A 56,842-nucleotide genomic window follows, 5' to 3' on the forward strand; every position below is an offset into this window, starting at 1 on the left:
AAGGCGGCATAGAGACCGGCGTCGAAATGATAGGCGTAGGGCATTGCGGGCGTATGCGCGATGCGCGGGCCACGGCGCATCTTGAGCGCGCGCGCTGCCATCTCGTTCAGCGAATAGTTGGCCAGCGGTTTTGCCCAACCGGCCTGGTTTGCGCGCAGCCAGTAATGATGGAACGGGAGCAAGCCGTGCGCTCGGCCGACAGGGCCGAAAGCGTGCATATAGGCCTCACCCTCTCGCTTCCAGCCATCGAACTCGATGCCCAGCTTGAAGGTGGCCCTGGTTTCACGCAGGAATTCGGCTTCGTCGAGGCCAAGGGCGTTATTGAGCAGGTGGATCTGAGGGATCGTGGCTTCGCCGACGCCGACGGTTCCGATTTCCGCGCTTTCTACCAGCGTGACCCGGTGCGTGGCGGGCAGGAACCGCGCCAGCAGCGCGGCCGCCATCCAGCCAGCGGTCCCGCCGCCGGCAATGCAGATATCGAAGGTTTCCTGGTCGGTCACGAGCTCACCCTATGGGAGCCTGCCGGGATTGCCATCCTTGGGCGGACAACTTTCCCGGCAGGCTGGGAGGCCGGACGATGGAACTGCTTGCGCATATCCGCCGCCCGATCGGAGGAGCCTTAGAACTTGTAGGTAAACCCGGCGAGGAAGCGACGACCGTATTCCTGGTAGTCGATCACTGCCCGCGGTTCCGGCACGTCGAATTGCGACACGAAGGGCTGGTTGGTCAGGTTCTGGCCCTGGACGTAGATCGACAGGCCTTCCAGCGCGCTACCGGGCTGGAATTCGTAACCGATCTGGGCATCCACGATGGTTTCGGCACGAGCCAGGCGGCGCGTGATGTTGCCACCGAAGCCGGTGAAGTCCGCGAGGAATTCGGAGCGATAACGCACACTACCGCGAGCGCTGAAGCCGTTGAGATCGTAGTAGAGCGTGCCGTTGGCCACCCACTTCGAATAGCCCGGGATCTGGTCCACATTGCCCTGGGCATTTTCGATTTCGGTCTTGGTGTAGCCGACGCCGCCGGTCGCACCGAAGCCCTGAAGGCCCGAAACGAAGGCATCGAACGGCACGGTTGCCGAAAGTTCGGCACCGTAGAAATTGCCGCCGCCGGTATTCACTTCAGAGCGCAGCAGGCCGATCGTCGTGGCGGGCGGGTTGCCTGCCGGAAGCGGGAAGGCGCTGTAATCGAAGACCTGGACGTCGCCGTCGATGTAGCTGACCAGATCCTTGTAGAACAGCTGGGCTGCGACGACGCCGGCACCGCCTGCGAAGTATTTCTCGACGTTGAAGTCGACCGCATTCGCGCGATACGGGCGCAGCACCGGGTTGCCGCCGCTGCCGTCGATGAACGGATACTGGCCGGTCGGGCTCTGGCCGTTATTGGTTTCGACGAGGCCGTAGCCGATCGCGACGCGAAGATCATCAAGCTGGGGGCGCTGGATCTGGCGGCTGGCCGCCAAACGGAAGACCCATCCGCTATCGAAACGCAGCGACAGGTTGGCGCTGGGCAGGATGTCCCAGTAATTGTCGCCGAGCGACAGATCGACGCGCTCCTGGCCGCCGTCTCCGTCGAGATCGACGAAAGCGATGCCGGTCGAGTTCTGCTCGGTGTTTACCGCCTGAACGCCGAAATTACCGGTCAGCTCGCCTGCGCCGAGGTCCTGCTGGACGTCGAACTGGAGGTAGGCGGTCATCAGCTTTTCGGTGATGCCATATGCCTTGGCCGGGATGTCGTTGCTGTCGTTCGCTTCGAGGATCAGCGTACCGTCCGCGATCAGGTCGCGCACATCGTAGCTGACGATCGGGCCGAGACCGAGATAGCCGAGGTCGGTCGGACGCAGCAGCGCGCTGCTCGGGATCGCGAGTTCGGTCGCACCGCCCGAAGGCATCACGAAAAATTCGTCCGGCGTCAGGCTCTTGCTGCGATCGGTGTAGGACAGGCCGAAGTTCGCCTTTGAGATGAAGCCCTCAAGTTCCTTCGCAACGCCGAGGCGGTACTGGAACAGTTCGTCTTCGATGATGCGGTTGTTGTAGTAACCGGCCTGGACGCGGCTGCCGCCCCAACCCAACGGGTCGGTCAGCACGATCTGGTTGGGATCGCTGTAGTCGAGCGTCGGCTGGAAGCTGGTGCCCTCGGTGTCCGAGAAGAACTGGATCGTGTCGGTGGCGCCGACACCTGCGTTATAGCCGGTGCCCGAGTAGCTTTCGATGCTCAGCTCGTTGCGGTCGGTGCGCGAGAAACCGAAGTCGAAGAAAGCGCTCCAGCCATCGTCGCCCTCGTAGTCGAGGTTGAGGCCGCCCGAATAGAGATCGGCTTCGCGCTGGAAGACGTCGTTACGGACTACGCCTTCGACGTTTTCGAAAGTACCCTGTTCGGCAAACCCGCCGAAGGGACCGTCGACCACCGTTGCGGTGTTCGGGTCGAAGGTGGTGCCGAACGCGAGCGGCAGTTCGATACCGCGCTTGGACTGGTCATCGTCAAAGTTCGAATAGAATCCGTCGAGCGTGACCATCAGCGTCGGCGAAGCCTGCCATTGCAGCGTGCCGTTGACGCCGATGCGGGTCAGCTGGGTGGAAGTGACGAAGCTCTTGCTGCCGCCGATGACGAAGGGGCTGCCCGGTTCGCCATTCCCGGCATAACCCCAGGCGTTGAATTCCTGCAGCTGGTAAGGTTCGTCCGTATAGGCGGCCGACAGCGCGATACCGAGCGTGTCGTCGGCGAACTGGTCGACATAGGTCGCGTTGGCGCGGTAGCCGAATTCCTTGGAGCCGGCATTCAGCGCGCCGAGATCGGCGTAGGAACCCTTGGCCCCGATTGCGAAGATCTGCTCGCCCGTTTCGAGCGGGCGGATGGTGCGTACGTCGATCGTGCCGACGAGGCCCTGGCCCACCAGGCTTGCCGACGGGCTCTTGTAGACGAGCACCTGGTTCACGACTTCGGAGGGATACTGGTCGAATTCGACAGCACGGTTGTCGCCGGTCGACGTCTGCTCGCGGCCGTTGAGGAGCGTTTGCGAGAAGTCGGGGCCGAGGCCGCGAATGGCGATGACGTTGGCGCGGCCGTTGAGGCGCTGCGACGTCACACCGGGCAGGCGGGCGATCGATTCACCGATCGAATCGTCGGGCAGCTTGCCGATGTCTTCGGCAGTCACCGATTCGAGGATCAGGTCGCTGTTGCGCTTCTGGGCGACCGCAGTTGCAAGCGCTTCGCGAAAACCGCTGACGATGATGACGTTCTCTTCGTCGGCTTCGTCGACCGGCTGGCCTTCTTCTTCCTGGACGGTGGTTGCCGGCTGCGTGTCCTGTGCAGCGGCGATCGACGGATACATGCCGCCGACCAGTGCCAGTGCCAGAACCGGAACGCTGCTGGTCCCGGCAAGATGCTTGCGAAATGCCATTTCTGTGCTCTCCCAGATGGCCGTCCTGTTGTCTTTGCCAGGTCCGGCTCGAATACCCCACAGGCGGCGGAACACCGGCCTGTATGCGGCTATCGATAGGTCCGGGCGGGGGTCTGGCGGAAGACAGCATACGTATACGCATACTGCCGCCGGACCTTCGAGGTGCGGAAATGTCACAGCCGTTTCAGGGCAGATTCCGGCGGAGATTGGCAGTTTTGCCGGATAGTCCTATGGTCGGGCCATGGGCAGGTTTTCCTGTCTGGAGGAGAGAGATGGGACGCAAGCCGACTGGTCGCCCGACCAGTTTCGACATCGCCTATGCCGCCGGCGTTTCGCAGCCGACCGTCAGCCGTGCGCTGCGCGGCGATCGCTCGGTGAGCGAGCAGACGCGCCAGAAGATCCAGCAGATCGCGCGCGACCTGAACTACACGGTCGACAAGAACGCGTCATCGCTCCGCTCACAGCGTTCGAACACGATCGCCTTGTTGTTCTTCGAGGACCCCACGCCCGACGAAAGCATGATCAATCCCTTCTTCCTCGCCATGCTCGGTTCGATCACGCGGGCCTGCGCGGACAGGGGGCTGGACCTGCTGATTTCCTTCCAGCGCATGGAAGACGACTGGCACGTCAAATACCAGGACAGCCACCGGGCCGATGGCCTGATCCTGCTCGGTTATGGCGATTACACGACCTATACGCCGAAACTGGAAAAGCTCGTGGCGCAAGGCACGCACTTCGCGCGCTGGGGGTCGGTCAGTCTTGATTCCAGCGGTGCTACGGTGGGCACCGACAATGTCGACGCAGGCCGCAAGGTCGGCAAGCATCTCGTCGGTATCGGCAAGCGTAATATCGCCTTTCTGGGAGAGGCGGATGAAACCTGTCCCGAATTCCTCGGTCGTTATACGGGCCTGTGCAAGGTGATGGAGGAGGCAGGACTTCCTGCGCCGCCGCGCTTCGATGCGATCACGACCGAAGAGGCGGGTTACGCAGCGGCCAAGGCGCTTCTATCCGGCGGCCAGCCCTGCGATGCGATCTTCGCCGCAAGCGACCTCATCGCGATCGGGGCCATGCGCGCGATTGCGGAAGCCGGAAAGCGCGTGCCCCACGACATCGCCGTCGTCGGTTTCGACGATATTCCTGCGGCCAGCCTCACGACCCCTCCGCTGACCACCGTGATTCAGGACGTTAAGGGCGCAGGCGAAACGCTGGTCGAGGCTCTCCTAGCCCAGATCGACGAGCGCGAAGTCAAACCGCGCAAGCTGCCGGGCGAGCTGGTGATCAGGGGCAGCACCACGCAAAACTGACGCGCTACGTATTCGTATACGTGTTTGCGAAAGGGCCTACTTCGTGCGAGCCATCGCAGCGTGACCGGGCACCAAGTCCGGCCGGGGAGAGGAATGTACGATGGCGACTTCGGCCGCACCACTACCGACGCGCAAGCCGCAGATGGGCTGGGGACAGCTCGCCAATATCAGTTTCGGCTTTTTCGGCATCCAGATCGGGTTCGTGCTTCAGAACTCCAACATGAGCCGGATCTTCCAGACCGTGGGGGCATCGCTCGACGATCTACCCGCCTTGTGGGTTGCCGCACCGCTCACCGGCCTGATCGTACAGCCGATCATCGGCCACCTGTCGGACAAGACCTGGAACCGTTTCGGGCGGCGGCGGCCCTATTTCATGACCGGCGCGATCCTGGCTGCGCTGTCGTTGCTGCTCATGCCGCTCGCGCCTGCCTTCGGCGCGCCGCTGCTGTTTGCGGCGGCCTTGCTGTGGGTGCTCGACGCCAGCCTCAACATCTCGATGGAGCCCTTCCGCGCGTTTGTCGGCGATATGCTCGACAAGTCGCAACACGCCACGGGCTATGCGGTGCAGACGGCGTTTATCGGGGCGGGCGCGGTGGTCGCGGCCATCTTCCCTTGGCTGCTCGAGCAATTCGGCGTCAGCAATGTCGCACCTGCAGGCGAGATCCCCGATACCGTCAGGTGGAGCTTCTGGGCCGGTGCCGCCGCCCTGTTCGCGGCGATCGGATGGACCGTCGTTTCGACGAAGGAATACAGCCCGGAGGAAATGGCCGCATTCGAGGCCGAGCGCGAGGTCGAAGCAAGCCAGAGCGTGCGTGCCCTCGCTGCGAAAACCTACACCTCGGCAGCCATTTGGCTAATCGCTGGCGGTGCGGTCATCCTTGCGGTCTCGCCGCTCGGTCTGGAGAAGGAAATCCTGCTCCTGGGCGGCTTGCTCGTCGCTTACGGTCTGCTCAGCGCGATCGGTATCTCGATGGCCAAGCAGGGCAAGCACGCGAATATGCTGTCCAGCATCGTCGGCGATTTTTCCGGCATGCCGGACACGATGAAGAAACTGGCCGTGGTCCAGTTTTTCAGCTGGTCGTCCCTTTTCATCATGTGGATCTATTCCGGACCGATCGTCTCGCAATATTTCTTCGGTAGCGCCGATCCGACCACCGTGGCCTATAACGAGGGTGCGAACTGGTGGAACCTGATTTACACCGTGCAGAACGCCGTGGCGGCGGTTGCGGCGCTGGCAGTCCTCCCACTGTTGTCCAAGCGTATCGGCAAGGCGCGCACGCATATGACCTGCCTGCTTCTGGGCGCGCTCGGTTTCCTCGGCTATTTCTTCCTTCGCAACCCCAACCTGCTGATCGTTTGCGAGGTCCTGAAAGGGATCGCCTGGGCGTCGATCCTTGCCATGCCTTACGCCATCCTCGCCAGCAGCCTGCCGCAGGCCAAGCTCGGCATTTACATGGGGCTGTTCAACATCTTCATCGTGGTGCCGCAATTGCTGGTGGCGACGGTCATGGGCAGCGTGATGAACGCTTTCTTCCCGGCCGATCCGATCTGGACGATGCTGTTCGCCGCTGCGAGTTGGACGGTGGCGGCACTCGCCATGCTGAGGGTGTCCGTGCCCGGGGAGACGACCAATGCGTAAGCTCATTCTCGGAGCAGCCGCAGCAGCTCTCGTCGCGGGCGGCGCCTATGCGATGTCGGGCACGCCCGAGGAGCCTGCCGGCGATACATGGGAGCCGCGAGAGACCGTCACGATCGAGCATCCCGAATGGTCGGGCGATGCGGTCCTGTACCAGATCAACACCCGTCATTTCACCAAGGACGGCACTTTCGCCGCCGCGCAGGAGCAGTTGCCGCGCCTGAAGGAACTGGGCGTCGACATATTGTGGCTCATGCCGATCCACCCGATCGGGGAGGAGAACCGCAAAGGCACTCTGGGTAGCCCCTATTCGGTGCAGGACTATTACGCAGTGAACCCGGAATTCGGCACGGAGGAGGAATTCCGCGCCTTCGTCGATGCCGCGCACGAACAGGGTTTCAAGGTGATCCTCGACCTCGTCGCCAATCACACGGCGTGGGATAACGCCCTGCGCAGCGAGCATCCCGACTGGTACGAGAAGACCTGGGACGGCGATTTCCGCCCGACCCCGTGGTGGGACTGGTCCGACGTCATCGACCTCGATTGGTCGCAGCCGGGCGTGCGCGAGCACGTTGGCGGGGCGATGGAATATTGGGTGCGCGAATTCGGCGTCGATGGATACCGCGCCGACGTTGCGGGCTATGTCCCGCTCGACTTCTGGGAGACCGCGCGTGCGCGTCTCGAGGCAATCAAGCCGGTCTTCATGCTCGGCGAGGTCCAGCAGACTGCGTGGCACCACAAGGCTTTCGATGCGACCTATGCGTGGGACTGGCACAACACCACCAAGAACGTGGCGCAGGGCAAGGGCAATGCGACCAGCTTCTATGGCTATTACGCCGAGAACGAGAGCCTGTGGCCGCGCTCGGCCATGCGCATGACTTACATCGAGAACCACGACAGCAATGCGTGGGAAGGCACGATGGAAGAGAATTATGGCGCCGCGCTCGAGGCGATGACCGCCCTGTCTTTCACCGGCGAAGGCTTGCCCCTGATCCATAACGGGATGGAAGCCTGCAATGCCAAGCGGCTCGAGTTTTTCGAGCGCGACCCGATCGACTGGCAGCAGGACCCGGCTTGCACGTACGGAGACCTGCTCGCTGAGCTGATCGCCTTTCGCAAAGCCAATCCCGCACTGGAGAACGGGCAATGGGGCGCGCGGATGCAACAAGTTGTGACCGACAAGCCGCAACAATTGTTCGGTTGGGTGCGGCAAGAGGAAGGCAACAAGGTCGTCGGACTGTTCAATTTCTCCGGCTCGCCAGTGACGGCGACGCTTTCCGACGGGCTGGCTGCCGGGACCTACGATGAATTCCGCGGCGAGGAAGGGGTGGAGCTTGAAGCTGGCGCCATCGTGGAAGTGCCTGCGTGGGGATTTCGACTGCTGTCTTCGGGCGTGAATTAGGCGGTTCGGTCACTCTCGCCGTTTCCGGCTTGCAAACAATCCTATCCTGCACGCGACCAAATGGCGCTTGCGGGATCGCAGGGTTCTGGCCATCTCGGAGCCTCGCCGATAGAGAATTTGCAAAGTCCGGGCCCGACCGTCGATGACCCTTACCCACCTCCAGCGGCTCGAAGCCGAAAGCATCCACATCATGCGCGAAGTGGTGGCCGAGGCGGACAAACCCGTTATGCTGTATTCGATCGGCAAGGACAGCGCGGTGATGCTGCACCTTGCGAAGAAGGCTTTCTACCCGTCGCCGCCGCCCTTTCCGCTGCTTCACGTCGATACGACCTGGAAGTTCAAGGATATGTACGATCTGCGCGAACGCAGTGCGCAGGAAGCGGGCATGGAACTGCTGGTGCACCGCAACCCCGAAGCCGAGGAGATGGGTATCAACCCCTTCGACCACGGCCCGCTCCACACCGATATGTGGAAGACGCAGGGGCTGAAGCAGGCGCTCGACAAATACCGTTTCGATGCGGCTTTCGGCGGGGCACGTCGCGACGAGGAAAAGAGCCGCGCGAAGGAGCGTATCTTCTCCTTCCGGACGGCCAGCCACGGCTGGGACCCCAAGAGCCAGCGTCCCGAGCTGTGGAACCTCTACAACGCCCGCAAGAAGAAGGGTGAGAGCATCCGCGTCTTCCCGCTCTCCAACTGGACCGAGCTCGACATCTGGCAGTACATCCATCTCGAAAATATCGAGATCGTCCCGCTCTACTATTCCGCCAAGCGCCCGACCTTCGAATATGAAGGCGGCCTGTTCATGGCCGACGATATCGAACGGCTGGAAAAGGTCATGGGCAAGCGCCCTGAGATCACCGAACGATCGATCCGTTTCCGCACGCTGGGTTGCTTCCCGCTGACCGGTGCGGTCGAAAGCGAGGCGGCGACACTTCCCGAGATCATCCAGGAGATGCTGCTGACGACCACGTCGGAGCGGCAGGGTCGGGTGATCGACAAGGATTCAGGTGACGCGTCGATGGAGAAGAAGAAGCAGGAGGGCTATTTCTGATGTCCTCTGATACCTACAAGACCGACGCGCTGATTGCCGAAGACATCGAGGCCTATCTCGACAAGCATCAGCACAAGACGATGCTGCGCTTCATCACCTGCGGCAGCGTGGACGATGGCAAGTCGACCCTGATTGGGCGCCTGCTTTACGATTCCAAGATGATTTTCGAGGACCAGCTTGCGGCGCTGGAAAGCGATAGCAAGCGCGTCGGGACGCAGGGCCAGGATATCGATTTCGCGCTGCTGGTCGATGGTCTTGCCGCCGAGCGCGAGCAGGGCATCACTATCGACGTCGCCTATCGCTTTTTTGCGACCGAGAGCCGCAAGTTCATCGTCGCCGATTGTCCGGGTCACGAGCAGTACACGCGCAACATGGTGACCGGTGCATCGACCGCCGATCTTGCCTGTATTCTCATCGATGCGCGCAAGGGCGTGCTGGTCCAGACCAAGCGCCACAGCTTCCTGTGCCACCAGCTCGGCATCAAGAACCTCGTCCTCGCCGTCAACAAGATGGACCTGATCGACTACGATCAGGAAAAGTACGACGCGATCATCGCCGACTACGAAGAGTTCGCAAAGAGCATCGGCATCGAGAGCTTCACTGCGATTCCGATCTCGGGCCTTGCGGGCGACAACATCACCACGAAGTCGGAAAATACGGCTTGGTACGATGGTCCCACGTTGATGGAGCACCTTGAAGCGGTGGAGGTCCGTTCCGATGCGAACCTCGACAAGCCGTTCAGCATGCCGGTGCAATGGGTCAATCGTCCGAATCTCGATTTTCGCGGGTTCTCGGGCCTGATTTCGACGGGCAGCGTCAAACCGGGCGACCTGGTGCGATCGCTCCCTTCGGGCAAGACCAGCACGGTCAAATCGGTCGTGACGATGGAGGGCGAACTCGAACAGGGCGTTGCCGGCCAATCTGTCACCATCACGCTCGAAGATGAAATCGACTGCTCGCGCGGCGATGTTCTGGCCGCGGCCGACAACCCGCCCGAAGTGGCCGACCAGTTCGAAAGCACGATCGTCTGGATGGACGAGGATCCGCTCGTCGTCGGCCGTGCGTACTGGATGAAGATCGGCACGCAGACGGTCAGCGTGACCGTTGCCGAGCCGAAATACGAGATCAACGTCAACACGATGCAGCACCTTGCTGCCAAGACGCTTGAACTCAACGCAATCGGCGTGAGCGAGATCACCACCGACAAGCAGATCGTGTTCGAAGCCTATGCCGACAACCGCGCGCTCGGCGGCTTCATCCTGATCGACAAGATCACCAATCGCACCGTTGGCGCGGGCATGCTGCATTTCAGCCTGCGCCGCGCACAGAATGTGCACTGGCAGGCGACCGACATCACGCGTGACGATCACGCCGCGATGAAGAACCAGCGGCCCCGCGTATTATGGTTCACCGGTCTGTCCGGCTCGGGCAAATCGACCATCGCCAACGAAGTCGAGAAGAAGCTGGCGCTGATGAACCGCCACACCTTCCTGCTGGATGGCGACAATGTCCGTCACGGGCTCAACAAGGACCTCGGCTTTACCGAAAGCGACCGGATCGAGAATATCCGCCGCATCGGGGAAGTGGCGAAGCTGATGACCGATGCGGGCCTCATCGTGCTGACCGCCTTCATCTCGCCGTTCCGTGCGGACCGCCAGCTGGTGCGCGACATGATGGGCGAGGGCGAGTTCATCGAGATCCACGTCGATACCCCGCTCGAAGTGGCGGAGGCTCGCGATGTGAAGGGCCTCTACAAGAAGGCGCGAGAGGGCAAGCTCAAGAACTTCACCGGCATCGACAGTCCTTACGAGGAACCGGAAGATCCCGAAATCCGCGTCAACACCGTGGCAATGAGCCCCGAAGAAGCCGCGGATTACGTGATTTCGAAGATTTTGCCGCTGAAGTGACCGACACGATCAGTCGACGAAATCGTCGACCCGCTCAATCACGATTGCCGGAGCCATGCCGCCTGCCGCGCACATGGTGACGAGGCCATAGCGCTTGTCCTGGCGCTCCAGTTCGTCGACCATCGTGCCGATCAGGATGGACCCGGTTGCACCGATGGGGTGACCAAGCGCGATCGAGCCGCCGTTCACATTGACCTTGTCCCAATCGAGGTCGAGGTCGCGCACGAACTTTGCCGCCACGACGGCGAAAGCCTCGTTGATCTCGTAAAGATCGATGTCGTCTTTGGTCAGGCCCGCCTTTTCGAGTACCTTCTTGGCGGCCGGGACAGGTGCATTGAGCATCAGCGTGGGATCGTCGCCCATGTTGGCGGTCGCAACGATACGAGCGCGCGGCTTCAGACCGTGCTTCTGCGCATATTCCTTGCTGGTAACCAGCACGGCTGCCGCACCGTCGACCACGCCCGAGCTGTTGCCTGCGTGGTGGAAGTGCTTGATTTGAAGGTCGGGATATTTGGCATTCACGAGACCGGCGAAAGTCGTGCCGTTCTTGTCGAGCGGGACGTTGGCGATCTTCGCGAAGGCGGGCTCCAGTTCGGCAAGACCTTCTCTTGTGGTCTGGGGGCGGGGATATTCTTCCTTGTCGAGCACCACATTGCCGTCATCGTCGAGGACCGGCACGACCGACTTGTCGAAACGGCCTTCCTCGATCGCTGCAGCGGCGCGCTGCTGGCTGCGATAGCCGACTTCGTCCAGCTCTTCGCGGGTAAAGCCTTCCATCGTCGCGATGGCATCGCCGCACACGCCCTGGTGGCTCTGCGGGTGCTTGCGCATCAGGCGCTCGTTATAGCTGCCCATCATCGGCGGGCGCATTCCGGCGGCCATCTTTTCCTTCGACATGGCGGCGGTCAGGCTCATCATCTCGGTGCCGCCTGCCACGACGCAGTCTTCCATGCCGCTCATCACTTGGGCTGCGGCGAGGGCGACGCTGGTGATGCCGCCGCCGCAGAACCGGTCTAGCGTCGTGCCTGACGAGGTGATGTCATAGCCTGCATCGAGCGCAGCCATGCGGCCAAGGTCGCCCGCCTGCATTCCGTCCTGCGTGCTGACCGACCAGATCACGTCGTCCACGGTCGCGGTGTCGAGATCGTTGCGGTCCTTGATCGCCTTGAGACAGGTCGCGGCGAGGTGCTGCGGATGCATTGCCGCCAGCGCGCCCTTGCCCTGCTTGCCGATCCCGCGCGGGGTGCGGACGGCGTCGATGATATAGGCTTCGGACATGGCGTGTTCCTCTCTCGGCTTGTCGAATCTTGCGGCTTTTGCCGGTTGACGTTTGCGTAAACCTCCCGCAGCAAGGGCGCAAGAACAGTTTCTATTTGCAATGGAGAGAGCGAGCATGTCGGAAGAAGTCCTGACCGAAGTGGACAACGGTGTCCTGATCGTCACGATCAACCGCCCCGAAGCGAAGAATGCGATGACGAAGGCCGCGGCCGAAGGGATTGCCGCAGCGATGGACCGGCTCGATGCGGAAGACGACCTGCGCGTCGGAATCCTGACCGGTGCAGGCGGCACCTTCTGTTCGGGCATGGACCTCAAGGGCTTCCTGCGCGGCGAATCGCCTAGCATCGAAGGGCGCGGTTTCGGCGGTATCGTCCAGGCTCCCCCGAAGAAGCCGCTGATCGCCGCAGTCGAAGGTTACGCGCTGGCAGGCGGGCTCGAACTGATGATCGCCTGCGACCTGGTGGTTGCGCACAAGGATGCGAAGTTCGGCATTCCCGAAGCCAAGCGCGGCCTTGTGGCTGCGGCAGGCGGCGTCATGATGCTGCCCGACCAGATCCCGGAACGGGTCGCCATGGAGCTGGCGCTGACCGGTGACTTCATCGGCTCGGAACGGGCGTACGAGCTTGGCTTCATCAACCGTGTGACCGATGGCTCCGCTCTCGACGGGGCGAAGGAACTTGCTGCCAAGATCGCGGAAAACGGACCGCTGGCGGTTCGCGTATCGAAGCAGATCATGAAGGAATCGCGCGGCTGGGCGATGGATGAACGCTATGACAAGCAAGCCCAGCTGATCGGCCCTGTCTTCGTGTCCGAAGACGCGCGCGAAGGCGCGGCCGCCTTTGCCGAAAAGCGCAAGCCGAACTGGAAGGGCAAATAAGCCCCGTACCGACAAGAGGATAATCGAGAGGAACCCCATCAATGCCCGTCATCGACGTACCGCAGCCGGAATTCATGGAAGACGAGGAGATCTCGATCTTCGCCGACGCCGTCGGAAAGTTCTACCAGCAGCATGCCCCCGAAAAACGCATCCTCAAGTGGCGCGAAGAAGGCCAGGTCGAACGCGATTTCTGGCGTGAAGCGGGTGAGGCGGGCCTTCTCGGCGTATCTGTGCCGGAGGAATATGGCGGCCACGGCGGCGATTTCCGGCACGAGATGGTGGTCATCGACCAGCAGGCGAAGCACGGCGTCGAAGGCTTCGCTGCCAGCCTGCACAACACCGTCATCCTGCCTTACCTCGTGCGCCACGGCACCGAAGAGCAGAAGAAGAAGTACCTGCCCAAGCTCGTCACCGGCGAGCTGGTGAGCGCGATTGCGATGACGGAACCGGGCGTCGGCTCCGACCTGCAGAGCATTACCACCACGGCACTGAAGGACGGCAACGGCTACCGCATCAACGGCGCCAAGACCTATATCTCCAACGGTCAGACTGCCGATTTCATCATCGTTGTCGCCAAGACCGACCCGAACGAGCGCGCCAAGGGCATTTCGCTCATGCTGCTCGAGACGGAAGGCGCCGAAGGGTTCCAGCGCGGCAAGAAGCTCGACAAGATCGGCATGGATGCTGCGGATACCTCGGAGCTGTTCTTCGACGATGTCTTCGTCCCGGCCGAAAACGTGCTCGGCGGTGAAGAGGGCAAGGGCTTCTACCAGCTCATGGGCGAATTGCCGCAAGAGCGCCTGATCATCGCCATGGGCGCCATGACAGGAATCGAGAAAGCGCTCGAGACGACGATGGAATTCGTCAAGTCGCGCAAGGCTTTCGGCCAGACCATCTGGGATTTCCAGAACACGCAATTCGTCATGGCTGACCTGAAGGCGCGGGCGACCGCGGCGCGGGTCTTCGTCAACGACTGCATCGAAAAGCACCTCCAGCGCGAACTCAGCGTCGATACGGCCTGCATGGCGAAGTACTGGGTCACCGAACTGCAGGGCGAAGTGGTCGACAAGTGCCTGCAATTCCACGGCGGTGCCGGCTATATTAACGATTACCCGATCGCCCGCATGTACCGCGACAGCCGTATCACCCGCATTTTCGGCGGTTCGAACGAAGTCATGAAGATGGTGATTGCCCGCTCCATGTAGTTCCTTCCCCTCCCCGCTCGGGCTAGGCCGTTACCAAGCCTGACGGGGAGCGGACGCTTGCGCAGAAGAAAGGCCAGACCGATATCGCGATACGGCTTGCTGATGGCGGCATTCGTCGCCGTCGCGATGATATTCGGCGGGGGCGGTTCGCCGAGCCCGAAGGCGGAAATCATTGTCCAGCTGGGTTTCGTCGCTGCGCTGATCGGCTGGGTGTGGTGGGCGCCCGGCAGGCATGACGAACCCTTGCTGCCCGTTCCGCGCGAGCTTGTCTGGCTTGGCGGTATCCTGATTGGCCTACCGCTGTTGCAACTGGTACCTTGGCCACCGGGACTCTGGCAGGCTTTGCCCGGTCGCGAACTGGAAACCGCGTCGCTCTCCCTCTTCGGCGGAGCCGCAACCTGGCAAACGATCAGCGTCAGTCCTTCGAGAACCTTAGCCGGTCTGCTTGCGCTGGTCCCTGCCGTTGCAACCATGTGGGCGACTGCAAAACTGCCGCCGCACGATCGGCGAACAATCATTCTTACAGTAGCTTGCCTTGCCCTGGAGCGGCGTTCGGGATCACGACGCGCGGGGTAGCGGGCTGCTGCCGTTCGATATCCGCCGCTTCGCCCTGCGTGAGGGCATGGAACAGCGATGCCTGGTTCAGGGCGGCGTCTTCCCACAGCAACCGGGCGAGATGCTTTTTCCAGGCGTTGCGCGAAGTAATCCAAGGATCGAGCATGCCGTGGGGGCTTACCACCAGCGGTTTGCCCGTTCTCCGCGCCCAGTCGCCCGCTGCCTTCACCGGATATTGCCAGATGCCGTGAAGGTGGAGCAGGTCCAGCTTCGCGGCATCGAGCAAAGCCCGCAATCCGGGCGCATAGGCAAGCGCAGCAGGGCCCCGGGGCGTGGCCAGATGCCGCTCGATACCTTCGAGACGCCAGGCGTCCTGTGCTGCGGCCTCGTCCTCGACACCCAGCACGACGGGCAGGGCGCCGAGGCTGCGCAGCATCTCTGCCTGCGCGACTACGGCTTCGAACACGCCGCCGTTGCGGCGGGAGACCCACGAGGACAGCAGGCCGACCCGCTTGCCCGCGAGGGGGGAGGGGTTGCTCAGGCCTCGACGACCTTCTGTTCGATAGCGCCGAAGATCGAGTGGCCTTCCGCGTCCTTCATTTCCACGCGGACCGTATCGCCGGGCGCCATGAACCGCGTCTTGGCCTCACCATCGGCAATCGTTTCGATCATGCGGATTTCCGCGATGCAGCTATAGCCGAGGCCGCCTTCGGAAACAGGCTTGCCCGGATCGCCATCGGGGCCCTGGTTGGAGACCGTGCCCGATCCGATGATCGTGCCCGCACCCAGATCGCGCGTCTTGGCGGCATGGGCCACCAGGTCCGCGAGGCTGAAAGTTGCATCGACGCCCGCATTGGCGCGGCCGAAGGGTTCGCCGTTGTAATCGACCATCAACGGCAGGTGGATGACGCTGCCTTTCCACGCATCGCCAAGCTCGTCGGGAGTGACGGCAACGGGGCTGAAGGCGCTCGCCGGCTTGGACTGGAAGAAGCCGAAGCCCTTTGCCAGTTCGCCCGGGATCAGACCGCGTAGCGACACGTCGTTCACCAGCATGACCAGCTTAATGTGGTCCGCCGCCTCTTCGCTCGAGACGCCCATCGGCACGTCATCGGTGATGACCGCGATTTCGCCTTCCATATCGCAGCCCCACTTGGTGTCCTTGAGCGGGATGTCGTCGCGCGGGGCGAGGAACTTGTCGCTGCCGCCCTGGTACATCAGGGGGTCGTGGTAGAAGCTCTCCGGCACTTCCGCGCCGCGCGCCTTACGCACCAGTTCGACGTGGTTGATATAGGCCGAGCCGTCTGCCCACTGGTAAGCACGCGGCAGGGGCGAATGCGCCTCGCGTTCGTGGAAGCGTTCGCACGGCACGGTCTGGTGCTCGACATCGGTGTAAAGCGCATTCAGCTTCGGCGCGATCTCGTCCCAATTGTCGAGCGCGGCCTGCATGGTGGGCGCGATGTTGTCGGCGGCGCAGTAGCGGGTGAGGTCTTTCGATACGACCACCAGCTTGCCGTCGCGGGTTCCGTCCTTGAGTGTGGCGAGCTTCATGGGGTCATTTCCTCTCTGGATTGTCGATTTGGTTGTCCGGATGGGCGCGCTGGAAAGCGGGCAGGGCCAGGCAGGCCTGTTCGATCCGGGTGATGCGGGGCTTGTCGCTGAAGTGGAAGCCGAACCGCTGCGCGTTGTAGACCTGCGGCAGCAGGCAGACTTCGAAGAAGCCGGGCGCGTCGAACAGGAAGTCGCCCGTGTCCAATTGCGCGAGCCGCGCTTCGAGCGGGTCGAGCGTGCGCGCGAGCCAGTGGCGATACCATACGCCGATCTCGTCCTGCGACTTGCCGTATTCATTGGCGAGGTACTTGAGTACCGGCAGGTTCAGCGGCGCATGCAACTCTGTCGCAATCGCATATGCGAGTTCGCGCGCGACGTAGCGGTCTTCGATATCGGAAGGCAGCAGCGGCTGTTCGGGATAGGCGTCGTCGAGCCATTCCAGCTGCGCCATCGATTGGACCCGATCCTTGCCGTCTGCTTCCAGCAGCGGCACCGATCCGAAGGGATTGCGGCTGGTGAAGGCTTCGCCCTTCTGTTCCGAGGTGAGCAGGTTCACCGGGACGTATTCATACTCCAGACCCTTCAGCTCCAGCGCGATGCGCAGGCGGTAGCTCGTCGAGGAGCGGTAGTAACCGTGCAGCTTCATCATGCGGCGTCTCCTACAGAGTGGAACATGTGGAACACGGTCCAGGCGAAATAAACGCGGGACCCGCCAAACCCGTCGAAACCGGGGCACAGGACGGGTTCGGAGCGGTTCATACGAACCTGATGCCCGTGTTCCTGAAAGTAGGAAAGCACATCAGAAAGCGGCGATCCCCGTGATGGCGCGGCCAAGGATCAGCGCATGAACGTCATGCGTGCCTTCGTAGGTGTTGACCGTTTCCAGGTTCACCATGTGACGGATCACCTGATATTCTTCGGAAATGCCGTTGCCGCCGTGCATGTCACGCGACTTGCGGGCGATATCGAGCGCCTTGCCGACGTTGTTGCGCTTCACGATCGAGATCATGTCGGGGGCGAACTTGCCCTCGTCCATCAGGCGGCCGACACGCAGGGATCCCTGCAGGCCGAGCGCAATCTCGCTCATCATGTCGGCAAGCTTCAATTGGTAAAGCTGCTTGGAGGCAAGCGGCACGCCGAACTGCTGGCGGTCGAGGCCGTACTGGCGCGCGGCGTGGAGGCAGAATTCCGCAGCACCCATGGCGCCCCAGCTAATGCCGTAACGCGCACGGTTGAGGCAGCCGAAGGGACCCTTGAGGCCCTGCACTTCGGGCAGCAGCGCATCGGCGCCGACCTTGACCTCGTCCATGACGATCATGCCGGTGGTCGATGCACGCAGCGATAGCTTGCCTTCGATCTTGGGAGCGGAAAGACCTTCCATGCCCTTTTCAAGGACAAAGCCGCGAATGCCGCCGCCATGCGCCTCGCTCTTCGCCCAGACGACGAAAACGTCGGCGAAGGGCGCGTTGGAAATCCAGGTCTTGGAACCGGAAATCTTGTAGCCGTCGCCATCCTTTTTCGCGACGGTCTTCATGCCGCCCGGATCGGAACCCGCGTCGGGTTCTGTCAGGCCGAAGCAGCCGATCAGTTTGCCGCTGGCAAGGCCGGGCAGGTACTTCTTCTTCTGCTCTTCCGAACCATAGGCATGGATCGGGTACATCACGAGGCTGGACTGGACCGAGGCCATGGAGCGGTAACCGCTGTCGACGCGTTCGATCTCGCGGGCGATCAGGCCGTAGGCGACATAGCTCGCACCGGCGCCGCCGTATTCTTCGGGCACGGTCGCGCCGAGCAGACCGGCCTGTCCCATCAGCGGGAAGAGTTCGGGCGCATCGAGCTCTTCGCGATAGGCGTCCGTGACGCGCGGCTGCAGTTCGCTTTGCGCGAACCCGTGCGCGGCGTCGCGGATCATCCGCTCTTCCTCGGTCAGCTGGTCTTCGAGATTGAAGGGGTCGTCCCAGGCGAAAGGCACCATGCCGGCCATATAGTCTCCTCTGTTACGTGATTGCCGATGGCACCATGCGCTGTGCGGTGCAAGGGGGAGTCAGGCGACTTCTGCGCCGTGACCGGTGAACAGGGCGTATTCGGTTTCGTCGCACAGGCCCGTCACCCATTCATCGCCCACTTTCAGCCAGGCGTGGAAGCGGTTTTCCTGGGCGCCGTCCAGCCGGGTTCCGATGAAGAGGTCCGCTTCGATACCGCGACGCTGCAACATGCTGCGTGCGGCAAGTGCTTGGGGCAGGCAGTTGGGTGAACCGGGCACGTTGCGAAGCGCCCTCGCGATGGCAAAGCGCGTGCGTCTCGTGACTTCCAGCTCGGCTCCTTGGGGAGTGCCGGTGCGCGGTGCGCCGACCGATACGAAGCGTTCATGCCACCTCCCCGAGGCCACTCCGGCCACCAATGCCTTGGCGTAAAGCAGCGCGGCCATGGCCTCGAACGTGGCGAGGCGATCGGCGCTGTCGAGCGCGAGAAAGGTGCGCAGCTTCGGCATTACCGCGGCAGATTACCACGTTTTCGGGCGGAAAGCCTCAATTTACGTGGGGCAGCGCCTTGCGGCAGTCCTCGGTACACTCGCGGCACATCTTGGCGCAGAGCTGGCAATGCGGATTGTCATGCTGCGAACATTCTTCGGCGCAGGTCTCGCATGCCTTGATGCAGGCTTCCATCTGGGCGCGAAGGACATCGATGTTCTGGGCCGTGCGGCGAACGGCAAGGCGAGCCGTGGCAGCGCAGACTTCGGCGCAGTCGAGGCAGTTCCGGATGCACTGCGCCATATCCATGTCCTCTGCCACGCAGGCATCGGCGCAGGAGGTGCAGAAGAGCGAGCACAGCATGGCATGGCGTGCAGCGAGGACGAGTTCCTCGGTCTCGTTTTCGACTTGCGGATGGGCTGCGATCATTGACGGAAGCGACATAGCGATCTCCTTGAATTGCCTTGGCTTTCAATCAAGGCAATGGAGCGCCAGCCGCTTCGTTCCGGCAATGGGGTCAGTGGTGCGCGGCGGCCTGCTGAACCGAGTGGATCACCTCTGCCGGGGGGCAGGGCTTGGACAGGGCGGTGGCTTTGGGAAAGCGTTCGGCAACCTGTGCCGGCGTGATCTGTCCGGAATGGAAGATGACCTGCACGTCCTCTGCCATCATCTGTTCGGCAAGCGGATAGACGATGCCGTCACCCAGCTGCACATCGAGGATCGCGATATCGGGCTTGTTTTTCTGATAGGCCAGCATGGCGGAAGAGAGGTCGTCGTAGGGACCCTCCACCAGATATCCTGCTTCCGAAACGGTGTCGCATAGGTCGTAGCCGACGATCAGTTCATCCTCGGCAACTAGTATGCGCAGTGGTTGTTGCTGTCCCATCCTGCTCTCCTCACGCGCGCTGACCCAATGGACTCAACGCGCACGGAAGAAAAGGTTCCCGCGGTCAGGCGGTGGAGCCGTACTTCTGCTTGAACGCCTCGGTATCGCCGCCTGCCAGTAGCGCTGCCTGGCCGACCCAGTCATCGCGGCGGATGCGGCCCTGGAAGCGTCCGAGCTGTGCATCGACACGCTCGATTTCGGTATCGTCCCACGCCGCGATCTGGTCGAACCGCGTAACGCCGAGTTCGCCAAGCGTGGCGGCAAGCTTGGGGCCCACGCCCTTGATACGGGTCAGGTCATCGCCGCCGGTGCCCTTGGCGACGGAAGGGGTGGTCGGCACGGCGGGATCCTTCGCCGCGGCGGGTGCGCTGTCGATCAGCGCGGCATTGCGATGGGCCTTGTCTGCGCCCTCGTCGAGCACGTCGCTCTTCGCGCCGGTCACGCGGGTGCGCCGGGTAGAGCGGAAGAGATAGAAGGCAACGACGATACCGATCAGCAGTGCGACCAGTATCAGCGGCCATTGTTCGGCGACCAATTCGCTCATGACGTTTCCTCTTGGCTTTGTTCAGTGGGGGAGGGATCGGGCGCGCGGCCCCAGATCACCCATCCGATGGCAAGGCCAAGCCCGTAGGCGGCCAGCATCAGGGAAGTGGTTTCCAGCCAGATCGGCATCAGCGTGGTCCCGGCGTATCGACAGGGGTGGGGGTCACCGGCTCGATGCGGATGACGGAAAATTCGATGCGGCGATTGGCGGGATCGTCCGCTTCCAGCCCTTCGACAGGTTCGGCGGATCCGACCCCGCGGGCGCGCAACCCGTCGCGCGGAATGCCCCGGCGCACAAGGGCTTCCCGCACTGCACGGGCGCGATCCTGGCTGAGCGCAAGGTTCGTTTCTTCGCTGCCGCTGCGGTCGGTATGGCCGATGATCGCGATGATCGAGCCAAGACACGGGCGCAGCGCATCGGCCACTTCGCCAATCAGGATATTGCTGGTGTCGAGCAATGCGGCGCTGCCTTCCTCGAACCGGATGGAACGCGTGCGCAGCAGGGTTTCGACATCGTCCTGGCAGTGGAGCGGCTCGAAATCGATCTCTCCCGCCGAGGCATTAGCCCAGCCGTCTTCCCAGCTGATACCGCCGACGCCCGGCAATCCCGCGACCAGCTTGGCGGCGCGATCCCGTGTTCCTTCGTCGAGATTCTCGCCGCCCGAAAGCATGGGGTGACGGATCGGAGCGCCTTGCTTCGTTTCGAAACGCGCGGTGACCGGTTCGTAGCCCGCTTCGGCAATCGCGGTCTTCGCCCGTTCGTCGAGGCGCTGCGCCAGCGCTTCTGCGCCAGGCTGGCTGCCGACATAGCCGAGCGCCACGACGAGGGCGGCACCAAGAGAGATGGCAAGGGCTGGGCGGGCGTTCATGACATCCGCCTTCTAGCCGCGCGCCGCAGGGGTGCAAGGCCCACGGCGCGCGCTATGCGCAGACTTACGTCTGGGCTTCGGCCGTGCGGGCGAGTTCGACGAATTCCTGCCGCCAGAAATCACGCTGACGCCCGGCAAGGCGGACCACATCGTCCCAGGAATAGTCGGCGAGAAGCTCGTCGCCGCGCAGTTTCTGGCCATAGGCAGCCACGGCTGCGGCAAAAGCGAAATCTCCCTGCGGCAGGCGCTGTGTGGCCAGTCGCTTGGCAGGCAGGCGATACTGTAGCAGTTTCGATTTGGAGCCGCCCGGAAGCTTATAGCGCAACTGGACGAAGGCGGCCTCGTTCGCATCGCCCGCCTTGGCTTTGCCGCGATTGCCTGCATAGCGGCGCTCCCCGATCCAGCCCTTCGCGCCCGTGGGGATCACTTCGTAAAGCGCCGTCACCTGGTGACCGGCACCGATATCGCCTGCATCGACCCGATCGTTTGCGAAATCCTCTTCCCGGAGCGCTCGGTTCTCATATCCGATCAGGCGGTACTGGCTGACGACCGCGGGATTGAATTCGACCTGAATCTTCACGTCCTTGGCGATGGTGAAAAGCGTCGAGCTCATTTCGTCGCGCAGCACCTTCTTCGCTTCTAGCGCGCTATCGATATAGGCGTAATTGCCGTTACCGTGATTGGCGATCTGCTCCATCATGGCTTCGTTGTAATTGCCGGTCCCGAAGCCGAGCGTGGTCAGCGTGATGCCGCTGTCGCGTTTCTTCTCGATCTTGTCGATCAGGGCATCGGTGTCCGACATGCCGACGTTGAAATCGCCGTCGGTGGCGAGGATCACGCGGTTGACGCCGCCCTCGATGAAGCCCTGCTCCGCCATGGAGTAGGCGAGGTCCAGTCCGGCCGCGCCAGCGGTGGAGCCGCCTGCGCCCAGCCGGGCAAGCGCCGCGCGCACCTTGGCAGGATTGCTGGTCGGCTCGAGCACTACGCCGGTGGAGCCGGCGTAAACGACGATGGAAACCTTGTCGTCGCGGCTCATTTCAGAGGCGAGGCCGGACAGCGCGCGCTTGACCAGAGGCAGCTTGTCGGGGCTGTCCATCGAACCCGATACATCGACAAGGAACACGAGGTTTGCCGCCGGGCGTTCGCTACGCGGCAGGTCGTATCCCCGCAGGCCCACGCGGACCAGCTTGGCCTCCTCGTTCCAGGGGCTGGCCGCCGTGCTCAGCGTCACCGAGAACGGCTTGCTGCGATCTGCGGGCGCAGCATAGTCATAGCGGAAGTAGTTGATCATCTCCTCGGTCCGCACGGCATCCTGCGGAGGCAGCTGGCCCATCGTCAGGAACCGGCGCGCATTGGCATAAGCACCGGTGTCCACGTCGACCGAGAAGGTCGAAACCGGCTCATTGGCGGTGACCCTGATCGGCGAGACTTCTTCTCCGGCGTAGCGTTCGCGGTCTTCGGGCGGGATCATCATGTCGTGATCGCCAATCCAGGGCGCGGCCACGGAAACCGGTGGGGGAGGGGCCATGGCCATCTCCGCGCTTTCGTAAGCCACGCCCATCTCGGCAGGTGCTTCGATGTCGACTGTCGTGACGCGCTCGTGCTTTTCGCTGCCATCCTTGACGCCTTCACACCCGGCGAGGGCCATCATGAGGGCGGCAGTCGAAACGAAGGCAAGCGAGCCTCCGGCCATGCGGGTTGTGTTGTCCATTTTATTCCTCTCCACGATTCGCTCTCCCTATGTGATGTTATTACATAAATTGAGGCATCAACAAGGCAAGAATGTGGCGAAAATGGGGCAAGAGTCAATCCAAGTGTGCGTTGAGGGCAGCGCGAAGCGCCCTTGACGAGTTCTAAATTGCTGATTTTATGGAAGTATTGAGAAATGAGGCAGAGTGGGCCCTATTCGGGCGTTTCTGCCTTATTTCTCTTGAACAGGACCCGATCTTCGGGCCCGAAGCCGCGTTTCCAGATCACAAAACCATAAGTGAGCAGGATCGCCGGCACGCCAAAGGCGAGTTCTGCCCACTCGGGAAGCTGCGTCGCCAGCCAGCCGACGAGCACCGCCGGGGCGACCGCGTAGAGCAGTGCCCAGCGCCAATTGTTGATCGGGTGGCCGAGGATGCGGGTCAGCAGCAGCGCCTTAACGAGGCTTGCGACACCGAGCGCGATCATCAGGGCGAGCGCAGCTGCGGCGGCCTTGAAGGGTTCGCCATAGCCGAGCCGTTCGACCAGCATGATCAGCGTAATGGTCAGCGCCGCCTGGAATGCGATGGTCCCGACCGAGATAGCGAGGTTGCGGCCGCGAGCGACGTAGATCAGCACGGCTTCGGACACGACGGCGGTTGCCGCCACGACCTCTGCCGCAAGCAGGAACGCCAGCGCACCCGTACCGCCGACGAATTCGGGTCCGACCAGGCCCATCACCGCTTCGCCAGGTACGCCCAGCGCCAGTGCGATTCCCGCCTGTGCCGCGATGATCCAGAACCCGACCTGGCAGACCTGCTTGGCAATGGCCGCATAGTTCTTAGTCTTCAGGTTCTTGGTGATCACCGGCCCCAGGATCGGCTCGAAACTGGTCTTGAGCTTTTGCGGCAGGCTCGCGACCTGCTGGGCAATGTAATAGACGCCGACTGCCGCAGGCGCGGCAAACAGGCCGAGGATGAAGATATCGAGGCGGCGCGTTCCCCACTCGATGGCATCGGCCGTCGCCAGCGGCAGTGCCCGGGCCGTCACCTTGCGCATATATCCGAGTTCCGGACGCCAGTGTTTCGGCGGCCCGTAGCTGCGGAAGAAGGCGTAGAGGCCGGTGAAAAGGCCCGCGTAGATCGAAACCAGATAGGCGAGCGAGAGGCCGGAATCCGACAGGGCCGGCACGAAATAGAAGACACCGGCCATGATCGAGATCGTCCATGGCTCGACCACGGCCCGTGCGCGGACGGTGGTGGCGATATCGTATTTGTACGCCTGTGCCGCCAGGACGATCTCCGTCAGGGCGTAGCCGGGGATGGCCAGCACGATCAGGCGGTCCAGTTCCGTGAATTCTCCGCTCGGGAAAAGAGGCGCGGGAACCAGCCAGAAGAACGCGGCTGCCAGCGCGGAAAAGACGATTGCCAGCAACATGCCGTCGTAGACGAGGTTTGCAGGATGCGTTCCCTCCTCGCCATCGGCCAGTCGCTGTGCGAGCCCGCGCTTTTCGCCCATCGAACACATCAGTGCGACGAGTTCGACCACGACGAGAGCCGATGCAAAGCGGCCTAGCGCCTCGGGGCCGTAGAGGCGACCGGCGATGAACAGGAACGGCAGGCGCGCCAGCAGGCGCAGCAGGAAGCCGATGAAATTCTGCCTTCCGCCCTTGGCGATGGCGGTCAGGTCTTCGTCATTTCCAGCGGCAGTCATCCCGCGTCGCCCTGTTCGGCCTTGAGCGGCCGCGCGAGGATGCCTTCGACCACCGACTTTGGCTCGTCTCCCTTAAGGAGGTCGTAGACGGCCGTCACGATCGGCATGGCGACACCCTGGCGCGCGGCAAGTTCTACGAGCACGGGCGCGGTGTGCGCGCCTTCTGCCACGGTGCGCCGGTCGCTCATCAACGTGTCGGCGCTTTCCCCTTCGCCCAGCGCCTTGCCGAGCGAGAAATTGCGGCTGGAGGTGGAAGAGCAGGTGAGCACGAGATCGCCGAGCCCGCACAATCCGGCGAGCGTTTCGGCCCGCGCGCCAAGCGCCTCCCCGAAGCGCAGCATTTCGGCATAGCCGCGGGCAATCAAAGCCGCGCGCGCGTTCTGGCCAAGGCCGAGGCCGTCCACCACGCCGCAGGCGATCGCCAGCACGTTCTTCACCGCGCCGCCGATCTCGGCGCCAACGACATCGTCGGAATAATAGGGCCGGAAGGCAGGCCGTGCGATAAGCGGGGACAGGCGGTCCCACTGCTCTGCACCGCCGCCGCACGCGAGCGTCACGGCGGTCGGCAATCCTGCGGCGACCTCATGCGCGAAGGTGGGGCCGGAAAGCACTGCAATCGCGCTGTCCGGGGCCGTCTCTTTCGCCACGTGGTTCATCAACCTGCCGCTGCCAGCCTCGATCCCCTTGGAACACAGCACCAGGTCGGACGGATGCGAGGGCATAGCCGCAAGGACCGACCCCATGTGCTGGGCCGGCGTCACCACGAGCAGCGCATCGAGAGCCGCCATTTCGGCAAGATCGCTGGTGGCGGTGATCCGCTCGTTCAGGCTGGCGCTCGGCAGGTAGAGCGAGTTGGTGTGCGCAGAATTGATCTCGTCGACCAGTTCTTCCTCGCGCGCCCAGATTTTCACCGCACGGCCATCGCTCGCCAGCATCTGTGCCAGTGCCGTGCCCCAGGCACCGGCTCCGAGAACCCCTACGCTGCTCATGCTTTCACTCCTGCACCGCGCACTGGCTCTGCCTGCGGATCGAGCGGCCAGCGCGGGCGCGCGGCAATATCGAGCGGGTCGGGCTGGAAGTCATGCATGGCGAGCCTTTCGACACCGGCCCAGGCGATCATCGCGGCATTGTCGGTGCACAGCTTGGGCGGCGGAGCGGTGAAGCGCATCGAATGGCGCTCGGCCAGTTCCTCCAGCGCCGCGCGCACCGTCGCATTGGCAGCCACGCCGCCAGCAACGACCAGCGTATCGGTACGGCCCATTGCCTCCAATGCGATGGATAGCCGGTCGATCACGCAGTCGACGGCCGCCTTCTGGAAGCTGGCGGCGATGTCGGCTGCGGCATATGTCCCGGACTGGTGGGCGCGCATGACCGCGCTCTTGAGCCCGGCAAAAGAGAAATGCGGCTCGCCGCTGCCGACCATGGGGCGGGGCAGGGGGACTGCGCTTTCATCGCCCTCTTTCGCGAGCCGTTCGACAGCCGGGCCGCCCGGAAATCCGAGGCCCAGGATCTTTGCAGTCTTGTCGAATGCCTCGCCCAGGGCATCGTCGATGGTGGTGGCAAACCGGCGATATTCGCCGACCCCGTCGACGCGCAGGATCTGGCAATGACCACCGGAAACGAGCAGCAGGGCGTAAGGAAATGCCAGCTCTGCGTCGGCAAGGCGCGCGCTCAGCGCGTGACCTTCCAAATGGTTGATCGCGATCAGCGGCGTATCGCTCGCCATGGCAAGTGCCTTGGCACTCACGAGGCCGACCATGACGCCGCCGATCAGGCCGGGTCCCGCCGTGGCGGCAATCGCATCGCAATCGGCCAGCGTTACGCCTGCATCTGCAAGCACGCCCTCGATCATGGGGGCGAGCCGTTCGGCATGGGCGCGCGCGGCGATTTCCGGCACCACGCCGCCGAAGGGCGCGTGTTCCTCGTCCTGCGAGGCGATCCGCTGGGCGATAATGCGCCGCTCGCCATCGACCAGCGCGGCTGCGGTTTCGTCGCAGGAACTTTCGATGCCGAGAACGAGCGTCATAACTTCGCTTTCCCTTAGCGGTCTCGCTCGCTAGGGCAAGCCGCCGATATGCCAGACACGTCCATCCTTCGCCTTGGAACCCGCCGTTCGCCGCTTGCCATGGCGCAGGCAGAGGAGGCCCGCGCCCGGCTCTGCGCCGCCCATGGCTGGGATGTCGGCGCGGTCGAACTGGTCCCCGTGATCGCCAGCGGCGACAAGATACAGGACCGCCCGCTCGCCGAAATCGGCGGCAAGGCGCTGTGGACGCGCGAACTCGACCTGTGGCTCGCCGAAGGGCGTATCGATGCCGCCGTGCACTCGATGAAGGATGTAGAGACCATCCGTCCCGACGAGATCGCCATCGGCGCGATCCTGCCGCGGGCGGACAAGGCCGATGTCTTGCTGGGCGCCGCGTCCCTCGCGGATATACCGGTGGGCGCGAAGGTCGGCACCAGTGCGCCGCGCCGCGCCGCCCAATTGCTTCACGCACGGCCCGACCTCCAGGTCGTGGGCATTCGCGGCAATGTGGCGACGCGCATGGCAAAGCTCGAGGCTGGCGAGGCGGATGCGACTTTTCTGGCTGCAGCGGGCCTTTCCCGTCTCGGCGAAGACAATGTCGGCACGAGGCTCGACCCCGAAGTCTGGCTTCCGGCACCGGCACAGGCGGCAATCGGTATCGAATGCAGGGCCAGCGACGAGCGCACGCGCGACGCCTTGGCGCAGGTAAACCACGCTGAAAGCCGTGACGAGGTGCTTGCCGAACGTGCTTTGCTCCAGGGCCTCGGCGGCACATGCCACAGCCCGATTGCCGTCCTCACCACCCGCACCGGTGATCGCCTGACCATGCGCGCAGCGATCTTCAGCCCGGATGGCAGCCAGCGCGTGGAAGGCACTGCCAGTTTCGCTTGCGACGACCTTGCGGCACCGGGCGAGTTGGCGCGCACGCTGCTGGACGATGCACCGCCGGAAGTTGCGGCCAATTTCGGACATATGGAATGACCTGCCGGGTCTTCGTCTTTCGTCCCGAGCCGGGCCTATCGGTTACGCTGGAAACGGCGAAGGCGCTTGGGCTGGACGTGAAGGGCTGCCCGCTCTTCAAAGTGAAGCCGGTGGAATGGGGCACGCCCAAGGCGGATGACTATGACGGGTTGCTCGTCGGCAGTTCGAATGTGTTCCGGCACGGCGGCACCCACCTCACGCGGCTGACTTCCCTGCCGGTCTACGCGGTCGGCGAAGCGACTGCCGAAGGCGCACGCGAAAAGGGCTACATGGTAGCGCGCACGGGCTCCGGCGGGCTGCAGGCCCTGCTCGACACAATGAAGCCGGGCGAGCGCCACATGCTGCGTCTTGCGGGCGAAGCGCATGTCGAGCTGCAGGGGCCCGAGGGAATGAAGCTGGATACGCGCATAGTCTATCGCACACAGCCGCTCGATGTCTCCGCCGAGATCGCCGACCTGATGCGGTTGGGCGGCGTGGTCCTGCTCCATTCGGGTGAAGCTGCCAAGCGGCTTTTCGAAGAGTGCCAACGCCTTGAAATCGACCGCTCGAACCTCGTTCTCGCCGTATTGGGACCAAGGATTGCAGAGCTTGCAGGCGACGGCTGGAAATCCATCCACATCGCAAACCAGCCACGCGATGCGGAGCTACTGGCCTTGGCCGAGCAATTGTGTCAGACCATGTCCAATTGATATGGCGCCCTTTATGAGAGGCGCCCGGGGTCGCGGATTGGAGTAAGATGGACGAGTTTTCGAGCACTCGGCGTGCGCGTGGAGGAATGCGCCCGATGTTGCTTGCCGTTGGCGGCGCTTTCGCCCTTGGCGCAGGTGTTGCGGGCTACATCGCATGGCGCATGGATTCCGCGCCGGAAACCACCGAAGAACCAGCGCAAATCGCGGACAATACACCGGCCGATGGCGCCGAGCCTTCGCCCACGCCCAGCGCCAGCGAAAGCGCGGCTGCTGCAGAGGCAGTGGAACGGGTGGCGGAACAGCAGGGCGGTATCGACCAGCGCCTGGCGGCCGCCGAACAGCGCCTGTCGCGCCTCGACCTTCAGGCGCAGGCAGCCGCCGGTAACGTGGCGCGCGCGGAAGGGCTGCTGATTGCTTTCGCTACCCGCCGTGCGGTCGATAAGGGTGCCGAACTCGGCTATCTCGCCGACCAGCTCCGGCTGCGCTTCGGCGACGCGCTGCCCAATGCCGTGAACACCATCCTGACCTTTTCGCGCGAACCGGTGACGCTGGACCAGCTGATCTTCCGCCTCGAAGGCCTTGCGCCCAGCCTGCAATCGGGCGAGGGCAAGCCGAGCCTCGAGCGCTTCGCCGACGAACTGGGCTCGCTCTTCACCATCCGCCGTGAAAGTGCCCCGTCTCCGCAGCCCCAGCAAAGGCTGGAGCGTGCACGCCTGTTCCTGGAAAGCGGCCGTCCGGACTCGGCCGTTGCGGAAGTGCGCAATTTGCCTGGCGCAGTGAATGCCGAAGGCTGGCTGCGCGATGCGGAACGCTATGCCTCCGCCCAGCGCGCGCTCGATCTCATCGAAACGGCAGCGGTGCTGGAACCGCGCCGCCTGCGCGATGGTGCAGGCAACCGGATCGAACAGCCGAGCCCGGTCGAAGAGTAGATCAGGCCTTCATCAATTCGGGCACATCGCCCGACACGCCGCGCGCTTCGTCCATGAAGAACTTCTTCAGCATGCCGGAACGCTGGACCCCGGCCATGCCGAGACGGCGAACCGCGCTGGCGGCCTTCCCCGGAACGCCGAACAGGCGCGTCAGGCTGTCGGTTGCGCCCATGACCATGATGGAATCGAGCGCGCGCCATTTCTCGTAGCGCTCGAGCACCTGCATATCGCCAAGATCGAGGCCGAAACGGCGGGCATCGCCCAGCACCTCGACCAATGCGCCGACATCGCGCAGGCCCAGATTGAGGCCCTGTCCGGCAATCGGGTGCATGCCGTGTGCGCTGTCGCCGACCAGCGCCATGCGCTCGCCCACGATGCGAACGGTGTGCTGGAAGCTGAGCGGATAGGACGTGCGCGCGCTGTTGAGAGAAAGCTCGCCAAGCAGATCGCCCATCCGTTTCTGGACTTCGGCCAGGAAAGCGCGTTCGCCCATCTTGAGGACGCCCGCCGCATCCTTCTCGTCGACCGTCCAGACGAGCGCGCTGCGATGCTGTCCTTCAGGCCCGTCAAGAAGTGGGAGCAGGGCAAAGGGACCAGCGGGATAGAAAATCTCCCATGCCACGCCGCCATGGGGCTTGCTGTGGTCGAGGCCGACGATGATCGCGCGGTGGGAATAGTCCCAGCTGGCCATTTTCAGCTCCGCATCCTCGCGCGTGGGCGAACTGCGGCCTTCCGCGCCCACCAGCAGGTCCGCGGTCAGGACCTGCCCGTCGGCGAGCGTAGCGGAGACACCGTAAGCATCGCGCTGGCGATCGACCACGTCGACCGGGGCATGCAGGGTGATGAGGCTTTCGTCCTTCACCGCTTCGAACAGGGCCGTGCGCAGGACGCGATTGGCGAACATCCGGCCAAGCGATCCTTCGTGCTCTTCCGGCGTGAAATCGATGCGGCCCGGCTTCATCTGGTCGAGCACGGCGATGCTCTCGATCGGGCAGCCATAGGGCTCCAGCGTGTCGGCCAGGCCGATATTGCGGAACAGGCGCCAGCTAGCCGTGGAGATCGCCGACGCGCGCCCGTCGAAACCGTCTGCGGTCAGGTCGGCGGGATCGGCCCGGTCGACCAGGTGGCTGGAAAAACCTTGTTTCGCAGCTGCCAGCGCCAGTGTGGAGCCGACGAGACCGCCGCCGAGGATGAGCAAGTCGCGCTTGTCTGTCATGGTCACGGTCCCTAGAGCGGGCGGCGTGACACTGGCAAGGATTATGGACGTCTCGCTGGCCCGGCTGGCCGCTTTCCTGCTTGCCCTCACGTGCCTTTTGCCCGCTGCCGCAATCGCGCAGGATCGCACCGCGCGCTTTGGCGACGAGAATATCTCGGTCGAACTTTTTGCCGATGGCGCACCCACGCCGGGCGAGGAGTGGCTGCTTGCGCTGCGCTTCACGCCGTCGAGCGAGGAGTGGCACGGCTACTGGTCCAATCCCGGCGATGCGGGGCAGGGCATGGACTTACAGCTCGATCTTCCGGACGGGTGGCAAGTCGGAAAGCCGCTTTATCCCGTGCCGCAGACGCTGCTTATCGGCGGGTTGATGAACCACATCTTCGAGGGCGAATACGTCGTTTTGGTGCCGGTCACTCCCGGCCCGGATGCGGCGGTCATGAACCTCGCCCCGGTCACGGGCTTCGTCGAATATCTCGCCTGTACCGACCGGATATGCGTGCCGCAGGATGCGGGCTTGCGCGCCCGGAGCGGTGGCAATTTCGACGAGTGGCGCGGGCGGATCGCGCCTATGCTCGACAGCGAGGCGGGCTTCGAGATTTCCGGCGAGCGCCTGCGCATCGGCATCCCGCTGCCAGCCTCGATGGACCTTGGCGAGCTGCACCTCTTCCTGGAAAATTCCTCTCTGGGCAATGGCTTGCGGCCCGATTATGCGGCCGTGCAGACATGGATCCGCGATGGCAACCTGCTGGTTGCCGAACTGCCGCTGGAGCGGACCAAGGGCGATAGCGCGGACACGCCCGTTCGTATCGACGGGATACTCGCCTTGGGAGACAGGCAGGGCGTGCGCTTCATGGCGACGCCCGCAGATGTGCCGCTGGAAGGTGTGAAGGCATTCCGGGGACCTCGGGAAACGCCTCCCTTCGGCCTGCTGGTGATCGCGGCGCTCGTCGGCGGCCTGCTGCTCAACATCATGCCATGCGTGTTTCCGATCCTCAGCCTCAAGGCGCTGGCCCTGGCGAAGGCCGGGGGCGACGAAGGCGCAGCCCGCCGCGATGCGCTCGCCTATACTACGGGTGTCGTGCTGGCCTGCGCCGGACTTGGCGCGCTGATCCTGTTGCTTCGATCGGCCGGTCAGCAGGTCGGCTGGGCATTCCAATTGCAGGAGCCCGCCATCGTGGCGAGCCTGTTTGCGCTTGCCGCGCTGATCACCGCGAACCTCCTCGGCCTGTTCGCCATCCCCGGCCTCGCCATTTCCGGCGGCAAGCCGAGTTCGGGCGGATCCTTCGCAACAGGTCTGCTCGCTGCTTTCGTGGCGACGCCGTGCACAGGGCCCTTCATGGCGCTCGCATTGGGCGCTGCACTGGTGCTGCGACCCATCGAGGGCTTCGCGATCTTTACTGCGCTTGGCATCGGACTGGCGCTTCCGTTCCTGCTGGTCGGGTTCGTGCCTGCGTTCCGCAAGCGTTTGCCGAAACCCGGTGCCTGGATGGAACGCTTCCGGCGCTGGATGGCACTGCCCATGGGATTGACCGTCCTTGCACTCGGCTGGCTGCTCTGGCGCATCGGCGGAGGGCTGTTCCTGCTTTCGGCGACCGGTATCGCGGCCGGCCTTGTCTATTTCGCGGGAATGATCTCGCCGGAAAGCCAGGCTTCCGGAAAATCGAGGACGCTGCCGGCGCTGATCGGCCTCGCAATGGCCGCAGTCTCGGCGATCGGCATGGTGCGGACATACGATCCACCCGTTGCCGATAGCACGCAGAGCATTCTCGACCCGCAGGAGTTTTCGGCCGCGAACCTCGCAGCGGCTCGCGCCAGCGGCCAGCCGGTGTTCGTCTGGTTTACCGCCGACTGGTGTATCACCTGCAAGGTCAACGAGAGCGTGGGGATCGAGCGCGAAGAGACGCGCGCGGCGTTCGAGGAAGCGGGAGTCATCGCGATGCGCGGTGACTGGACGCGCCGCGACGACGACATCGCCGCTTTCCTGTCTCAGCAGGGTGCTGCCGGTGTGCCGCTCTACCTGTGGTATCCGGCGGGCGGGGATGCGCGGCAATTGCCGCAGGTGCTTACGCCTGATCTTCTTCCGGATCTTGCCCGTCAGGAATCGGCGCGCAGTCGGTAATGAATTGCGCGGGAAGGCGGCTGGGGTTGAGGATGATCGACCCGCCGCCGGGCACCGTGGCTTCCACCGTTCGCGGACCCGTCAGCACTTCAAGCCGCGGATCGTCCGCCGGGGTGCGCCCGCGCCAGATCCAGGCCTCGTCGTCCTGCTCCGCATCGATCCAGAAACGTTCGACATGGCCGTTGCCGATCAACGCCAGCACCGCCTTGGCGTGGGCATCGGCCTGCACGAAACGGGTGTAGCGCAGTACTCCGTCCTCGCAAGCGAGGGCCATGAGCGGGGTCGCACCGGGCTTGCCGTAGAGCAGGCGCTCGCGATCTTGGCTGTACGCCCAGACGGCTCCCTCGGTATCGGGCGAATCTATCGGGGCGCGCGGTGCATCGCGTTCCGCAGCGATGCGTTCACGTGTTACATATTCGTCTGATGCAGGGGGCTTGCAGGCCGTGACCAGCAAGAGCGCGCCCAGCGCGATGGTGCGAAACATGGCGCGCAGCTATGCGAAAGGGAGGGCGAGCGTCAACGCGGGAGCGACGAAACCTCACAGCTTCGCCACACCGCGCCGACGCTTCGCAGCAAACCTTACTCGGCGGGTTTCACGAACTTCATAACGACGCGGTCCGTTTTGCCCCTGATCGAAGGATCGAAGACGCTGATTTCGCGGGTGTCGTCGGGATTGGCGAGCAGGTCGCTTTCCGCTTCGAGGACGAAGCCGGCCTTTGCGAAATCGTCACGAATGACCTGCGGATCGATGCGATGGTATTCCTCGACTGTGGCGCGAGTATCGCCTGCGTTGCCGACATGGTCGATTACGCCCACGATCCCGCCGGGGCGCATCATCGAATAAAGCGCGTCGAGGTAATCGGCAGGCTCCGAGCGGGGAACCTCGTATTCCTCAGATTCCCAGTAGAGGTCGTGATAAACGAGGTTCATGATCGCAAAGTCGAACCGTTCCTCGCCCGGCTCGAACGCTTCGAAACGGTAGCGTTCAAGGGCGATCCCGGGCTCACGCTGGGCCAGCGCCGTCCACGCCTCTTCATTGTAAAACTGTTCGGGTTCGAGCGCAGTCACGCTGCCATCCTCACCAACCGCACGCGCAAGGATTTCCGCCCAATAGCCTCCGCCAGAAATCAGGTCGGCAGCGTCATCGCCCTGTTCGAGACCGAAAAATGCAAGGACTTCTGCCGGCTTGCGGCTCTCGTCGAGCGCGCGGGCGGCCTCGGGGCGGGCGTCGTTGGCGACGGCTGCACTGATTTCTTCAGTCGAGAGGGACGGCGCCATGGCGACTTCCCCGGCATCGTCGGATGCCGTTTGCGAGCAGGCCGCGAGTGCCAGAGCCAAGGCTCCTGTCAGGACGATAGGCAATTTCATGGTTCTCTCCCCTTGTTCAATGGCGAGAGCATGAACCGCCGACCGGCAAGTGGGAAGGACGCCGCGGTACGCCGGTCGAGACGGGGGCGTAACTTGTCGAAGTCTGGCGGGATGCGCCCTCCGGCCTAGGGCTTGCCGCCCATCCGCTTGTAGCGCGTCTTGCCATAGCGCGTCTTGCGCGTCCCGGGCCTGCCTGCATCGCTGCGTCCGACGCGTGGCGCCTTCTTTTCTTCGTCGCCCAAGCCGAGTTCGTCGTTCTCGAGCCGGCGAATTTCGTCGCGAAGGCGGCCGGCCTCTTCGAATTCGAGATCGGCGGCGGCAGCACGCATCCGCTTTTCCAGATCCTCGATATAGGCGCGAAGGTTGTGGCCGACGAGATTGTTACGCTCGTCATCGCCGGTATCGACCGTGACGCCATCCTGCGAGGCAGTATCGGCGACGATATCGGCGATCTGCCGCTTGATCGTCTGCGGCGTGATGCCGTGTTCTTCGTTATAGGCGCGCTGCTTTTCGCGGCGGCGGTCGGTTTCCGCCATGGCGCGTTCCATGCTGCCGGTAATGCGGTCGGCATACAGGATGACGCGCCCGTCGACGTTGCGCGCGGCGCGGCCGATGGTCTGGATGAGTGAGGTTTCGCTGCGCAGGAAACCTTCCTTGTCGGCATCGAGGATACACACGAGGCCGCATTCGGGAATATCGAGGCCTTCGCGCAGGAGGTTGATGCCGACCAGCACGTCATAGACGCCGAGGCGCAGGTCGCGGATCAGCTCGATACGCTCCAGCGTCTCCACGTCGGAGTGCATGTAGCGCACCTTCACGCCCGCTTCGTGCATGAACTCGGTGAGGTCTTCCGCCATGCGCTTCGTCAGCGTGGTGACGAGCGTTCGATAGCCCATCTTGGCGGTCTTCTTGCATTCCTCGATGCAATCCTGGACCTGGTCTTCGACCGGCTTGATCTCGACCGGCGGGTCGATGAGGCCGGTGGGCCGGATGACCTGTTCGGCAAAGACGCCGCCGGTCTGTTCCATCTCCCACGAACCGGGCGTTGCCGAGACCGCGAAGGTCTGCGGACGCATCGCGTCCCATTCGTTGAAGCGCAGCGGGCGGTTGTCGATGCAGGACGGCAGGCGGAAGCCGTACTCTGCCAGCGTGATTTTGCGGCGGTGGTCCCCGCGCGCCATCGCGCCGATCTGCGGCACCGTCTGGTGGCTTTCATCGACGAACAGCAGCGCGTTTTCGGGAAGATATTCAAACAAGGTGGGCGGCGGTTCGCCCGGCAGGCGTCCGGTAAGGAAGCGGCTGTAATTCTCGATCCCCGCGCAAGAGCCTGTGGCGGCAATCATCTCGAGGTCGAAATTGGTGCGCTGCTCGAGCCGCTGCGCTTCCAGCAGCCGGCCTTCTTCCTGCAGCTCCTTGAGCCGCTCCTGGAGCTCGAACTTGATGGCCTCGGAGGCCTGCTTCATTGTCGGACCGGGGGTGACGTAGTGCGAGTTCGCGTAGACGCGCACCTTGTCGAGGCTGGCACCCTTCTTGCCGGTGAGCGGGTCGAACTCGCTGATTTCCTCGATCTCGTCACCGAAGAAGCTGATCCGCCAGGCCATGTCTTCATAGTGGCTCGGGAAGATTTCGAGGTTATCGCCGCGCACGCGGAAATTGCCGCGCGCGAAAGCGGCATCGTTGCGCTTGTATTGCAGGGCCACCAGCTTGCGGATGAGCTCTCGCTGATCGACCGTCTGGTCCTTCTTGATATCGAAGATCATGGCCGAATAGGTTTCGACCGAACCAATACCGTAAAGGCAGGAAACCGAGGCTACGATGATGACGTCGTCACGCTCCAGCAGGGCGCGCGTGGCCGAGTGGCGCATCCGGTCGATCGCCTCGTTCACCGAGCTTTCCTTCTCGATGTAGGTGTCCGACCGCGGCACGTAGGCTTCGGGCTGGTAATAGTCGTAATAGCTGACGAAATACTCGACCGCGTTTTCCGGGAAGAAGCTTTTGAACTCGCCATAAAGCTGCGCGGCGAGGATCTTGTTCGGCGCGAGGATCAGGGCAGGGCGCTGCAGCTCTTCGATGACCTTCGCCATGGTGAAGGTCTTGCCCGAACCAGTGACGCCCAGCAGCGTTTGCGTTTTCTCGCCATCGCGTGCGGACGCGACCAGTTCCTTGATCGCGGTCGGCTGGTCGCCAGCGGGCGTATAGTCACTGACCAGCTTGAACTTGCGGCCGCCCATCGATTTTTCGGGACGCGCGGGTTTGTGCGGTACGAACTCGCCTGTGGTGTCGGGTTCTTCGAGGCCGCGCCTGATAACGAGTTCTGACATGTGCGCACATATGGGGAACGAATGGGGCAGGTGCAACGGCGGCTTGCGCAAGCGCGGCGTGCTGCTAGCCTCGCGCAACCAATCACGCGGAGAATTCCATGCGCAATACCTTGACCCTTGCCATTGCCACCATCGCGCTCGCCGCTTGCGGCAGCTCCAGCGATGCTGACACCGACGGCGATGGCACCGTGTCGGCAGACGAGGTGGAAGCGGCAGCGGCCAAGGTGAAGCCGCTGGAGGCGGGGGAATACAAGATGAACCTGGAGCTGGTCGAACTCGTCGATCCGTCCATGAGCGAAAGCGATGTCGCCAAAGCGAAGGAATTCATGGGTGCCATGGCAAATGCGGCCCCAGCGCGGTGCCTCACCGAAGAAGAAGCGAGCAAGGGCATGATCGGCATCGCCGAGCAGATGCAGAACGGCGATTGCACGATGGACAGCCTGACCTCGGATGCCGACGGGATGCAGGCCGCGATGACCTGCAAGGCAGGCGAGGGAGAGGCCAAGATCACCATCGACAGCCAGTCGACCGGGACGGCCAGCGAGATGACGATGACGGCTGTCGAACCGGTCGCAAGCAGCGAAGAGACGAAGCGCGTGACCATGAAGGTCGGTATGACCCGTACCGGCGACTGTACCTGAGGCGCGTGCACCTATTCAGGAAACCGCCATCGGCGTCGTGCATTCTTGCTGAATGATGCAAACGCCTTCGTTCCAGGAAACTCGCGAGGAAATGAGCCGCAGGCTGGCGCTTGCCGCAGAGCCGAGCCCGGACGATGCGCGCGGGCCACGCGCGCTCCTGCTGGCCAAGGAATTCCTTTGGCCGCTGGACCCGGTGAAGCGCCGGTTCGAAGATTTCACCGTAACGCCTGCGACGCATCCCAAGCGCGTGATGCTGCTTCCAGGCTTCGGTGCGCACCCGATCCGGATGCGCTGGATGGCCCGCACGCTCGAGGATGCAGGGCATACGGTGAAGCGCTGGGGCATGGGATATAATCTCGGCGCGACGGCCGATCGCTTTGCCAAGGTCGAAGAGCGTCTCATCGACCTCTATCATCGCCGCGGCGAGCCGATCGTGCTGGTCGGGTGGAGCCTTGGCGGGGTCATGGCGCGCGAACTGGCGAAGAAGCATCCGGACAAGATCGCCAAGGTGATTACGATGGGTTCGCCCTTTTCCGGATCCCCGCGCGCGAACAATGGCTGGCGCGCTTACCAGGCGATTGCCGGCCACCGTGTGGACGAACCAGAGATCGATACCGTGGTCAGCGAAAAGCCGCCCGTCGAAACGGTTGCCTTCTGGTCGCCGCGCGATGGCATCGTCCACCCGAGATCGGCCTGCGGCAGGCCCGGCGAACGCGATCGGGCGGTGGCCTTGCGCTGCACCCACATGGGCTTCGTCCTGACTCATGAGGCCGTTTCCGCGCTATTGTCGGAACTGGATCGCTCCTGAACCTTTAGTTTCTGGAGCGGGGCATTGCGCCCCGCGAAGGGCCGCGTCCTGTGGTCCGTTGCAACTTCCGGGGGATCATGAGCGGCACTGCCGACTTCTTCAATGAAATGCGCGAGCCGGATGGCTCGGTCCGCGATGCCTATTCGTCCTACTGTGACTGGTACGATGAACAGGATGCGAGGCTCCTGAAGCGCAAGCACCGCGAAGCGGAGACGAACTTCCGCAAGACCGGGATCACCTTCAACGTCTACGGCGAAGACGAGGCCGAAGAACGCTTGATACCGTTCGACATGGTGCCGCGAATCATCACCGCGAACGAGTGGCGCAAGCTGACCAAGGGGATCGAGCAACGCGTCAGTGCGCTCAATGCCTTCATGCACGACCTTTATCACCGCCAGGAGATCATCCGCGCGGGACGCCTGCCGCAACGCCTGCTGCGCGACAATGCGGCATGGTTGCCGAACATGGTCGGGTTCACCCCGCCGGGCGGCGTCTACACCCATATCGTCGGCATCGACCTTGTGCGCACCGGACCGGATGAGTTCTTCGTGCTCGAGGATAATGCGCGCACGCCGTCGGGCGTCAGCTATATGCTGGAAAACCGGGAAACCATGATGGCCATGTATCCCGAACTTTTCATGCGGGTGCCTGTCGAAAGCGTATCCGACTATCCGCGCCGCCTCGCGAAGAGCCTTGCCGCCTGCGCTCCCGCTGCTGCGGGCGACCGGCCGGTCGTGGCGGTCCTGACGCCGGGCATCTACAATTCGGCCTATTTCGAACACGCCTTCCTTGCCGACCAGATGGGTGCAGAGCTTGTCGAAGGAAGCGACCTACGGGTCGTCGATGGCCGCGTGGCGATGCGCACGACCAGCGGGTACAAGGCGGTGGATGTGATCTACCGCCGGGTAGACGACGAATTCCTCGACCCGCTGACGTTCAATCCCGACAGCGTGCTCGGCGTCCCGGGCATCATGGACGTCTACCGTTCCGGCGGCGTCACTATCGCCAATGCGCCGGGCACAGGGGTGTGCGACGACAAGGCGATCTATTCCTTCATGCCCGACATCGTCGAGTTCTATACCGGCGAGAAACCGCTGCTGCCGAACGTCGAAACATGGCGCTGCGCGGACGAGGACAGCCTGAAATACGTCCTCGACAACCTGGAAGAACTCGTGGTGAAGGAAGTCCACGGTTCGGGCGGATATGGCATGCTGGTTGGCCCTGCGTCGTCGAAGAAGGAAATCGAGAAATTCCGCGCGAAACTGGTCGAGAACCCGTCCAATTATATCGCGCAGCCGACCCTCTCGCTGTCGACCTGTCCGATCTACACGAAGAAAGGCCTCGCCCCGCGTCACGTGGACTTGCGACCCTACGTCCTCGTTTCGCCTGACAAGATCGACATCACGCCAGGCGGCCTGACGCGTGTCGCGCTCGAAGAGGGATCGCTGGTCGTGAATTCGAGCCAGGGTGGCGGGACCAAGGATACCTGGGTGTTGAAAGACTGATGCTGGGCAGAACCGCAAACGGATTGTTCTGGATGTTCCGCTATCTCGAGCGGGCGGAGAACACTGCGCGCCTGCTGGATGCCGGCATGCGCATGGCCCTGACCCGCGACCTGGTAACGGCAGAAGAGGAGTGGCGCTCGGTCATTTCGACCGCCGGACAGCGGACCGCTTACGAAGCCAAGCACGGCACGTATACCGGCAGCCAGGTGTGGAACTTCATGCTGCGCGACAAGGCGAACCCGTCGTCCATCCTCGCGATGTTCGGGCTGGTCCGTCAGAATGCGCGGCTGGCCCGCAACGCCATCAGCGGGGAGCTGTGGGAAGCCATCAACGAAAACTGGCTGGTCATCGACGAACAGCTGAAGAAACCGGTGGCCGAAAACCGCGTCCTCGACACAGTCGCCACCATCCGGCGGGCAGGGACCCTGGCACATGGAGCCTTGGCAGGTTCGATGCTGCGGGACGAGGGCTATCATTTCGCGCGCGCAGGGACATTTATCGAGCGTGCCGATAGCATCTCGCGCATTCTCGACATCAAATATTACCTGCTGTTGCCGTCGCTATCCTATGTCGGCTCCAGCCTCGATACGGGCCAGTGGGACCAGGTGCTGCGCTCCGTTTCCGGCGACCGCGCCTATCGCTGGCTCAATGCCGGACAGATCGATGCGAAGGGCATTTGCGAGTTTCTCATTCTTGACGACCGTTTCCCGCGCAGCCTGGCGTTCTGCTATTGTGCGCTGCGTGACGATCTTGCCGCCCTGGCGAGGCTCCATGGCACCGAAGGGCAAAGCAACATGCTCATGCGCGATGCCGATACGCGCCTCACCGATCTTACGATCGAGGAGATATTCGACCAGGGCCTGCACGAATTCCTCGTTGAGTTCACGCAGGACAATTCCGCCATCGCCGAAGCCATTTCCACCGATTACAGGTTCCTTGCCTGATGCGCCTTTCGATCCGCCACACTACACGATATCGTTTCGGCCAGCCCGTCGTCCATGCACTGCAGCGGTTGCGGCTGGTCCCCAAGCAGACGCAGGGGCAGGAGATCCTCGACTGGTCGATGGAATATGAAAACGCTCATGAAGAGCTGCAATTCGAAGACCAGCACCACAATACGACAACCCTGATCGCGGTCGAACCGGGCACCAAGGAAGTGGTCGTCACTTGCAAGGGCACCGTCGACACACACGACCATGCGGGCGTGATCGGTCGCCATGCGGGCCACCTGCCGCTCTGGAGCTTCCTGTCGCAGACCTCGCTGACACGCCCGGGGCCCGGCATTCGCAAGTTCCTCAAGGATTTCGAAGATCGCGAGGACGAGAAGCTGGACCTGCTTCACGAAATCTCGCGCCGCATCCTGGAAGAGGTCGAATACAAGGTCGGCTCCACCATTGCGCAAACCACTGCCGAAGAAAGCTTCGCCGCAAAGGCCGGCGTCTGCCAGGATCACGCGCATATCCTTATCGGTATTGCGAGGGCACTCGATATCCCCGCCCGGTATGTCTCCGGCTACCTCATGATGAACGACCGGATCGAGCAGGAAGCGACCCATGCCTGGGCGGAAGCTTTCGTGGACGGATTGGGTTGGGTCGGATTCGACGTTTCCAACGGAATTAGCCCCGATGCGCGCTATGTCAGGGTTGCCACGGGCCGCGACTACCGCGATGCAGCGCCGGTTACCGGGATAAGCTTCGGCAATGCGGAACAGGTGCTGGAGGTCGACGTCTCGGTCGAACAGCAACAAGTGCAGCAATAAGCGGCAAGATTTGGGATCTAGATGACATATTGTGTAGGAATGGTGCTCGAAAAGGGCCTCGTGCTGATGAGCGACACTCGCACCAATTCGGGCGTCGACAACATCTCCGTCTTTCGCAAGATGTTTACCTGGCAGGTGCCCGGCGAACGTATCATCACCGTCATGACGGCCGGCAACCTCGCGACGACACAGGCCGTGATCAGCCAGCTCGAAGAACGCAGCAAACAGCCCGACGACCGTGACAATGCGATCCTGAAATCGCCCACGATGTTCCAGGTGGCGACCGAGATCGGCAAGCTATTGCGCGACATTATCGCAGATCGGCAAGGTGCAAATGGCGATCGCGGGCGAGGGCGCTTTACCGCCTCGATCATCGTCGCCGGCCAGATCGCAGGCATGGAGCCGCGCCTGTTCATGGTCTATCCCGAAGGCAATTTCATCGAGGCGAGCCTCGACACCCCTTTCTTCCAGATCGGCGAGACCAAGTACGGCCGCCCGATCATCATTCGCGGATACGACCGCACGATGAGCCTCGAAGACGGGGTGAAGCTGCTGATGGTCAGTTTCGATTCCACGCTAAAGGCGAACCTGTCCGTGGGTCTTCCGCTGGACCTCCAGGTCATCAAGCGCGACAGCTTCGAAGCGGGACACCAGCACCGTGTGACCCATGATGACCCCTATTTCCAGGCGATTTCGTCCAGCTGGGGCGATGCGCTGAAGAACGCGTTCCACTCGCTCCCCGATTACAGCTTCTACCACGGCGACGACTGACGAGGGAAAGCATCCATTCCGGAGCAATTAACCGGGCGCTGATTTGCCGCCGGTTCCCAATATCATCAAAGGTTTGCATCCATATCCGTAGTCATCCGGAATGCGCATTGTCCCGTATGGTGCCAGCATTACCGGCATGGAACAGCGACAGACCCTTCACATCGTAGACGGCTCCACCAGGGCGCGTGCTCAGCAGGCTCACATCGGCTTCGACATGGGGCACCATTGCGAAGTCTATGCCGATGTCGGCGAACTGCTGGCGTCCTCCCCTTCCTGCGGCCTCGTCCTTGCGCGCGATGATGAGGGGCATGGAGCGGTAGCGGTCGTCCTGCGTCGCCTAGCGGCAGAAGGGATCTGGCTCCCGGTAGTCGGGACTTCGGCCGATCCCCGGCCCGGGCGGGTCGTCGCGGCAATCAAGGCGGGGGCGCTCGATTACCTTCGACTGCCTTTCGAATTCGCCCGGTTGAGCGAGGCTATCGCACGGATATCCCGCGAAGCGGAGGCTTACGGGGCAGCGCGGCGCAAGATGATCGAAGCGCGCAGCAGGATTGCGTCCCTTTCCCCGCGTGAGCGTGAAGTGCTCGACTGGCTGGCCGAAGGGCGCAGCAACAAGATGATTGCGCGCGAACTGGAGATCAGCCCGCGAACGGTCGAAATCCACCGGGCTAACATGATGAACAAGCTGGGCGCACATCACGCTGCCGAGGCGGTGCGCCTGCGTATCGAAGCGCATCTCGACGGCGCACAGATTTCCGCGGCCTGATCGGGTTGTTTACGAGCCTGCGGGTCGCACCGACAGGCGGGTCAGCGGCAAAAGGAACCGCGGCCGAATTCCAGGTGCAGGTGATCGCGATGGGCGGCGTTGTAGTCGGGGCCCAGCACGGTCCCGAAGCGCTTGCACGCGCTGGAATGGACCGTGCGCAGGAACCTTCTCTCTTCGGGCGAAGCGTTCCAGCCGCTTTGGACCGTGATCCTGCGTCCATCCGTCAGGACGAAGCCCGAGACGTCGACCGCTTGGGCTTGCGAATGAGCGGACAATCGGTTGGTGCCCGCGACATTGCGGCAGGAATAGCTGCCCATGGTTTCGATCCGCTCCAATCCAGCTCCCAGGATCTGGCGCGCGGCACGATCGACGCCGAAGCGTGCCCAGGCGGCAAAATCCTTGGCGACGGGACAGGCTACGGCGGTCAGATTGGTAACGTCGAACGGCCCTGTATCTCCGTAAAGGGCGCTGAGGCGAACGGTGTTCCGCGTCGAGCAGCCGCCGGCCTGGAGCTTGTCGGGCAAGGGAGCGAATTGTGCGCGCGTGCTACCGAGATCGGCGAGGCATTGCCGCGCCTCGCGGCTAGGTTCGGGCAGGGCCTGTGCCGATCCCGACGGGCGGGACGGTGCTTCGCCCGTGCGTTCCGGAACAGCGCCGCATCCAGCCAGCGCCGCAGCTCCAAGCAATGCTGTAAAGGCTGCGATCCTCATGGAGCGGCAAGCTACATCGACGTTTGGAACGCGGCAAGCGCGCCGATTATTCGGGAGCGAGCACCTGTTCCCATAGCTCGATCTTCACGCCGTCGGGGTCGAGCAGCCAGGCGAACTTGCCGTAACCCTCGTCGACGCTTTCCAGCACGTCGACACCCTTGTCCTTGAGCTGCGCGACGAAGGTATCGAGATCATCGACGCGCAGGTTTATCATGAAGCTACCGCGCCCCGGCTTGAGATACTGGTCGTCCTTGAAATGACTGATCAGGGAATAGGGTTTGTCACCCGTCTCCTCGCTCCAGTTTAGCTGCGGTCCGTAATCGCCGTCGATGCCCAGCGTTTCGCGATACCAGGCGCGGGTCGCTTCCGGGTCCTTCACCACGTAAAAGACGCCGCCCAATCCCGTGATCTTGGCCATGTGGGCCTCCTCTCAATAGCCGCTCGCCTGTCCGTCTTTGCGCATTTCGGTAGCCCCGGTCAGCACGCCTGTTTCGGGATCGCGTGCGATGGCCTGGTAACCGCCGAACATGATGCCGTTCGAGACGACTTCGACCTTGTGGCCCATCTCGCGCAATGCTTCGACGGTTGCGGCCGGAATGCCCGGTTCGACGTATAGCGTGCCGAGCGGGTCGGCAGAGGGGCCTTCCAGCGCTTCTGTCGGCTGCCTTCCGCCGTCATGGTTGAGCCGTGCGGCATCGCCTGCCTCCTGCAGGTTCATGCCGTAGTCCACGATGTTGACCAGCACCTGCACATGCCCTTGCGGCTGCATGCCGCCACCCATCAGGCCGAGCGTCATGTACGGCTTTCCGTCCTTCTTCACGAAAGCAGGGATGATGGTGTGGAAGGGGCGCTTGCCCGGCTCATAGGCGTTGGGATGGGCCGGATCGAGGCTGAACAGCTCGCCCCGGTCCTGGAACATAAAGCCGGTGCCGGGCGCTACGAGCCCGCCGCCCATGCCGCGATAGTTCGACTGGATCAGGCTGACCATCATGCCATTGCCATCGACCACGGTGAGATATGTGGTGTCGCCTTCGCCCTCCAGTTTCGGCTCGCCAGGACCGAATTCCGGCACGGCACGCGCCGGATCGATGAGGGCGAAACGTTCGCGTCCATATTCTTCGCTCAGCAATTCCGCGGGAAGGCGCGCGAAGTCGGGATCGGCATAGAAGCGGGCGACATCGGCATAGGCCAGCCGCTTGGCTTCGGTGATGTAATGCAGGACTTCGGGGCTTCCGCGTTCCCATTGCGAGAGGTCGACGTTCTTGAGGATGTTGACCATCTGGAGCGCAGCGAAGCCCTGGCTGTTGGGCGGCAATTCGCACAGCTCGTACCCGTCCTTGTAGAGCGCACAGGCGGGGTCCACCCACTCGCTTTCGTGGCTGGCGAAATCCTCGCGCGTGAACGCGCTGCCCTGCGCTTGGAGGTAGGCGACCATCACATCTGTCAGCTCGCCGTCGTAGAAGGCATCGCGGCCATCGCGCCCGATGGTCTCCAGCGTATTGGCAAGGTCAGGATTGCGGAACATCTCGCCGGCCTCGGGTGCCGTCCTGTCGGAGAACCAGACCTTGCGGGCGTTGTCGAATTCGAAGGGATAGGCCTCTTGCCGGGCACTATAGGCGCGCAGCGAGCGGTCGAGATACATGGCGATGACCGGCGCGATCGGGTGACCTTCGCGGGCATAGGAAACGGTCGGGGCCAGCACGTCGCTCATGGGCAGCTTGCCGAATTTGCCGTGCATGGCGAACCATGCATCGACCGTGCCGGGAATGGTGATGGGCAGCGGGCCGACCGGCGGCAGGCTGTCCGCGCCATCGAGCTTTTCGAGCAGCTGGTCGAGCGTCTGCCCCTTGGGCGAGCGGCCCGAGCCATTGATGCCGTGCAGCTTCCCGCTCGCCGGATCGTAGACGATGGCGAACAGGTCGCCCCCGATGCCGTTTCCGGTAGGCTCCATCAGGCCGAGCGCGGCATTGGCCGCAATCGCGGCGTCGACTGCGCTGCCGCCGGCCTTGAGGATGTCGAGCGCGATCTGCGTTGCCAGCGGATGCGCCGTCGCGGCCATGCCGTTCTGCGCAATCACGGGGCTGCGCGACCAGTTGGCGCCGACCGGCCTGCCGCCGGCGCCGACCTGCTGTTCCACGGCGCGTTCTTCGGTCTGTTCCTGGGCGGTCGACGGGACCGCGATCAACGCCAGTGCCGCGGCTCCTGCCAGTATCGCTCGCATTTCACTCTCCTGTTTCTTTGGAGAGCGGTGTGGAGCGCCTTTGTCAGGCTTGCAAGGGGCCTGCCGACTTTGCGGTCGCCTTGCTGACCAGCCAGATCGCAATCCACGCGGCGATGAAGCCCGGTACGATCTCGTACAGGCCACCGTCGAAGCCGGGCAGGGCGGAATTCCAGCCCAGCGCGATCCACGCCATCACGACAGCGGCACCCGTCACCAGTCCGGCTACCGCACCCGCTCCGGTCATGCGGTCCCAGGTCAGCGACAGGATAATCAGCGGGCCGAAGGCCGCGCCGAATCCGGCCCATGCGTTGGACACGAGGCCCAGCACCTGGCTGTCGGGATCGCTGGCGATCCAGATGGCGGCCAGCGCGACCAATGCGACGCAGATACGGCCGACATTGACGCTCTCGCGCTCGCTCGCCTGCTTGCGGAAGAACAGCTTGTAGAAGTCTTCCGTCAGCGAGGACGAAGCCACCAGCAATTGCGAGCTGATCGTCGACATGATCGCGGCCAAGAGGGCCGCCAGCAGGAAGCCGGTAATCAGCGGATGGAACAGCAGGTTCGCAAGGACGATGAAGATCGTCTCGGGGTCGTCCACCACGATGCCGTTACGTTCTGCAAAGGCACGTCCGGCGATGCCGATACCGATGGAGCCGAGCAGGGCCACGCCCATCCACGTCATCCCGATATTGCGCGCGGTCTTCACCTTGGCGACGGTGTCGATGGCCATGAAACGCACGATGATATGCGGCTGGCCGAAATAGCCGAGGCCCCAAGTCACCGCGCTGATGAAGCCGAGCGCCGTAAGGCCCTGCGTCAGGCTGAGGAAGCCGGGGACATCCACCTCCGTAAGCGATCCGCCCGCGCTGCCACCTTCGCCGAACATCACGACCAGCGGCATGATAACGAGGGCAGTGACCATGATGAGCCCCTGCACGAAGTCGGTCAGGCTGACCGCGAGGAAACCGCCGACCATCGTGTAGGCCAGCACGACCAGCGCCGTGATCCAGATGCCGAGCATGTAGTCGCTCATGCCTGCGTCAGGCAGCAATCCGGCAAAGCTCGTCTCGAACAGCTTACCGCCGCCGACCAGGCCCGCAGCGGTATAGACCGCGAAGAACACCACGACGATCAGGGCGGAGACGACCCTGAGGGCGACCGCCTTGTCGGGAAAGCGGTTGGCGAGAAATTCGGGGATCGTCAGCGCATTGCCCAGCTCTTCGGTCTGCTTGCGCAGGCGCGGGGCAACCACGATCCAGTTGAACAGCGCACCTACGAAGAGACCGATGCCGATCCACGCCTCCACAAGACCCGCCTCATAGAGCGCGCCGGGAAGGCCGAGCAGCAGCCAGCCGCTCATGTCGCTAGCCCCTGCGGAGAGCGCAGCGACCGAGGGGGGAAGGTTGCGACCGGCGAGGAGATAGCCCTCGCTGGTATCGGTAGAGCGGCGCCAGGCCCACAGGCCGATGCCGATCATGAGGACGAAATAGAGCGTAAGGGAGATGAGTGTTCCGGTTTGCATGCGCGCGCTGGTAACAAATGCAACCTGCTTTGGCCAATCCTGCATTTTCGGCACTGTCAGACTGCAGGGAGAGTATGCTGTCCAGTGTATTTAATGGGACCAAATAATATATATTTCGGGAACGTAGGTGGCGACCGGCGGTTCGACTGTTGGAACTACTCAAGGGTCGAATTTATGAAACATTTTATTAGCTTAGCAGCCGCTTCGGCGGCCTTTATGGCTGCGCCTGCAGCAGCTCAGGAAGTGACAACGGACACGTACGACGGGTTCTATATCGGTGCCACGCTTGGCGGCGATTTCATCGACGGCGCGCGCGATGATCGGTTGGTTTTCGATACCGACGGGAACGGCGGTTTCGGAGACTCTGTCCGCACGGTTACGGGCGCGGATGCTTTCTCTCCCGGCTTCTGCTCGGGAATTGCAAACGGCAGCCGAAGTGCCACGGGCTGCGGCGATGACGATGGCGCTCTGGGATATTCGGTGCGTCTGGGCTTCGATAAACGCGTCGGTAACTCGTCGCTCGTCGCTGGTTTCCTGGTCGAGGGCGAAATGTCGAATGCGACCGACTACACGACCGGTTTCAGCACAACTCCGGCCAGCTACACCTTCGCCAGGGAACTGGACAAATCGATCGCGCTACGTGGGCGCATCGGGGCTTCGCCGGGTGACGGACGCGGTCTTATCTACGCCACGGGCGGCTTCGCCTATGGCCAGATCGACGACGAATTCATCACGACCAATGGCGTGAACAGCTTCGATGTCGTAAACGGTGACAAGTGGCAGTTCGGCGCGCAATTCGGTGGCGGCGCCGAGGTTATGGTTGCCGGAGGCGTCACTTTCGGTGTCGAGTACCTTTATTCCAGCTACGACGATGACGATGCTTTCGTGGCAGTTGGCCAGGGAACCGCCCCGGCTACCAACCCATTCGTCCTGCGCAATGGGGGCACCGACCTGAAAACCAATGCGGGTGACTTCGACAAACACTCGGTGAGGGCAACGATCGGCTACCGCTTCTAAAGTTGGAGCCCACGGAATCAGACAGGGCCGCTTCGATGGAAGCGGCCCTTTCTTTTTATCAGCCCTGAGCGGCGCGCTTGGCGCGCTTGCGCTCGTGCGGGTCCAGGATGGCCTTGCGAAGGCGGATGTTCTCCGGCGTCACTTCGACCATTTCATCGTCGTCGATGTAGGCAATGGCCTGTTCCAGCGTCATGACGCGCGGCGGGGTAAGGCGGATGGCGTCGTCCTTGCCGGTCGAACGGAAGTTCGTCAGCTGCTTCGACTTCATCGGGTTCACTTCCAGATCGTCGGGCTTGGCGTTTTCGCCGATGATCATGCCTTCGTAGATCTTGGCGCCGCCGCTGATGAACAGCTCGCCGCGGTCTTCCAGTGCGTTGAGCGCATAGGGGACGGCTTCACCCGGGACCATCGAAATAAGCACGCCGTTCTGGCGGCCTTCGATCTGCCCGCGATAGGTGTCGTACTTCTCGAACAGGCGGTTCATGATTCCCGTCCCGCGCGTGTCGGACAGAAATTCGCCGTGGTAGCCGATCAGGCCGCGCGACGGGGCGGAGAAGGTGATGCGGGTCTTGCCCTGGCCCGAGGGACGCATTTCGGTCAGCTCGGCCTTGCGGCGTTGCATCTTCTCGACGACCGTACCGGAGTGTTCGTCGTCGACGTCGATGACGACAGTTTCGAACGGCTCCATGCGCTGGCCGTTCTCTTCACGGAAAAGGACGCGCGGGCGGCTGATGCCGAGCTCGAAGCCTTCGCGGCGCATCGTTTCGATGAGCACGCCCAGCTGCAATTCGCCGCGGCCTGCCACTTCGAAGCTGTCCTTGTCGGCGCTTTCGGTGATGCGGATGGCGACGTTGGTTTCCGCCTCGCGATACAGACGGTCGCGGATCATGCGGCTCGTCACCTTGCTGCCTTCACGGCCGGCCAGCGGGCTGTCGTTGACCGAGAACTGCATGGCGAGCGTCGGCGGATCGATCGGCTGCGCTTCGATCGGCTCCTTGACCGAAGGATCGGCGATGGTGTTCGAGACGGTCGCCTTTTCCAGGCCGGCAAGCGCGATGATGTCGCCCGCCTGTGCGCTGTCGACCGGAACGCGGTCGAGGCCATCGAAGCTAAGCAGTTTCGTAGCGCGACCGACTTCGATGACATTGCCATCGGCATCGAGCGCGTGGATCGGGTCGTTGAGATTGATCTTGCCCGACTGGACACGGCCGGTCAGCACGCGGCCCATGAAGTTGTCGCGGTCGAGGAGGGTGGCGAGGAAGCTGAACGGTGCCTCGGTGTCGAGACCCGGAGCCGGCACATGGTCGACGATGAGCTTGAACAGCGGTTCGAGGTCGCCTTCACGCGCATTCTCGTCTTCGCTGGCATAGCCGTCGCGGCCCGAAGCCCAGAGCGACGGGAAGTCGAGCTGTTCATCGGTCGCATCGAGGCTGGCGAACAGGTCGAATACCTCGTCGAGCACTTCCTGCGGGCGCGCATCCGAACGGTCGATCTTGTTGACGACGACAATGGGGCGCAGGCCCAGGCCAAGCGCCTTGCCGGTGACGAACTTGGTCTGCGGCATCGGGCCTTCGGCGCTGTCCACCAGCAGGATCACGCCATCGACCATGCTCAGGATACGCTCGACCTCGGCGCCGAAATCGGCGTGGCCAGGCGTGTCGACGATGTTGATGCGCGTGCCGTTCTTCTCGACGCTCGTGCACTTGGCAAGGATCGTGATCCCGCGCTCTTTTTCCAGGTCGTTGGAATCCATCGCGCGCTCTTCGACGCGCTGGTTCTCGCGGAAGGTGCCGGACTGGCGGAAGAGCTGGTCGACCAGCGTGGTCTTGCCGTGGTCGACGTGGGCGATGATCGCCACGTTGCGTAGGTCGCGGGACATGATTTTGCTTTCGTAAGGGTATCGGAGCGGCTGGCGCGGATTCGGCTCGGCCAATTCGTGCGCGCCCCTAGCTTAGATGCTGCAATGCGGCAAGCATTTGAGAGTGTGACTCAAACAGCACACCCGTTCTCACGCACGCGAACCGGAGCGCTAAATGCTTGTATGGAAACGACTGGCACAATAATTCGGCAACCAGCCTGCGTGACTGTGGGGACTACGCAGCCGACCAAATTGTGGTTTTGAGAGAGGATTATTCATGAATTTCAATCGTTTCGGCCGGAAAACGGCCGTTCGTACCGCCCTGCTGGCCGGTGCCGCAGCCATTACGCTGCCGAGCGCTGCCATCGCGCAGGACCAGGATGCCGCCGATTCCGACGAGGAAATGGCAATCGAATTCGATGACCAGCCGATGGGCAATGTCATCGTCGTTACCGCGACCAAGCGCGAACAGACCCTGCAGGAAGTCCCCGTTGCAGTCAGCGTCACCAGCGCTGAAACGATCGAGCGCGCGCAGATCCGCGATATCTCGGACCTCGCGACCGTCGTTCCCTCGCTTCGCGTGAGCCAGCTGCAGAGCGCTTTCGCCACCAGCTACTCCATCCGTGGCTTCGGTACGGACGGTAACAACATCGGCCTCGAACCGTCGGTCGCGATGTTCGTCGACGGCGTTTATCGCAGCCGTGCGGTCTCGCAGATTTCCGACCTTCCCGACATCCAGCGCGTCGAAGTTCTGCGCGGCCCGCAGTCGACCCTGTTCGGCAAGAACGCCAGCGCCGGTGTGATCTCGATCGTGACGAAGGAACCCGAATTCGAGTTCAGCGGCATGGTCGAAGCCAGCTACGGCAATTACGACGCCAAGGTCGTGAAGGGCTATGTAACCGGACCGATCAGCGACTCGATCGCTTTCAGCGCGGGTGCAGGCTGGAACAACCGTGACGGCTTCCTGACGAACGGTTTCAATGGCGAAGACATCAACGACCGCAACCGCTGGTTCACCCGCGGTCAGCTGTTGTTCGACAATGGCGGTGCCTTCAAGGCTCGCATCATCGGTGACTACGACAAGATCGAAGAGCGTTGCTGCGGCGTCGTAAACGTTCGTCCCTCGGCCGAAATCGGCGCGATCCAGCTGATCGGCGGACAGGTCAACGATTTCCGTAACAATCCCGATGGCGATGTGGTCTTCACCGATGTCGACCCGATCAACGAAATCGAAAACTACGGCATCTCGGGCCATCTCGATTACGAGATCGGCGCGCTGACGCTGACTTCGATCACCTCGTACCGCGAAACCTCGCTGATGGCCGACCAGGACGTCGACTTCACGAGCCTCGACGCGGTGACGGGCGCCAACATCGGCGATGCGGCGATCGATACCTTCACGCAGGAACTGCGGATTTCGTCCGACTTCGACGGACCGCTGAACTTCCTGCTCGGCGGTTACTATTTCGACGAAACCGTCGACACGTCGGACCAGCTCGTCTTCGGTGACGGCTTCCGCCCCTATGCCAACCTGCTGCTGCAGGGCGCGACCGGCGGGACCCAGAACGTAAACACGCTGGAAGCCACGCTCTCCGCTCTGAACGGTACGGATTACACCGGACAATTCTTCGCGGAAGGACAGGGCTTCTTCAACAACATCGTCCAGGACAACGAAGCTTACTCGATCTTCGGTAACGTCGACTTCGAAATCATCGACAGCCTCGTCCTGACGCTGGGTGCGAACTATACCAAGGACAAGAAGCAGATCGTCACCAACTCGACGAGCACGGACGTGTTCTCGAACATCGATCTGGTCGGTTCGGGCAACCGCGCCATCTTCGCGCAGGGCCTTGCCACCCAGGTTGGCACGATCCTCGGCCTCGGCCGTCCGGCTACGCAGGCAGAAATCGGCGCATTCGCCGGCGGTAACCCGGCTGCATTCCAGCAGGTTTCGGCAGGCGTTCAGGCCTTCGCCGATGCGAACGACACCAACCCGGCCGTCAATCCGTTGCTGGCGCTGACCCCGTTCCAGTTCCTGCCGCCGCTGCAGAACTGCCCGAACCCGGTTGAAACCTGCAGCACCAACGACGACGACTGGAGCTGGAACGTTCGCCTGGCGTACGAAATCTCGCCGACGCTGAACGTCTATGCAAGCTGGGCAACCGGCTACAAGGCACCCAGCTTCAACCTGTCGCGTGACAGCCGTCCGCTCCCGGGCGACTTCGCACAGCTCCAGGCCCAGGGTATTGCAGTCACGAACCTGCGTCCCGGGACCCGTTTCGCAGAAGCCGAGAATTCGGAAGTCTTCGAAATCGGTATCAAGGGCAACTGGGCCTATGCTGGCGCGAACCTGACCGTGTTCCAGCAGACGATCGACGATTTCCAGGCGAATACGTTCACCGGAACGTCGTTCATCCTGTCGAACGCAGGCAAACAGGAAACGTTCGGTATCGAGTTCGACGGTTACGTCCGTCCGGCTGACTCGCTGACGCTGAACGTCGCGATGACCTATCTCGACCCGATCTACGACAGCTTCGAGAATTCGCCGGTTGGCGATCTTTCGGGTGTCCAGGTTGCCGGCGTGCCCGAACTCTCGGCAGTGTTCGGCGCGACCTGGGACAAGGAAATCAACGACGCAGGCGATCGTATCATCCTGCGCGGCGATTTCTCCTACCAGTCGCAGGTCCAGGTGCTTAACGGCCTGACCAACTACATCGTGGTCGACCCGGCAACGGGCGAACGCGATTTCGGCCCGGCTCGCGATGCAGCACTGCCGTTCACCCGCGAAGTGAACAGCCTCAACGCCTCGCTCACCTACGCCTTCGACATGGGTCTGGAGCTCACGGTGTGGGGTCGCAACCTGCTCGACGATCGTTACATCTCGACGATCTTCCCGTCGGTTGCGCAGGGCCAGGCCATCTCGGGCTACCCGAACCAGCCGCGCACCTATGGTGTGGCAGCGAAGTTCAAGTTCTGATCGCAAGTTCGACAGAACCGGCACAAGGAGAAGGGGGCTTTCGGGCCCCCTTTTTCGTGCCGTTCATAGATCGGGCGCTGGCGGTCCCATTGCGGGACGCGACGATCGATGTCGCAGAAATGAAACCGAAGACGGGTTATAGGGGCTCTTGCGACCCGAGGGTTCGTCCCCTGACTGACCCAGCCTTGATCCCCCGCCTCAGAGCGGGGGATTTTCTTTTACAGCGCCCTCAGGGCCTGTGCAGGCTTGGCCCTCAGCAGGGGTAACGAGCCACCCACGGCAAAGACCAGGACGGTCGCCAGACCAAGCCCCAGCACCAAGAGGACTTCGGTCCAGTCGGGTAGCCAGTCGAATTCGAACAGCTGCGTCACGACGAGCCATGCAGTAAGGCTGCCAAGCCCAAGCGCTACGATAGCGAGCGCACCTGCGAGCAGGGCATATTCGATCAGCTGCATGACCAGCACCTGACGCCTGTCTGCGCCAAGCACGCGTAGGACGACCGTGTCATAGGTCCGCGAGGCACGCGCCGCTGCGATTGCACCTAGCAATACGGCGAGACCGGCAAGTACCGCCACGCTAGCTGCAGCCAGCGTCGCCAGCCCGACCTGTTCGAGGATCGTGCGTGCCTGCTGCAGGACGCCGCCAACCTCGATCACCGAGGTGGAAGGCAATTCGCGCACCAGCGCCTGGAGCAGCGGGCCGGTCGGCGTGCCTTCGGCAAGCTCGACGGTTGCCGCCAGATTGTGCGGCGTGTTCTCCAAGGCATTGGGGCTGAGCACGAAGACGTAATTGAAGCCCATGCTCTCCCAATCGATCCGGCGCAGGCTCGCGATCTCGGTTTCCACCTCGACGCCCAGTACGCCGAAGGTCAGCCGGTCGCCGATGCCCAGGCCGGCCGCCTCTGCGAACTCTTCGTCGATCGAGACCAGTGGGGGGCCATCGTAAGCCGGACCCCACCACTGTCCCTCGGTCAGGCTGTTTCCGGGAGGGACATCGTCCGCGTACGTCAGGCCGCGTTCGCCGCGCAGGGCCCATGCGCCATCGGGGATCTCCTCCAGTTCCGAGGTGCGCGTCATCGCGCCATCCGGCCCGAAGGCGAGCACCGAACCGCGCAGCGCGGGGACCGTGCGTATCGCAGCGTCAGCATCGGTCTGGAGGATCAGTTCGCGAAACCGGTCTTCCTGTTCGCGCGGCACGTCGAGCACGAAATAGTCCGGTGCCTGTGCAGGCACGCGCTTCTCGATATTCCCGTCGATCGAGCTTTGGACTGCAGCCAGGAGAACGAAGGATGCGAGACCGAAGCCCAGCGCAGTGACCAGTGCTCCGGTGCTCGACCCGGGGCGATGGATATTAGCCAGGGCCGTGCGGGCGATCGGGCTGGCTGGTCGCGGAAGTGCAGCGGCGATTTTGCGGATTGCCCAGCCGAGCAGGGCGAGAAGGGCGAGGACGACCGCCGCGCCCAGCAGGAACCCGCCGGAAAGCAGCGGCTGGCTGGCGGTTATCAGCGCCAGGCCGTTGATGGCGGCAAGGCCTGCAATCACTACGAACAATGCTGAACGATCGCGAGCCAGCGGTGCGATGTTGGAGCGCATCAGTGCCATGGCAGGGAAATGCCGCGCCCTCATGAGCGGTGGGGCTGCAAAAACCAGCGCAACGAGTAGCCCGTAAGCAGTTGCGAGGAGCAAAGCTCCGGGATCGATAACGAAGCCCGTATCGACCGGCAGAAGTCCCTCCAGCGCTGCCGCCAGGAGCGGCACGACGGCTACGCCGACGGCAAGCCCGGCAAGACTGCCCACAGCGGCAGCTGCGAAGATCTGCAGGGCGTAGATGCGCGCTATATCCCGGCTGGTCGCGCCCAGAATCTTCAGGGTAGCGACGGATTGCCGGCGGGCATCGAGATAGGACGAAACGCCACCACCGATGCCGATCCCCGCGATGACGAGCGCGGCAAGGCCGACGAGAATAAGGAATTCGCTCATCCGGCTGACGAACCTGTCGGTGCCGGGCGCCGCGCGTTCCGCCGTGTCGATATCGAACCCGGCCTCTGGGAAACGCTCTTCGAGATCCTCTTCCGCCGCCTCCAGGTCGCGTGGCGTGTCGAAGGCGACTCGCGTCTTGCTCTGGTACATGGCGCCCGGGGCCAGCAGTCCGGCCCGCTGAGGAACGTCTTCGGCCACGATGATGGTCGGGCCGAGTTGGAAGCCTTCGCCCAGCCTGTCCGGCTCATCTTCGATGATTCCGGCAACCTGCAGGGTCTTGGTGCCGATCAGGAAGCTGTCGCCCGTCTCAAGGCCCAGCCGGTCGGCAGCACCGGGGGCAATATAGGCATCGTTGCCCGAAGGCGCGGTAACTTTGCGTCCGCCTTCCAAAACCAGTTCGCCATATAAGGGGTAAAGCTCGTCGACGGCCTTGAGCTCTATCGGCGCGGCAGTGTCGTCCTTGCGCGCCATGGCTTGCAGGCGTGTCCCCGCCGACACCGTGCCGAGCTCTTCGAGAGCCGCGCGCTCCTCTTCGCTGAGTGAGCGCTGCCACAGTTCGACCTGCAGATCGCCGCCGAGGAATTGTTGTCCGTTCGCAGCCAGCTCGCGCTCGATCGCGGCGGTCAGTGTGCCGATCGCGGCGAGGGCTGCCGTGCCGAGGAAAATACACACCAGCAGCAGGCGCAGGCCCTTGAAGCGGGCATTGAGATCGCGCCGTGCGATCCGCCAGGCGGTCGACCAGCTCATGCGGCGGTATCGCTCGCAATGCGTCCGTCACCCAGCGTCACGACACGTCCGCAGTGATCGGCAAGTTCGGGGTCGTGCGTGATGACCAGCAGCGTCGCACCGGTCTCCGCGCGTCGGGCGAAAAGCAGTTCGACGATTTCGTGGCCGGTAGCCGCATCAAGGTTGCCTGTGGGCTCGTCGGCAAAGATGAGGTCGGGGCGCGAGGCAATGGCGCGCGCGATGGCCACGCGCTGCTGCTCGCCGCCGGAAAGCTGTTGCGGGTAGTGATCGAGGCGGTGGCCGAGGCCTACTGCTTCCAATTCCGCCTTCGCGCGCGCCTGCGCGTCGCTTTCGCCTGCCAGTTCCATCGGCGTCGCCACGTTTTCAAGCGCAGTCATGGTCGGAAGGAGGTGAAATGCCTGAAGCACGATGCCGATGCGGCCGCGGCGCGCACGGGCAAGGTCGTCCTCGTCCATTGCGGCGAAATCCTGCCCCGCAACGCTTAGCGTACCGCTCGTTGCGCGTTCCAGCCCCGACAGCACCGCCATGAGCGAACTCTTGCCCGAACCCGAGGGGCCGAGCAGCGCGACGGTCTCGCCATGCTTGATGGTGAGATCCAGCCCCTTGAGGATTTCGACGGGGGCCTGGGTGGAGCCGAGGGTGAGGCGCAGGTCGCGAGCGCAAATCGCATCTTGAGAAGTGGTCACGTGGCTGCGATGGCAGATGGCACAGCAACTCTCAAGGAAGTCCGCCGATGGTTCTGCGTAGTTTGTCGATGCTTGCCGCCGCCCTGTCCCTTGCCGCCTGTGGCAGTGATACGGAGACGCTCGATCGGACAGAAGATACGAGCGCTGCCGCTCCGAATGCCGAGACGATCGAGGTGGCGGGGCCGGAACGTCACATCCTTGCCTTCGGGGATAGCCTGTTCGCAGGCTATGGCGTGGGCCTGGAGAACAGCTACCCGACAGACCTCGAAAGGGCGCTGCGCGAACGCGGCATCAACGCGCAGATGGTCAACGCTGCGGTATCGGGCGAAACGAGCGGTGCGGGCGCGAAACGCCTCGCATTCGCGCTCGATGCGCAGGAAGTGAAGCCGGACCTCGTCCTCCTCGAACTGGGCGGCAACGACATGCTGCGCGGGCTATCTCCCGACCAGACCCGTGCCAATTTCGAAAGCATGCTGGGCGAATTGCGCGATCGGGATATTCCCGTCGTCCTCATGGGGATGCGTGCTCCGCCCAATTACGGTCCGGAATACCAGCAGGACTTCGACAACCTCTATCCCGAGCTGGCAGAGGAATATGGCGCAACGCTGGTCCCGTTCTGGCTTGAGAGCATTTACCAAGACCCCTCGCTGTTCCAGGATGATCATATTCATCCCACCACCGAAGGTATCGACCGTCTGGTAGAGGCGACTGTGGACCGTATCGAGGCCGCCATACCTGCGGCAGACTAGATCCGTGTGACCTCACCGCCTGCAACCCGCCATGTTGCGGCTTGCGGTGCGATCGTCTCGAAGGGGGCGAGTTCGGTGCCGGTCATCCAGACCTGCGCCCCGCTGGCGGCGAGTTGGTCGAACAGGGCTGCGCGCCGGATCGGATCGAGATG

General features: G+C 63.1%; 51 protein-coding genes (2 of these 51 cut by a window edge). 22 read left to right on the forward strand and 29 right to left on the reverse strand.

Annotated elements, in window-relative coordinates; genetic code table 11:
* Positions 1-500, reverse strand: the 5' end (the start) of a protein-coding gene (locus BM173_RS09925) for a tryptophan halogenase family protein (RefSeq protein WP_090480894.1). 1,018 nt of this gene lie to the left of the window's left edge; 500 of the gene's 1,518 nt are visible here — the first part of the coding sequence; it begins with the start codon at positions 498-500; the stop codon falls past the left edge of the window.
* A 119-nt stretch (positions 501-619) separates the two neighbouring features.
* Positions 620-3,400, reverse strand: a complete 2,781-nt coding sequence (locus BM173_RS09930) for a TonB-dependent receptor (protein ID WP_090480896.1) — start codon at positions 3,398-3,400, stop codon at positions 620-622.
* A gap of 272 nt (positions 3,401-3,672) precedes the next feature.
* On the opposite strand from BM173_RS09930, the gene BM173_RS09935 reads away from it, so the two are divergent.
* The 5 genes from BM173_RS09935 to cysN all read left to right on the forward strand — a co-directional run bounded on the left by BM173_RS09935 (position 3,673) and on the right by cysN (position 10,700).
* Positions 3,673-4,704, forward strand: a complete 1,032-nt coding sequence (locus BM173_RS09935) for a LacI family DNA-binding transcriptional regulator (protein ID WP_090480899.1) — start codon at positions 3,673-3,675, stop codon at positions 4,702-4,704.
* A 100-nt stretch (positions 4,705-4,804) separates the two neighbouring features.
* On the forward strand, positions 4,805-6,343 hold the full coding sequence (locus BM173_RS09940) for an MFS transporter (protein WP_090480902.1): 1,539 nt from the start codon (positions 4,805-4,807) through the stop codon (positions 6,341-6,343).
* Positions 6,336-7,742: an alpha-amylase family glycosyl hydrolase gene (locus tag BM173_RS09945; protein ID WP_090480905.1), complete on the forward strand. Its 1,407-nt coding sequence runs from the start codon at positions 6,336-6,338 to the stop codon at positions 7,740-7,742. Before BM173_RS09940 ends, BM173_RS09945 begins: the two co-directional genes overlap by 8 nt.
* A gap of 142 nt (positions 7,743-7,884) precedes the next feature.
* Positions 7,885-8,793, forward strand: coding sequence for a sulfate adenylyltransferase subunit CysD (gene cysD / locus BM173_RS09950; RefSeq protein WP_090480908.1), 909 nt, complete (start codon positions 7,885-7,887; stop codon positions 8,791-8,793).
* Positions 8,793-10,700, forward strand: a complete 1,908-nt coding sequence (gene cysN / locus BM173_RS09955) for a sulfate adenylyltransferase subunit CysN (protein ID WP_090480911.1) — start codon at positions 8,793-8,795, stop codon at positions 10,698-10,700. The genes cysD and cysN overlap by 1 nt, the downstream gene beginning before the upstream one ends.
* Positions 10,701-10,709: 9 nt before the next feature.
* On the opposite strand, the gene BM173_RS09960 is transcribed toward cysN, so the two are convergent.
* A complete protein-coding gene (locus tag BM173_RS09960) occupies positions 10,710-11,978 on the reverse strand; it encodes an acetyl-CoA C-acetyltransferase (RefSeq protein ID WP_090480914.1) in 1,269 nt (422 codons plus the stop codon).
* A 115-nt stretch (positions 11,979-12,093) separates the two neighbouring features.
* Between BM173_RS09960 and BM173_RS09965 the strand changes: the two genes are divergently transcribed.
* The 3 genes from BM173_RS09965 to BM173_RS09975 all read left to right on the forward strand — a co-directional run bounded on the left by BM173_RS09965 (position 12,094) and on the right by BM173_RS09975 (position 14,636).
* Positions 12,094-12,855, forward strand: coding sequence for a crotonase/enoyl-CoA hydratase family protein (locus BM173_RS09965; RefSeq protein WP_090480917.1), 762 nt, complete (start codon positions 12,094-12,096; stop codon positions 12,853-12,855).
* 41 nt (positions 12,856-12,896) lie between these two features.
* The gene (locus BM173_RS09970; RefSeq protein WP_090480920.1) at positions 12,897-14,060 is read left to right on the forward strand and encodes an acyl-CoA dehydrogenase family protein; all 1,164 of its coding nucleotides are present in this window, start codon (positions 12,897-12,899) and stop codon (positions 14,058-14,060) included.
* A gap of 102 nt (positions 14,061-14,162) precedes the next feature.
* The gene (locus BM173_RS09975) at positions 14,163-14,636 is read left to right on the forward strand and encodes a hypothetical protein (protein ID WP_090480923.1); all 474 of its coding nucleotides are present in this window, start codon (positions 14,163-14,165) and stop codon (positions 14,634-14,636) included.
* Here the strand turns inward: BM173_RS09975 and BM173_RS09980 are convergent.
* The 14 genes from BM173_RS09980 to tsaD all read right to left on the reverse strand — a co-directional run bounded on the left by BM173_RS09980 (position 14,581) and on the right by tsaD (position 26,357).
* The gene (locus BM173_RS09980; protein ID WP_090480927.1) at positions 14,581-15,081 is read right to left on the reverse strand and encodes a glycosyltransferase; all 501 of its coding nucleotides are present in this window, start codon (positions 15,079-15,081) and stop codon (positions 14,581-14,583) included. The genes BM173_RS09975 and BM173_RS09980 overlap by 56 nt on opposite strands.
* 71 nt (positions 15,082-15,152) lie before the next feature.
* Positions 15,153-16,163, reverse strand: coding sequence for a fumarylacetoacetate hydrolase family protein (locus BM173_RS09985; RefSeq protein ID WP_090480929.1), 1,011 nt, complete (start codon positions 16,161-16,163; stop codon positions 15,153-15,155).
* Positions 16,164-16,167: 4 nt separating this feature from the next.
* Positions 16,168-16,809 (reverse strand): maleylacetoacetate isomerase, encoded by a 642-nt coding sequence (maiA, locus tag BM173_RS09990; RefSeq protein ID WP_090480932.1) that lies wholly within the window; start codon positions 16,807-16,809, stop codon positions 16,168-16,170.
* A gap of 153 nt (positions 16,810-16,962) precedes the next feature.
* Positions 16,963-18,138, reverse strand: a complete 1,176-nt coding sequence (locus BM173_RS09995) for an acyl-CoA dehydrogenase (protein WP_090481565.1) — start codon at positions 18,136-18,138, stop codon at positions 16,963-16,965.
* Between the two features lie 69 nt (positions 18,139-18,207).
* On the reverse strand, positions 18,208-18,654 hold the full coding sequence (locus tag BM173_RS10000) for a lasso peptide biosynthesis B2 protein (RefSeq protein WP_090480934.1): 447 nt from the start codon (positions 18,652-18,654) through the stop codon (positions 18,208-18,210).
* A 37-nt stretch (positions 18,655-18,691) separates the two neighbouring features.
* Positions 18,692-19,078: a four-helix bundle copper-binding protein gene (locus BM173_RS10005; protein WP_090480937.1), complete on the reverse strand. Its 387-nt coding sequence runs from the start codon at positions 19,076-19,078 to the stop codon at positions 18,692-18,694.
* A 73-nt stretch (positions 19,079-19,151) separates the two neighbouring features.
* On the reverse strand, positions 19,152-19,520 hold the full coding sequence (locus BM173_RS10010) for a response regulator (protein WP_245755848.1): 369 nt from the start codon (positions 19,518-19,520) through the stop codon (positions 19,152-19,154).
* A 64-nt stretch (positions 19,521-19,584) separates the two neighbouring features.
* Positions 19,585-20,064: a hypothetical protein gene (locus BM173_RS10015; protein WP_090480940.1), complete on the reverse strand. Its 480-nt coding sequence runs from the start codon at positions 20,062-20,064 to the stop codon at positions 19,585-19,587.
* On the reverse strand, positions 20,061-20,192 hold the full coding sequence (locus BM173_RS14870) for a hypothetical protein (RefSeq protein ID WP_263617722.1): 132 nt from the start codon (positions 20,190-20,192) through the stop codon (positions 20,061-20,063). Before BM173_RS14870 ends, BM173_RS10015 begins: the two co-directional genes overlap by 4 nt.
* On the reverse strand, positions 20,192-20,932 hold the full coding sequence (locus tag BM173_RS10020) for an OmpA family protein (protein ID WP_090480943.1): 741 nt from the start codon (positions 20,930-20,932) through the stop codon (positions 20,192-20,194). Before BM173_RS10020 ends, BM173_RS14870 begins: the two co-directional genes overlap by 1 nt.
* 64 nt (positions 20,933-20,996) lie before the next feature.
* Positions 20,997-22,643, reverse strand: coding sequence for a vWA domain-containing protein (locus BM173_RS10025; RefSeq protein ID WP_090480945.1), 1,647 nt, complete (start codon positions 22,641-22,643; stop codon positions 20,997-20,999).
* A gap of 191 nt (positions 22,644-22,834) precedes the next feature.
* Positions 22,835-24,331 (reverse strand): lipopolysaccharide biosynthesis protein, encoded by a 1,497-nt coding sequence (locus BM173_RS10030; RefSeq protein WP_090480948.1) that lies wholly within the window; start codon positions 24,329-24,331, stop codon positions 22,835-22,837.
* Positions 24,328-25,320, reverse strand: a complete 993-nt coding sequence (locus BM173_RS10035; RefSeq protein WP_090480951.1) for an NAD(P)H-dependent glycerol-3-phosphate dehydrogenase — start codon at positions 25,318-25,320, stop codon at positions 24,328-24,330. The genes BM173_RS10030 and BM173_RS10035 overlap by 4 nt, the downstream gene beginning before the upstream one ends.
* Positions 25,317-26,357, reverse strand: a complete 1,041-nt coding sequence (gene tsaD / locus BM173_RS10040) for a tRNA (adenosine(37)-N6)-threonylcarbamoyltransferase complex transferase subunit TsaD (protein WP_090480954.1) — start codon at positions 26,355-26,357, stop codon at positions 25,317-25,319. Before tsaD ends, BM173_RS10035 begins: the two co-directional genes overlap by 4 nt.
* Before the next feature lie 48 nt (positions 26,358-26,405).
* Here tsaD and hemC point away from each other — a divergent pair, with 48 nt between their 5' ends.
* The 3 genes from hemC (at position 26,406) to BM173_RS10055 (ending at position 28,953) form a co-directional block, all read left to right on the forward strand.
* Entirely contained in the window at positions 26,406-27,335 is a 930-nt protein-coding gene (gene hemC, locus BM173_RS10045) for a hydroxymethylbilane synthase (RefSeq protein ID WP_090480958.1), read from the forward strand.
* Positions 27,332-28,024: a uroporphyrinogen-III synthase gene (locus BM173_RS10050; RefSeq protein WP_090480960.1), complete on the forward strand. Its 693-nt coding sequence runs from the start codon at positions 27,332-27,334 to the stop codon at positions 28,022-28,024. Before hemC ends, BM173_RS10050 begins: the two co-directional genes overlap by 4 nt.
* A gap of 95 nt (positions 28,025-28,119) precedes the next feature.
* Complete coding sequence (locus BM173_RS10055) at positions 28,120-28,953, forward strand: hypothetical protein (RefSeq protein ID WP_318247352.1); 834 nt, start codon at positions 28,120-28,122, stop codon at positions 28,951-28,953.
* Between the two features lies 1 nt (position 28,954).
* On the opposite strand, the gene BM173_RS10060 is transcribed toward BM173_RS10055, so the two are convergent.
* Positions 28,955-30,169 carry an FAD-dependent monooxygenase gene (locus tag BM173_RS10060; RefSeq protein ID WP_090480966.1) on the reverse strand — a complete coding sequence of 405 codons (1,215 nt, stop codon included), beginning with the start codon at positions 30,167-30,169 and terminating at the stop codon, positions 28,955-28,957.
* Between BM173_RS10060 and BM173_RS10065 the strand changes: the two genes are divergently transcribed.
* Positions 30,144-32,288, forward strand: a complete 2,145-nt coding sequence (locus BM173_RS10065) for a protein-disulfide reductase DsbD family protein (protein ID WP_090481571.1) — start codon at positions 30,144-30,146, stop codon at positions 32,286-32,288. The two genes, BM173_RS10060 and BM173_RS10065, sit on opposite strands and share 26 nt — an antisense overlap.
* Here BM173_RS10065 and BM173_RS10070 read toward each other — a convergent pair.
* The 3 genes from BM173_RS10070 to uvrB form a co-directional block, all read right to left on the reverse strand.
* Positions 32,233-32,772 (reverse strand): hypothetical protein, encoded by a 540-nt coding sequence (locus BM173_RS10070; RefSeq protein ID WP_090480969.1) that lies wholly within the window; start codon positions 32,770-32,772, stop codon positions 32,233-32,235. The two genes, BM173_RS10065 and BM173_RS10070, sit on opposite strands and share 56 nt — an antisense overlap.
* 95 nt (positions 32,773-32,867) lie before the next feature.
* Positions 32,868-33,656 (reverse strand): class I SAM-dependent methyltransferase, encoded by a 789-nt coding sequence (locus tag BM173_RS10075; RefSeq protein ID WP_090480972.1) that lies wholly within the window; start codon positions 33,654-33,656, stop codon positions 32,868-32,870.
* 125 nt (positions 33,657-33,781) lie between these two features.
* Positions 33,782-35,977 (reverse strand): excinuclease ABC subunit UvrB, encoded by a 2,196-nt coding sequence (uvrB, locus tag BM173_RS10080; protein ID WP_090480974.1) that lies wholly within the window; start codon positions 35,975-35,977, stop codon positions 33,782-33,784.
* A 98-nt stretch (positions 35,978-36,075) separates the two neighbouring features.
* Here uvrB and BM173_RS10085 point away from each other — a divergent pair, with 98 nt between their 5' ends.
* The 7 genes from BM173_RS10085 (at position 36,076) to BM173_RS10115 (ending at position 42,224) form a co-directional block, all read left to right on the forward strand.
* Complete coding sequence (locus BM173_RS10085; RefSeq protein ID WP_090480977.1) at positions 36,076-36,618, forward strand: DUF3617 domain-containing protein; 543 nt, start codon at positions 36,076-36,078, stop codon at positions 36,616-36,618.
* 91 nt (positions 36,619-36,709) lie between these two features.
* Positions 36,710-37,426 (forward strand): esterase/lipase family protein, encoded by a 717-nt coding sequence (locus tag BM173_RS10090; protein ID WP_245755849.1) that lies wholly within the window; start codon positions 36,710-36,712, stop codon positions 37,424-37,426.
* A 77-nt stretch (positions 37,427-37,503) separates the two neighbouring features.
* The gene (locus BM173_RS10095) at positions 37,504-38,931 is read left to right on the forward strand and encodes a circularly permuted type 2 ATP-grasp protein (protein WP_090480980.1); all 1,428 of its coding nucleotides are present in this window, start codon (positions 37,504-37,506) and stop codon (positions 38,929-38,931) included.
* Positions 38,931-39,875 carry an alpha-E domain-containing protein gene (locus BM173_RS10100; protein WP_090480984.1) on the forward strand — a complete coding sequence of 315 codons (945 nt, stop codon included), beginning with the start codon at positions 38,931-38,933 and terminating at the stop codon, positions 39,873-39,875. Before BM173_RS10095 ends, BM173_RS10100 begins: the two co-directional genes overlap by 1 nt.
* Entirely contained in the window at positions 39,875-40,690 is an 816-nt protein-coding gene (locus BM173_RS10105; RefSeq protein WP_090480987.1) for a transglutaminase family protein, read from the forward strand. Before BM173_RS10100 ends, BM173_RS10105 begins: the two co-directional genes overlap by 1 nt.
* 21 nt (positions 40,691-40,711) lie before the next feature.
* Positions 40,712-41,461 carry a proteasome-type protease gene (locus tag BM173_RS10110; protein WP_090480990.1) on the forward strand — a complete coding sequence of 250 codons (750 nt, stop codon included), beginning with the start codon at positions 40,712-40,714 and terminating at the stop codon, positions 41,459-41,461.
* Positions 41,462-41,561: 100 nt separating this feature from the next.
* Positions 41,562-42,224 carry a response regulator transcription factor gene (locus BM173_RS10115; protein WP_342741978.1) on the forward strand — a complete coding sequence of 221 codons (663 nt, stop codon included), beginning with the start codon at positions 41,562-41,564 and terminating at the stop codon, positions 42,222-42,224.
* A gap of 41 nt (positions 42,225-42,265) precedes the next feature.
* Here BM173_RS10115 and BM173_RS10120 read toward each other — a convergent pair whose 3' ends face one another.
* The 4 genes from BM173_RS10120 to putP are packed head-to-tail and all read right to left on the reverse strand — an operon-like array spanning position 42,266 to position 46,677.
* The gene (locus BM173_RS10120; RefSeq protein WP_090480993.1) at positions 42,266-42,934 is read right to left on the reverse strand and encodes an extensin family protein; all 669 of its coding nucleotides are present in this window, start codon (positions 42,932-42,934) and stop codon (positions 42,266-42,268) included.
* A 46-nt stretch (positions 42,935-42,980) separates the two neighbouring features.
* Positions 42,981-43,352 (reverse strand): VOC family protein, encoded by a 372-nt coding sequence (locus tag BM173_RS10125; RefSeq protein WP_090480996.1) that lies wholly within the window; start codon positions 43,350-43,352, stop codon positions 42,981-42,983.
* Between the two features lie 12 nt (positions 43,353-43,364).
* A complete protein-coding gene (ggt, locus tag BM173_RS10130) occupies positions 43,365-45,155 on the reverse strand; it encodes a gamma-glutamyltransferase (RefSeq protein WP_090480999.1) in 1,791 nt (596 codons plus the stop codon).
* 43 nt (positions 45,156-45,198) lie between these two features.
* Complete coding sequence (gene putP, locus BM173_RS10135; RefSeq protein WP_090481002.1) at positions 45,199-46,677, reverse strand: sodium/proline symporter PutP; 1,479 nt, start codon at positions 46,675-46,677, stop codon at positions 45,199-45,201.
* A 174-nt stretch (positions 46,678-46,851) separates the two neighbouring features.
* Here putP and BM173_RS10140 point away from each other — a divergent pair, with 174 nt between their 5' ends.
* Positions 46,852-47,694, forward strand: coding sequence for an outer membrane protein (locus BM173_RS10140; RefSeq protein WP_090481004.1), 843 nt, complete (start codon positions 46,852-46,854; stop codon positions 47,692-47,694).
* A gap of 58 nt (positions 47,695-47,752) precedes the next feature.
* On the opposite strand, the gene typA is transcribed toward BM173_RS10140, so the two are convergent.
* Positions 47,753-49,573 carry a translational GTPase TypA gene (gene typA, locus BM173_RS10145; RefSeq protein WP_090481581.1) on the reverse strand — a complete coding sequence of 607 codons (1,821 nt, stop codon included), beginning with the start codon at positions 49,571-49,573 and terminating at the stop codon, positions 47,753-47,755.
* Between the two features lie 256 nt (positions 49,574-49,829).
* Between typA and BM173_RS10150 the strand changes: the two genes are divergently transcribed.
* The gene (locus BM173_RS10150; RefSeq protein WP_090481007.1) at positions 49,830-52,529 is read left to right on the forward strand and encodes a TonB-dependent receptor; all 2,700 of its coding nucleotides are present in this window, start codon (positions 49,830-49,832) and stop codon (positions 52,527-52,529) included.
* Between the two features lie 218 nt (positions 52,530-52,747).
* Here the strand turns inward: BM173_RS10150 and BM173_RS10155 are convergent, their stop codons facing one another.
* Complete coding sequence (locus BM173_RS10155) at positions 52,748-55,255, reverse strand: ABC transporter permease (protein WP_090481010.1); 2,508 nt, start codon at positions 55,253-55,255, stop codon at positions 52,748-52,750.
* Positions 55,252-55,941: an ABC transporter ATP-binding protein gene (locus BM173_RS10160; protein WP_090481013.1), complete on the reverse strand. Its 690-nt coding sequence runs from the start codon at positions 55,939-55,941 to the stop codon at positions 55,252-55,254. Before BM173_RS10160 ends, BM173_RS10155 begins: the two co-directional genes overlap by 4 nt.
* A gap of 47 nt (positions 55,942-55,988) precedes the next feature.
* Between BM173_RS10160 and BM173_RS10165 the strand changes: the two genes are divergently transcribed.
* Positions 55,989-56,690 carry an arylesterase gene (locus tag BM173_RS10165; protein WP_245755850.1) on the forward strand — a complete coding sequence of 234 codons (702 nt, stop codon included), beginning with the start codon at positions 55,989-55,991 and terminating at the stop codon, positions 56,688-56,690.
* On the opposite strand, the gene recF is transcribed toward BM173_RS10165, so the two are convergent.
* Positions 56,687-56,842, reverse strand: partial view of a DNA replication/repair protein RecF gene (recF, locus tag BM173_RS10170; protein WP_090481018.1) — the final stretch only. The gene runs 921 nt beyond the window's last position; 156 of the gene's 1,077 nt are visible here — the last part of the coding sequence; its start codon lies off the right edge, out of view; it ends in the stop codon at positions 56,687-56,689. The genes BM173_RS10165 and recF overlap by 4 nt on opposite strands.

The sequence above is a fragment of the Qipengyuania nanhaisediminis genome, assembly GCF_900115585.1.
GTDB lineage: Bacteria > Pseudomonadota > Alphaproteobacteria > Sphingomonadales > Sphingomonadaceae > Qipengyuania > Qipengyuania nanhaisediminis.

Bases quoted from the DNA above. Each gene is read 5' to 3' on its own strand.
- BM173_RS10155 (WP_090481010.1), bottom strand. From the start codon at position 55,255: ATGAGCTGGTCGACCGCCTGGCGGATCGCACGGCGCGATCTCAATGCC.
- BM173_RS10055 (WP_318247352.1), top strand. From the start codon at position 28,120: ATGTTGCTTGCCGTTGGCGGCGCTTTCGCCCTTGGCGCAGGTGTTGCG.
- BM173_RS09940 (WP_090480902.1), top strand. From the start codon at position 4,805: ATGGCGACTTCGGCCGCACCACTACCGACGCGCAAGCCGCAGATGGGC.
- BM173_RS10120 (WP_090480993.1), bottom strand. From the start codon at position 42,934: ATGAGGATCGCAGCCTTTACAGCATTGCTTGGAGCTGCGGCGCTGGCT.
- BM173_RS10015 (WP_090480940.1), bottom strand. From the start codon at position 20,064: ATGAGCGAATTGGTCGCCGAACAATGGCCGCTGATACTGGTCGCACTG.
- BM173_RS10140 (WP_090481004.1), top strand. From the start codon at position 46,852: ATGAAACATTTTATTAGCTTAGCAGCCGCTTCGGCGGCCTTTATGGCT.
- ggt (WP_090480999.1), bottom strand. From the start codon at position 45,155: ATGCGAGCGATACTGGCAGGAGCCGCGGCACTGGCGTTGATCGCGGTC.
- BM173_RS10050 (WP_090480960.1), top strand. From the start codon at position 27,332: ATGACCTGCCGGGTCTTCGTCTTTCGTCCCGAGCCGGGCCTATCGGTT.
- BM173_RS10030 (WP_090480948.1), bottom strand. From the start codon at position 24,331: ATGACTGCCGCTGGAAATGACGAAGACCTGACCGCCATCGCCAAGGGC.
- BM173_RS09945 (WP_090480905.1), top strand. From the start codon at position 6,336: ATGCGTAAGCTCATTCTCGGAGCAGCCGCAGCAGCTCTCGTCGCGGGC.
- BM173_RS10085 (WP_090480977.1), top strand. From the start codon at position 36,076: ATGCGCAATACCTTGACCCTTGCCATTGCCACCATCGCGCTCGCCGCT.
- BM173_RS10095 (WP_090480980.1), top strand. From the start codon at position 37,504: ATGAGCGGCACTGCCGACTTCTTCAATGAAATGCGCGAGCCGGATGGC.
- BM173_RS09995 (WP_090481565.1), bottom strand. From the start codon at position 18,138: ATGGTGCCTTTCGCCTGGGACGACCCCTTCAATCTCGAAGACCAGCTG.
- BM173_RS14870 (WP_263617722.1), bottom strand. From the start codon at position 20,192: ATGCCGATCTGGCTGGAAACCACTTCCCTGATGCTGGCCGCCTACGGG.
- BM173_RS09935 (WP_090480899.1), top strand. From the start codon at position 3,673: ATGGGACGCAAGCCGACTGGTCGCCCGACCAGTTTCGACATCGCCTAT.
- BM173_RS10005 (WP_090480937.1), bottom strand. From the start codon at position 19,078: ATGTCGCTTCCGTCAATGATCGCAGCCCATCCGCAAGTCGAAAACGAG.
- BM173_RS10010 (WP_245755848.1), bottom strand. From the start codon at position 19,520: ATGGGACAGCAACAACCACTGCGCATACTAGTTGCCGAGGATGAACTG.
- hemC (WP_090480958.1), top strand. From the start codon at position 26,406: ATGCCAGACACGTCCATCCTTCGCCTTGGAACCCGCCGTTCGCCGCTT.
- BM173_RS10070 (WP_090480969.1), bottom strand. From the start codon at position 32,772: ATGTTTCGCACCATCGCGCTGGGCGCGCTCTTGCTGGTCACGGCCTGC.
- cysN (WP_090480911.1), top strand. From the start codon at position 8,793: ATGTCCTCTGATACCTACAAGACCGACGCGCTGATTGCCGAAGACATC.
- BM173_RS10150 (WP_090481007.1), top strand. From the start codon at position 49,830: ATGAATTTCAATCGTTTCGGCCGGAAAACGGCCGTTCGTACCGCCCTG.
- putP (WP_090481002.1), bottom strand. From the start codon at position 46,677: ATGCAAACCGGAACACTCATCTCCCTTACGCTCTATTTCGTCCTCATG.
- BM173_RS09930 (WP_090480896.1), bottom strand. From the start codon at position 3,400: ATGGCATTTCGCAAGCATCTTGCCGGGACCAGCAGCGTTCCGGTTCTG.
- maiA (WP_090480932.1), bottom strand. From the start codon at position 16,809: ATGAAGCTGCACGGTTACTACCGCTCCTCGACGAGCTACCGCCTGCGC.
- BM173_RS10000 (WP_090480934.1), bottom strand. From the start codon at position 18,654: ATGCCGAAGCTGCGCACCTTTCTCGCGCTCGACAGCGCCGATCGCCTC.
- BM173_RS10115 (WP_342741978.1), top strand. From the start codon at position 41,562: ATGCGCATTGTCCCGTATGGTGCCAGCATTACCGGCATGGAACAGCGA.
- BM173_RS10110 (WP_090480990.1), top strand. From the start codon at position 40,712: ATGACATATTGTGTAGGAATGGTGCTCGAAAAGGGCCTCGTGCTGATG.
- BM173_RS10060 (WP_090480966.1), bottom strand. From the start codon at position 30,169: ATGACAGACAAGCGCGACTTGCTCATCCTCGGCGGCGGTCTCGTCGGC.
- BM173_RS09965 (WP_090480917.1), top strand. From the start codon at position 12,094: ATGTCGGAAGAAGTCCTGACCGAAGTGGACAACGGTGTCCTGATCGTC.
- BM173_RS10105 (WP_090480987.1), top strand. From the start codon at position 39,875: ATGCGCCTTTCGATCCGCCACACTACACGATATCGTTTCGGCCAGCCC.
- BM173_RS10065 (WP_090481571.1), top strand. From the start codon at position 30,144: ATGAGCAAGTCGCGCTTGTCTGTCATGGTCACGGTCCCTAGAGCGGGC.
- BM173_RS10025 (WP_090480945.1), bottom strand. From the start codon at position 22,643: ATGGACAACACAACCCGCATGGCCGGAGGCTCGCTTGCCTTCGTTTCG.
- BM173_RS10165 (WP_245755850.1), top strand. From the start codon at position 55,989: ATGGTTCTGCGTAGTTTGTCGATGCTTGCCGCCGCCCTGTCCCTTGCC.
- BM173_RS09975 (WP_090480923.1), top strand. From the start codon at position 14,163: ATGGCGGCATTCGTCGCCGTCGCGATGATATTCGGCGGGGGCGGTTCG.
- BM173_RS09960 (WP_090480914.1), bottom strand. From the start codon at position 11,978: ATGTCCGAAGCCTATATCATCGACGCCGTCCGCACCCCGCGCGGGATC.
- BM173_RS10100 (WP_090480984.1), top strand. From the start codon at position 38,931: ATGCTGGGCAGAACCGCAAACGGATTGTTCTGGATGTTCCGCTATCTC.
- uvrB (WP_090480974.1), bottom strand. From the start codon at position 35,977: ATGTCAGAACTCGTTATCAGGCGCGGCCTCGAAGAACCCGACACCACA.
- tsaD (WP_090480954.1), bottom strand. From the start codon at position 26,357: ATGACGCTCGTTCTCGGCATCGAAAGTTCCTGCGACGAAACCGCAGCC.
- BM173_RS10035 (WP_090480951.1), bottom strand. From the start codon at position 25,320: ATGAGCAGCGTAGGGGTTCTCGGAGCCGGTGCCTGGGGCACGGCACTG.
- BM173_RS09970 (WP_090480920.1), top strand. From the start codon at position 12,897: ATGCCCGTCATCGACGTACCGCAGCCGGAATTCATGGAAGACGAGGAG.
- BM173_RS09985 (WP_090480929.1), bottom strand. From the start codon at position 16,163: ATGAAGCTCGCCACACTCAAGGACGGAACCCGCGACGGCAAGCTGGTG.
- BM173_RS10020 (WP_090480943.1), bottom strand. From the start codon at position 20,932: ATGAACGCCCGCCCAGCCCTTGCCATCTCTCTTGGTGCCGCCCTCGTC.
- typA (WP_090481581.1), bottom strand. From the start codon at position 49,573: ATGTCCCGCGACCTACGCAACGTGGCGATCATCGCCCACGTCGACCAC.
- BM173_RS10090 (WP_245755849.1), top strand. From the start codon at position 36,710: ATGAGCCGCAGGCTGGCGCTTGCCGCAGAGCCGAGCCCGGACGATGCG.
- cysD (WP_090480908.1), top strand. From the start codon at position 7,885: ATGACCCTTACCCACCTCCAGCGGCTCGAAGCCGAAAGCATCCACATC.
- BM173_RS10125 (WP_090480996.1), bottom strand. From the start codon at position 43,352: ATGGCCAAGATCACGGGATTGGGCGGCGTCTTTTACGTGGTGAAGGAC.
- BM173_RS10075 (WP_090480972.1), bottom strand. From the start codon at position 33,656: ATGAAATTGCCTATCGTCCTGACAGGAGCCTTGGCTCTGGCACTCGCG.